At 60.4% G+C, this 52,597-nt stretch carries 57 protein-coding genes and 1 pseudogene (1 of these 58 running past the window's edge); 38 read left to right on the top strand and 20 right to left on the bottom strand.

All coding sequences use genetic code 11. The features are described from left to right. Positions 1-141: winged helix-turn-helix domain-containing protein (locus AB1E33_RS10770; RefSeq protein ID WP_372577278.1), on the bottom strand; the 141-nt coding region annotated here is incomplete at its 3' end. A 170-nt stretch (positions 142-311) separates the two neighbouring features. Here AB1E33_RS10770 and xylF point away from each other — a divergent pair. From xylF to xylA, 4 genes are all read left to right on the top strand, one after another. Continuing rightward, positions 312-1,328 (top strand): D-xylose ABC transporter substrate-binding protein, encoded by a 1,017-nt coding sequence (gene xylF / locus AB1E33_RS10765; protein WP_372577257.1) that lies wholly within the window; start codon positions 312-314, stop codon positions 1,326-1,328. 83 nt (positions 1,329-1,411) lie between these two features. After that, positions 1,412-2,710, top strand: coding sequence for a sugar ABC transporter permease (locus AB1E33_RS10760; protein ID WP_372577256.1), 1,299 nt, complete (start codon positions 1,412-1,414; stop codon positions 2,708-2,710). Continuing rightward, entirely contained in the window at positions 2,710-3,489 is a 780-nt protein-coding gene (locus AB1E33_RS10755) for an ATP-binding cassette domain-containing protein (protein ID WP_372577255.1), read from the top strand. Before AB1E33_RS10760 ends, AB1E33_RS10755 begins: the two co-directional genes overlap by 1 nt. A gap of 35 nt (positions 3,490-3,524) precedes the next feature. Next, the gene (gene xylA, locus AB1E33_RS10750) at positions 3,525-4,832 is read left to right on the top strand and encodes a xylose isomerase (protein WP_372577254.1); all 1,308 of its coding nucleotides are present in this window, start codon (positions 3,525-3,527) and stop codon (positions 4,830-4,832) included. Between the two features lie 4 nt (positions 4,833-4,836). On the opposite strand, the gene AB1E33_RS10745 is transcribed toward xylA, so the two are convergent. From AB1E33_RS10745 to AB1E33_RS10715, 7 genes are all read right to left on the bottom strand, one after another. Further along, positions 4,837-5,835 (bottom strand): ABC transporter ATP-binding protein, encoded by a 999-nt coding sequence (locus AB1E33_RS10745; protein ID WP_372577253.1) that lies wholly within the window; start codon positions 5,833-5,835, stop codon positions 4,837-4,839. Beyond that, a complete protein-coding gene (locus AB1E33_RS10740; protein WP_372577252.1) occupies positions 5,832-6,806 on the bottom strand; it encodes an ABC transporter ATP-binding protein in 975 nt (324 codons plus the stop codon). The genes AB1E33_RS10745 and AB1E33_RS10740 overlap by 4 nt, the downstream gene beginning before the upstream one ends. Continuing rightward, positions 6,803-7,720: an ABC transporter permease gene (locus AB1E33_RS10735; protein WP_372577251.1), complete on the bottom strand. Its 918-nt coding sequence runs from the start codon at positions 7,718-7,720 to the stop codon at positions 6,803-6,805. The genes AB1E33_RS10740 and AB1E33_RS10735 overlap by 4 nt, the downstream gene beginning before the upstream one ends. Then, on the bottom strand, positions 7,717-8,694 hold the full coding sequence (locus AB1E33_RS10730) for an ABC transporter permease (protein WP_372577250.1): 978 nt from the start codon (positions 8,692-8,694) through the stop codon (positions 7,717-7,719). The genes AB1E33_RS10735 and AB1E33_RS10730 overlap by 4 nt, the downstream gene beginning before the upstream one ends. A gap of 53 nt (positions 8,695-8,747) precedes the next feature. Continuing rightward, positions 8,748-10,331: an ABC transporter substrate-binding protein gene (locus AB1E33_RS10725; RefSeq protein ID WP_372577249.1), complete on the bottom strand. Its 1,584-nt coding sequence runs from the start codon at positions 10,329-10,331 to the stop codon at positions 8,748-8,750. A gap of 364 nt (positions 10,332-10,695) precedes the next feature. After that, entirely contained in the window at positions 10,696-11,154 is a 459-nt protein-coding gene (locus AB1E33_RS10720) for an ATP-binding protein (RefSeq protein ID WP_372577248.1), read from the bottom strand. A gap of 9 nt (positions 11,155-11,163) precedes the next feature. Next, a complete protein-coding gene (locus tag AB1E33_RS10715) occupies positions 11,164-11,502 on the bottom strand; it encodes an STAS domain-containing protein (RefSeq protein WP_372577247.1) in 339 nt (112 codons plus the stop codon). Between the two features lie 98 nt (positions 11,503-11,600). On the opposite strand from AB1E33_RS10715, the gene AB1E33_RS10710 reads away from it, so the two are divergent. The 3 genes from AB1E33_RS10710 (at position 11,601) to msrC (ending at position 14,382) form a co-directional block, all read left to right on the top strand. Continuing rightward, positions 11,601-12,773 carry a thiolase family protein gene (locus AB1E33_RS10710; RefSeq protein ID WP_372577246.1) on the top strand — a complete coding sequence of 391 codons (1,173 nt, stop codon included), beginning with the start codon at positions 11,601-11,603 and terminating at the stop codon, positions 12,771-12,773. A gap of 87 nt (positions 12,774-12,860) precedes the next feature. Next, positions 12,861-13,901 carry an alpha/beta hydrolase gene (locus tag AB1E33_RS10705; protein ID WP_372577245.1) on the top strand — a complete coding sequence of 347 codons (1,041 nt, stop codon included), beginning with the start codon at positions 12,861-12,863 and terminating at the stop codon, positions 13,899-13,901. Between the two features lie 28 nt (positions 13,902-13,929). Beyond that, a complete protein-coding gene (gene msrC / locus AB1E33_RS10700) occupies positions 13,930-14,382 on the top strand; it encodes a free L-methionine (R)-S-oxide reductase MsrC (RefSeq protein ID WP_372577277.1) in 453 nt (150 codons plus the stop codon). Between the two features lie 22 nt (positions 14,383-14,404). Here the strand turns inward: msrC and AB1E33_RS10695 are convergent, their stop codons facing one another. After that, positions 14,405-15,199 (bottom strand): LytTR family DNA-binding domain-containing protein, encoded by a 795-nt coding sequence (locus tag AB1E33_RS10695; RefSeq protein WP_372577244.1) that lies wholly within the window; start codon positions 15,197-15,199, stop codon positions 14,405-14,407. Between the two features lie 70 nt (positions 15,200-15,269). On the opposite strand from AB1E33_RS10695, the gene AB1E33_RS10690 reads away from it, so the two are divergent. Continuing rightward, the gene (locus AB1E33_RS10690; RefSeq protein ID WP_372577243.1) at positions 15,270-15,761 is read left to right on the top strand and encodes a DUF2306 domain-containing protein; all 492 of its coding nucleotides are present in this window, start codon (positions 15,270-15,272) and stop codon (positions 15,759-15,761) included. Positions 15,762-15,768: 7 nt separating this feature from the next. On the opposite strand, the gene AB1E33_RS10685 is transcribed toward AB1E33_RS10690, so the two are convergent. After that, positions 15,769-16,029, bottom strand: coding sequence for a DUF1294 domain-containing protein (locus tag AB1E33_RS10685; protein ID WP_372577242.1), 261 nt, complete (start codon positions 16,027-16,029; stop codon positions 15,769-15,771). 130 nt (positions 16,030-16,159) lie between these two features. On the opposite strand from AB1E33_RS10685, the gene AB1E33_RS10680 reads away from it, so the two are divergent. The 9 genes from AB1E33_RS10680 (at position 16,160) to rarD (ending at position 26,837) form a co-directional block, all read left to right on the top strand. Then, positions 16,160-16,729 (top strand): helix-turn-helix domain-containing protein, encoded by a 570-nt coding sequence (locus AB1E33_RS10680; RefSeq protein ID WP_372577241.1) that lies wholly within the window; start codon positions 16,160-16,162, stop codon positions 16,727-16,729. Next, positions 16,729-17,352 carry a LysE family translocator gene (locus AB1E33_RS10675; RefSeq protein WP_372577240.1) on the top strand — a complete coding sequence of 208 codons (624 nt, stop codon included), beginning with the start codon at positions 16,729-16,731 and terminating at the stop codon, positions 17,350-17,352. The genes AB1E33_RS10680 and AB1E33_RS10675 overlap by 1 nt, the downstream gene beginning before the upstream one ends. A gap of 4 nt (positions 17,353-17,356) precedes the next feature. Further along, entirely contained in the window at positions 17,357-17,737 is a 381-nt protein-coding gene (locus tag AB1E33_RS10670; RefSeq protein ID WP_372577239.1) for a GFA family protein, read from the top strand. Positions 17,738-17,752: 15 nt separating this feature from the next. Further along, positions 17,753-20,203, top strand: coding sequence for a GcvT family protein (locus tag AB1E33_RS10665; RefSeq protein ID WP_372577238.1), 2,451 nt, complete (start codon positions 17,753-17,755; stop codon positions 20,201-20,203). After that, positions 20,200-21,252: an alcohol dehydrogenase family protein gene (locus tag AB1E33_RS10660; protein WP_372577237.1), complete on the top strand. Its 1,053-nt coding sequence runs from the start codon at positions 20,200-20,202 to the stop codon at positions 21,250-21,252. The genes AB1E33_RS10665 and AB1E33_RS10660 overlap by 4 nt, the downstream gene beginning before the upstream one ends. Beyond that, positions 21,249-22,145, top strand: coding sequence for a homocysteine S-methyltransferase family protein (locus tag AB1E33_RS10655; protein ID WP_372577236.1), 897 nt, complete (start codon positions 21,249-21,251; stop codon positions 22,143-22,145). Before AB1E33_RS10660 ends, AB1E33_RS10655 begins: the two co-directional genes overlap by 4 nt. A gap of 12 nt (positions 22,146-22,157) precedes the next feature. Beyond that, positions 22,158-23,132, top strand: a complete 975-nt coding sequence (locus tag AB1E33_RS10650) for a GlxA family transcriptional regulator (protein WP_372577235.1) — start codon at positions 22,158-22,160, stop codon at positions 23,130-23,132. Positions 23,133-23,219: 87 nt separating this feature from the next. Next, positions 23,220-25,673, top strand: coding sequence for a GcvT family protein (locus AB1E33_RS10645; RefSeq protein WP_372577234.1), 2,454 nt, complete (start codon positions 23,220-23,222; stop codon positions 25,671-25,673). 258 nt (positions 25,674-25,931) lie between these two features. Then, positions 25,932-26,837, top strand: a complete 906-nt coding sequence (gene rarD, locus AB1E33_RS10640; protein ID WP_372577233.1) for an EamA family transporter RarD — start codon at positions 25,932-25,934, stop codon at positions 26,835-26,837. Here the strand turns inward: rarD and AB1E33_RS10635 are convergent. Continuing rightward, a complete protein-coding gene (locus AB1E33_RS10635; protein ID WP_372577232.1) occupies positions 26,816-27,490 on the bottom strand; it encodes an SGNH/GDSL hydrolase family protein in 675 nt (224 codons plus the stop codon). The two genes, rarD and AB1E33_RS10635, sit on opposite strands and share 22 nt — an antisense overlap. Before the next feature lie 38 nt (positions 27,491-27,528). Next, the gene (locus AB1E33_RS10630) at positions 27,529-27,939 is read right to left on the bottom strand and encodes a nuclear transport factor 2-like protein (RefSeq protein WP_372577231.1); all 411 of its coding nucleotides are present in this window, start codon (positions 27,937-27,939) and stop codon (positions 27,529-27,531) included. A 95-nt stretch (positions 27,940-28,034) separates the two neighbouring features. On the opposite strand from AB1E33_RS10630, the gene AB1E33_RS10625 reads away from it, so the two are divergent. Then, positions 28,035-28,682 carry an RluA family pseudouridine synthase gene (locus tag AB1E33_RS10625; RefSeq protein ID WP_372577230.1) on the top strand — a complete coding sequence of 216 codons (648 nt, stop codon included), beginning with the start codon at positions 28,035-28,037 and terminating at the stop codon, positions 28,680-28,682. 3 nt (positions 28,683-28,685) lie between these two features. Here AB1E33_RS10625 and AB1E33_RS10620 read toward each other — a convergent pair whose 3' ends face one another. Then, positions 28,686-29,054: a winged helix-turn-helix transcriptional regulator gene (locus AB1E33_RS10620; protein WP_372577229.1), complete on the bottom strand. Its 369-nt coding sequence runs from the start codon at positions 29,052-29,054 to the stop codon at positions 28,686-28,688. Positions 29,055-29,161: 107 nt separating this feature from the next. Here AB1E33_RS10620 and AB1E33_RS10615 point away from each other — a divergent pair, with 107 nt between their 5' ends. Beyond that, complete coding sequence (locus AB1E33_RS10615) at positions 29,162-29,938, top strand: nuclear transport factor 2 family protein (protein ID WP_372577228.1); 777 nt, start codon at positions 29,162-29,164, stop codon at positions 29,936-29,938. A 212-nt stretch (positions 29,939-30,150) separates the two neighbouring features. Further along, entirely contained in the window at positions 30,151-30,582 is a 432-nt protein-coding gene (locus AB1E33_RS10610; RefSeq protein ID WP_372577227.1) for a glyoxalase superfamily protein, read from the top strand. Positions 30,583-30,650: 68 nt separating this feature from the next. On the opposite strand, the gene AB1E33_RS10605 is transcribed toward AB1E33_RS10610, so the two are convergent. Beyond that, positions 30,651-32,090, bottom strand: coding sequence for an aldehyde dehydrogenase family protein (locus AB1E33_RS10605; protein ID WP_372577226.1), 1,440 nt, complete (start codon positions 32,088-32,090; stop codon positions 30,651-30,653). A gap of 154 nt (positions 32,091-32,244) precedes the next feature. Between AB1E33_RS10605 and AB1E33_RS10600 the strand changes: the two genes are divergently transcribed. Then, the gene (locus tag AB1E33_RS10600) at positions 32,245-32,895 is read left to right on the top strand and encodes a peroxiredoxin (protein ID WP_372577225.1); all 651 of its coding nucleotides are present in this window, start codon (positions 32,245-32,247) and stop codon (positions 32,893-32,895) included. 122 nt (positions 32,896-33,017) lie between these two features. On the opposite strand, the gene AB1E33_RS10595 is transcribed toward AB1E33_RS10600, so the two are convergent. Then, complete coding sequence (locus tag AB1E33_RS10595; protein ID WP_372577224.1) at positions 33,018-33,749, bottom strand: glycosyltransferase family 25 protein; 732 nt, start codon at positions 33,747-33,749, stop codon at positions 33,018-33,020. A gap of 298 nt (positions 33,750-34,047) precedes the next feature. On the opposite strand from AB1E33_RS10595, the gene AB1E33_RS10590 reads away from it, so the two are divergent. From AB1E33_RS10590 to AB1E33_RS10575, 4 genes and pseudogenes are all read left to right on the top strand, one after another. Further along, entirely contained in the window at positions 34,048-34,233 is a 186-nt protein-coding gene (locus AB1E33_RS10590; protein ID WP_372577223.1) for a hypothetical protein, read from the top strand. A gap of 107 nt (positions 34,234-34,340) precedes the next feature. After that, complete coding sequence (locus AB1E33_RS10585) at positions 34,341-34,961, top strand: 2OG-Fe(II) oxygenase family protein (RefSeq protein ID WP_372577222.1); 621 nt, start codon at positions 34,341-34,343, stop codon at positions 34,959-34,961. An 80-nt stretch (positions 34,962-35,041) separates the two neighbouring features. Beyond that, a pseudogene (locus tag AB1E33_RS10580) lies at positions 35,042-35,179 on the top strand (IS5/IS1182 family transposase); the annotation flags it as partial. A 27-nt stretch (positions 35,180-35,206) separates the two neighbouring features. Continuing rightward, the gene (locus AB1E33_RS10575) at positions 35,207-35,497 is read left to right on the top strand and encodes an AMP-binding enzyme (RefSeq protein WP_372577276.1); all 291 of its coding nucleotides are present in this window, start codon (positions 35,207-35,209) and stop codon (positions 35,495-35,497) included. A gap of 109 nt (positions 35,498-35,606) precedes the next feature. Here the strand turns inward: AB1E33_RS10575 and AB1E33_RS10570 are convergent, their stop codons facing one another. Continuing rightward, a complete protein-coding gene (locus tag AB1E33_RS10570; RefSeq protein ID WP_372577221.1) occupies positions 35,607-35,912 on the bottom strand; it encodes a DUF6489 family protein in 306 nt (101 codons plus the stop codon). A 234-nt stretch (positions 35,913-36,146) separates the two neighbouring features. On the opposite strand from AB1E33_RS10570, the gene AB1E33_RS10565 reads away from it, so the two are divergent. The 5 genes from AB1E33_RS10565 to AB1E33_RS10545 all read left to right on the top strand — a co-directional run bounded on the left by AB1E33_RS10565 (position 36,147) and on the right by AB1E33_RS10545 (position 40,866). Next, on the top strand, positions 36,147-36,614 hold the full coding sequence (locus tag AB1E33_RS10565; RefSeq protein ID WP_372577220.1) for a MaoC family dehydratase: 468 nt from the start codon (positions 36,147-36,149) through the stop codon (positions 36,612-36,614). Positions 36,615-36,624: 10 nt separating this feature from the next. Beyond that, a complete protein-coding gene (locus AB1E33_RS10560; RefSeq protein ID WP_372577219.1) occupies positions 36,625-38,259 on the top strand; it encodes an alpha/beta fold hydrolase in 1,635 nt (544 codons plus the stop codon). Positions 38,260-38,286: 27 nt separating this feature from the next. Further along, entirely contained in the window at positions 38,287-39,102 is an 816-nt protein-coding gene (phaZ, locus tag AB1E33_RS10555) for a poly(3-hydroxyalkanoate) depolymerase (protein WP_372577218.1), read from the top strand. Between the two features lie 9 nt (positions 39,103-39,111). Continuing rightward, complete coding sequence (locus AB1E33_RS10550; RefSeq protein WP_372577217.1) at positions 39,112-40,371, top strand: DUF445 domain-containing protein; 1,260 nt, start codon at positions 39,112-39,114, stop codon at positions 40,369-40,371. 96 nt (positions 40,372-40,467) lie between these two features. Then, positions 40,468-40,866, top strand: a complete 399-nt coding sequence (locus AB1E33_RS10545; protein ID WP_372577216.1) for a phasin family protein — start codon at positions 40,468-40,470, stop codon at positions 40,864-40,866. Between the two features lie 113 nt (positions 40,867-40,979). Here AB1E33_RS10545 and AB1E33_RS10540 read toward each other — a convergent pair whose 3' ends face one another. Then, complete coding sequence (locus AB1E33_RS10540) at positions 40,980-42,005, bottom strand: AraC family transcriptional regulator (RefSeq protein WP_372577215.1); 1,026 nt, start codon at positions 42,003-42,005, stop codon at positions 40,980-40,982. 149 nt (positions 42,006-42,154) lie between these two features. On the opposite strand from AB1E33_RS10540, the gene AB1E33_RS10535 reads away from it, so the two are divergent. The 4 genes from AB1E33_RS10535 to AB1E33_RS10520 all read left to right on the top strand — a co-directional run bounded on the left by AB1E33_RS10535 (position 42,155) and on the right by AB1E33_RS10520 (position 46,482). Continuing rightward, positions 42,155-42,619 (top strand): hypothetical protein, encoded by a 465-nt coding sequence (locus AB1E33_RS10535; RefSeq protein WP_372577214.1) that lies wholly within the window; start codon positions 42,155-42,157, stop codon positions 42,617-42,619. Between the two features lie 306 nt (positions 42,620-42,925). Continuing rightward, positions 42,926-44,353 (top strand): coniferyl aldehyde dehydrogenase, encoded by a 1,428-nt coding sequence (locus AB1E33_RS10530; protein WP_372577213.1) that lies wholly within the window; start codon positions 42,926-42,928, stop codon positions 44,351-44,353. 280 nt (positions 44,354-44,633) lie between these two features. After that, the gene (locus tag AB1E33_RS10525) at positions 44,634-45,608 is read left to right on the top strand and encodes an NAD(P)H-dependent flavin oxidoreductase (RefSeq protein ID WP_372577212.1); all 975 of its coding nucleotides are present in this window, start codon (positions 44,634-44,636) and stop codon (positions 45,606-45,608) included. 109 nt (positions 45,609-45,717) lie between these two features. Next, entirely contained in the window at positions 45,718-46,482 is a 765-nt protein-coding gene (locus tag AB1E33_RS10520; protein WP_372577211.1) for an enoyl-CoA hydratase, read from the top strand. Positions 46,483-46,544: 62 nt separating this feature from the next. On the opposite strand, the gene AB1E33_RS10515 is transcribed toward AB1E33_RS10520, so the two are convergent. Continuing rightward, positions 46,545-47,573, bottom strand: coding sequence for an L-idonate 5-dehydrogenase (locus AB1E33_RS10515; protein ID WP_372577210.1), 1,029 nt, complete (start codon positions 47,571-47,573; stop codon positions 46,545-46,547). Between the two features lie 7 nt (positions 47,574-47,580). Further along, positions 47,581-48,528, bottom strand: coding sequence for a 2-hydroxyacid dehydrogenase (locus AB1E33_RS10510; protein ID WP_372577209.1), 948 nt, complete (start codon positions 48,526-48,528; stop codon positions 47,581-47,583). A 96-nt stretch (positions 48,529-48,624) separates the two neighbouring features. Between AB1E33_RS10510 and AB1E33_RS10505 the strand changes: the two genes are divergently transcribed. The 3 genes from AB1E33_RS10505 to AB1E33_RS10495 are packed head-to-tail and all read left to right on the top strand — an operon-like array spanning position 48,625 to position 51,317. Further along, complete coding sequence (locus AB1E33_RS10505) at positions 48,625-49,389, top strand: SDR family oxidoreductase (RefSeq protein WP_372577208.1); 765 nt, start codon at positions 48,625-48,627, stop codon at positions 49,387-49,389. A 36-nt stretch (positions 49,390-49,425) separates the two neighbouring features. Beyond that, positions 49,426-50,313, top strand: a complete 888-nt coding sequence (locus AB1E33_RS10500; RefSeq protein ID WP_372577207.1) for an NAD(P)-dependent oxidoreductase — start codon at positions 49,426-49,428, stop codon at positions 50,311-50,313. Continuing rightward, entirely contained in the window at positions 50,310-51,317 is a 1,008-nt protein-coding gene (locus AB1E33_RS10495; RefSeq protein WP_372577206.1) for a LacI family DNA-binding transcriptional regulator, read from the top strand. Before AB1E33_RS10500 ends, AB1E33_RS10495 begins: the two co-directional genes overlap by 4 nt. Here the strand turns inward: AB1E33_RS10495 and AB1E33_RS10490 are convergent. Further along, a complete protein-coding gene (locus AB1E33_RS10490) occupies positions 51,314-52,345 on the bottom strand; it encodes a LacI family DNA-binding transcriptional regulator (protein ID WP_372577205.1) in 1,032 nt (343 codons plus the stop codon). The genes AB1E33_RS10495 and AB1E33_RS10490 overlap by 4 nt on opposite strands. A gap of 123 nt (positions 52,346-52,468) precedes the next feature. Here AB1E33_RS10490 and AB1E33_RS10485 point away from each other — a divergent pair, with 123 nt between their 5' ends. Then, positions 52,469-52,597, top strand: the beginning of a protein-coding gene (locus tag AB1E33_RS10485; RefSeq protein WP_372577204.1) for a sugar ABC transporter ATP-binding protein. Its footprint extends 1,398 nt past the window's final position; the window shows 129 of its 1,527 coding nt (coding positions 1-129); the start codon lies at positions 52,469-52,471; its stop codon lies beyond the right edge, outside the window.

Here is a 52,597-nt window from a genome sequence, read left to right as displayed (position 1 = left end):
CACGGTCGCCGGGCTGAGCCCCGTGGCCGAGGCGATGTCGATGCGCGCGATCCGGTTTGCCGCACGGATTTCTTCGAGGATTCTCAACCGGCTGACCTCTCGCTGGTCGGCTGCCGCAGGGGTGGGTCTGGGCGCATTCATGGCGTCATATCCTCATTTGGCTTGTGCCGCGTTTTCACGCGTAGCAAGCTGGTCCCGGTCCATTTGTCTAAGTCTAGCATATTTATTTTGACAGGAAAAATAAATATGTTAAAACACATCATGCTGAGGCCAAACCATCAGCACGCAATTTCTCAGGGAGGAGGAACACCATGAAAAAACTCGGACTCACTGCTGTTGCCGCAATGCTGATGAGCACAGCGGCATATGCGCAAACTGTCGGCGTAAGCTGGTCGAATTTTCAGGAAGAACGCTGGAAGACGGACGAAGCCGCCATTGTCGCGGCACTTGACGCGGCCGGTGCCGAATATGTTTCGGCAGATGCGCAATCTTCGTCCAGCAAGCAATTGGCGGATGTGGAAAGCCTGATCGCTCAGGGCGTGGACGCGCTGATCATTTTGGCGCAAGACACCCAGGCCATCGGCCCTGCGGTTCAGGCCGCCGCTGACGAAGGTATTCCGGTCATCGCCTATGACCGCCTGATCGAAGACCCGCGCGCCTTTTACCTGACATTCGACAATGTCGAGGTGGGCCGGATGCAGGCCCGCGCGGTGCTCGAAGCGCAGCCTGAAGGCAATTACGTGATGATCAAGGGTTCGCCCACCGATCCGAACGCGGATTTCCTGCGTGGCGGTCAGCAGGAGATCCTGCAAGAGGCAATTGACAGCGGCAAGATCACCATTGTGGGCGAGGCCTATACCGATGGCTGGCTGCCTGCCAATGCGCAGCGCAACATGGAACAGATTCTGACCGCTAATGACAACAAGGTTGACGCCGTGGTTGCCTCCAATGACGGCACCGCGGGCGGCGCCGTTGCGGCCCTGACCGCTCAGGGCATGGAAGGCACGCCGGTTTCCGGTCAGGATGGCGACCACGCCGCGCTGAACCGTGTGGCCAACGGTACGCAGACCGTGTCGGTCTGGAAGGACGCACGTGAACTGGGCAAAGCGGCAGGCGAAGTTGCCGTCGCGATGGCCGGTGGCGCATCGGGTTCGGATGTCGACGGGGCGGGCGAGTGGACCTCGCCAGCTGGTACCGCCATGACGGCCAAGTTCCTGGCCCCGGTTCCGGTCACCAAGGACAATCTGACCGCCGTGGTCGATGCTGGCTGGATCACCCAGGACGCGCTCTGCCAGGGCGTGACGGGCGGCCCGGCACCTTGTAACTAAGGTCGTCTACTCAAGAACGACCGGGTGCTGCGCCACGGTGCGGCACCCCACTCCCCACCACCGCTGACACGAAGAGGTCTGACATGACAGACGCAACGTCTCAGCCAATCCCCGAACGGCAAAAAGGTAACCTGTTCCAGCAACTGGAACTGGACCTGCGGCTGTTGGGCATGATTGGCGCTTTCGTCATCCTGTGTATTGGTTTCAATATCCTGACAGATGGTCGGTTCCTGACACCGAGAAACATCTTCAACCTGACAATCCAGACCGTTTCGGTCGCGATCATGGCCTGTGGCATGGTCTTTGTGATCGTGAACCGGCATATCGACCTGTCGGTGGGCGCGCTGCTGGCCACCACCTCGGCGATCATGGCGGTGACACAGACGCAGATCCTGCCGCATACGTTGGGCCTGGGGTTGGGCAATCCGGCGATCTGGCTGATTACGCTGGTGGTCGGGCTGACCGCAGGTACGCTGATCGGGGCCTTTCAGGGCTGGATGGTGGGCTATCTCAGCATTCCCGCCTTCATCGTGACGCTGGGCGGATTTCTGGTCTGGCGCAACGTGGCCTGGTATCTGACCGATGGTCAGACCATCGGCCCGCTTGACGGAACTTTCCTGATCTTTGGCGGCACCAATGGTACCTTGGGCGAGACGACAAGTTGGCTGTTGGCTGCTCTGGCGGCGGCACTGGCGATCTGGGGCCTTTGGGGCGCGCGGCGTGCCAAAGCGGGGCATGGCTTCCCGGTCAAGCCGGCCTGGGCCGAAGCGACGCTTTGCGCAATTACCGCCGGAGCTATCTTTGGCTTCATCTGGATTCTGAACTCCTACCACATTCCCAAACGCCGTCTTGAGCGGATGTTCGAGGCGCGGGGCGAGACCATGCCCGAAGGGCTGGAAGTGGGCTATGGCCTGCCGGTTTCGGTGCTGATCCTGATCACGGTTGCGGTTGTGATGACGATCATCGCACGCCGGACCCGCTTTGGCCGCTACATATTTGCCACCGGAGGCAATCCGGATGCGGCAGAGCTGTCAGGCATCAATACACGGCGCCTGACCGTAAAGATATTCGCGCTGATGGGCTTTCTTTGTGCGCTGTCGGCGGTGATCGCCTCGGCGCGTCTGTCCAACCACTCCAACGATATCGGAACGCTGGACGAGCTGCGCGTGATCGCTGCCGCCGTGATTGGGGGCACTGCACTGTCGGGTGGCTTCGGCACGATCTATGGCGCGATCCTGGGTGCTCTGATCATGCAGGCGCTGCAATCGGGCATGGCCATGGTCGGCGTTGATGCACCGTTCCAGAACATCGTGGTTGGCACGGTGCTGGTTCTGGCAGTGCTGATCGACATCATCTACCGCAAACGAGTGGGGGCAAAGTGATGACACGCAATCCAAAACGCGCCGCGGGCGATACGCCCCTTGTGGAAATGGACGATGTCTCGATCTCTTTCGGGGGTATCAAGGCCGTCGATCACGTTAGCGTCGATCTCTATCCGGGTGAGGTTGTGGGCCTGCTGGGTCATAACGGTGCCGGGAAATCGACCCTGATAAAGATGCTCTCGGGCGCCTATCAGAAGGAAACCGGCGAGATCCGGGTGAACGGGCAGACGGTCGACATCCAGAACCCCCGCGACGCCCGCGCGCTGAACATCGAGACGATTTATCAAACGCTGGCGCTGGCCGACAATCTCGATGCTGCCTCGAACCTGTTTCTGGGTCGCGAGTTGGTGACACCGCTTGGTCTGGTGGACGATTCGGCGATGGAGGCGGAGTGCCGCAAGATCATGGGCCGCCTCAACCCGAACTTTCAGAAGTTCAACGAGCCGGTCTCGGCGCTGTCGGGCGGTCAACGCCAGTCGGTCGCCATTGCACGCGCGGTCTACTTCAATGCCAAGGTTCTGATCATGGACGAACCCACGGCGGCGCTGGGCCCGCACGAAACGCAGATGGTGGCCGAACTGATCCAGCAACTCAAGGCGGACGGGATCGGCATCTTCCTGATCGATCATGACGTGCATGCGGTAATGGAGCTTTGCGACCGGGCCAGCGTGATGAAAAACGGCGAGTTGGTGGGAACGGTCGAGATCGACGATGTCACCGATGATGACCTGCTGTCGATGATCATCCTTGGCAAGAAACCGGGGGAAGAGGCGGCCTGAGCCTCTTCCGGGACTAACAGGTAAGGAGCAGTGGCATGATTACTGGATTCTTCGAGGGTATCGAGAAGGTCAGCTATGAGGGCGAGGGCAGCACCAATCCGCTTGCCTTCCGCCACTACAATCCCGACGAGATTGTGCTGGGCAAGCGGATGGAAGACCACCTTCGCTTTGCCGTTGCCTATTGGCACAGCTTCGCGTGGGAGGGCGGCGATCCCTTTGGCGGGCAGACTTTTGTGCGCCCCTGGCACCCGCAGGACGATATGGGGCGGGCCAAGCTGAAGGCGGACGTTGCCTTTGAGATGTTCGATCTGCTCGGCGCGCCCTATTTCTGCTGGCACGACGCCGATATCCGGCCAGAGCAGGGCAAATTCGCCGACAACCTCGCGACGCTGGACGAGATCACTGACTATATCGGGGAAAAGATGCAGGCCAGCCGGACCGGTCTGCTTTGGGGTACCGCCAACATGTTCAGCCACCGGCGCTGGATGTCGGGTGCCTCGACCAATCCCGATCCGGAGGTTTTTGCCTTTGCAGCGGCCACGGTAAAAAGCTGCATGGATGCTACGCAAAAGCTGGGTGGCCAGAACTATGTGCTTTGGGGCGGGCGCGAAGGGTATGAGACCCTGCTCAACACCGACCTGACGCAGGAACTGGATCATATGGGCCGGTTCCTGAACATGGTGGTCGATTACAAGCACAAGATCGGGTTCAAGGGCGCGATTTTGGTGGAGCCGAAACCGCAGGAACCCTCCAAGCATCAATACGATTATGATGCCGCCACTTGCATTGGCTTTCTGCGCAAATACGGGCTGGAGGATGAGGTAAAGCTGAACCTTGAACAGGGGCACGCCATCTTAGCCGGGCACAGTTTCGAGCATGAGATCGCCGTGGCCGCCAGCGAAGGCATGCTGGGCTCGATCGACATGAACCGTAACGACTACCAGTCCGGCTGGGACACCGATCAGTTCCCCAACAACACGCCCGAGGTGGCGCTGGCCTATTACCATATTCTGAAATCGGGCGGGTTCGATACCGGTGGCACAAATTTCGACGCCAAGCTGCGCCGCCAGTCGCTCGACCCGCATGACCTGATTGCGGCCCATGTGGGTGGCATGGATATCTGCGCCCGCGGCCTGAAAGCCGCCGCTGCGATGGTCGAAGATGGTGGGTTGGAACAGGCACTGCAGGACCGCTATGCGGGATGGTCTGCGCCTGAAGCGCAGGCGATGTTGGGCAGCGATCTGGGCAGCATCACTGATCGCGTTCTGGCCGAGGCGATCAATCCCGAACCCCGCTCGGGCCGTCAGGAAATGCTGGAAAATTACGTCAACCGGTTCGTCTGAAGCCTCAGGTCTCGGTCCAGTGGTGGCAGGCAACTGAGCGGGTTGGTGAGATGGGATGCAGCACCGGGCGCGCGGCGCGGCAATCCGCGCGGGCCAATGGACAGCGCGGGTTGAAGTGGCAGCCGGGCGGCGGGTCGAGCGGCGAGGGAATCTCGCCCTCGATCGGTGCGAAATCGCGCTTGCGCTGATCCAGACGCGGGGCCTCGGCCAGCAGCGCCTTGGTATAGGGATGTTTGGGCGCGGCGAACAGTTCTTCGGTCGGCGCGCTTTCGACAATGCGACCAAGATACATGATCGCGACCCGGTCGGCGATATGCTCGACCACGCTTAGATCGTGACTGATGAACAGATAGGTCAGGCCAAGCTCTTCGCGCAGGTCCATGAACAGGTTGATGACTTGCGCCTGGATCGAGACATCGAGCGCGGCGATTGCTTCGTCACAGACCAGAAAGCGGGGTTTGACGGCCAGCGCGCGGGCAATGCCGATCCGCTGCCTTTGTCCCCCCGAGAACTGGTGCGGGTATCGGCGCTTCATCGATGGATCCAGCCCGACCTTGCCCATGACCTCTTCGACGTAGTCCTCGGTGTCCGAGGTAGAGACCAGTCCATGCACACGAGGCGCTTCACCAATGATGTCCTCGACACGCATCCTTGGGTTCAGGCTGGCGAACGGGTCCTGAAAGATCATCTGGATCGCCAGCGTGGCGGCGCGTTTCTCGGCTCCCGATAGCGTTGCTATGTCCTTGCCATCATAAAGCACCTGACCAACGCTCGCGCCATGTATCCCGGCCACCACACGGCCTAGGGTGGACTTGCCGCAGCCCGATTCACCCACAAGCCCCAGCACCTCGCCCGGAGCGATAGAGAGGTCGACGGCATCGACCGCATGCACGGTCTCTTCCCTGATCTTCGAGCCGAGGCGTTGGGCGATCTTGCCCGCCACGTCCAGCCGTTTGGTGAACCGTTTCGACACGCCCCGGATTTCAAGCAACGGCGCGGTCACGTTGCAGCCCCAAGTGCCTGCGGGTGATGACAGCGCAACCGCCGCCCGTCGACCTTGGTGATCTGCGGCGCGGTGCTGCAGTCCGGGGTGGCCGCGCGGCAGCGGGGAGCAAAGGCGCATCCCTTTGGCATTGCCAGCATGTTGGGTGTCATTCCTTCGATCTGATAAAGCCGCTGGCCGCGTTTGTTGGCCGAAGGCACCGAACCCAGCAGGCCCACGGTATAGGGGTGCAGCGGTCGGTCGATCACGTCATCGGTGGTGCCCTGTTCGACGATCCGCCCGGCATACATCACTGAGATATGGTCGGCGAGGCCCGCGACGACGGCCAGGTCATGGGTGATCCAGATCATCGCCGTGCCGGTCTGGCGGGTCAGCTTCTGCGCCTCATGAATGATCTGGGCCTGAATGGTGACATCCAGCGCTGTAGTCGGTTCGTCCGCGATTATCAGGTCGGGACGGTTGAGAAAGGCGGTGGCGATGGCCACCCGCTGACGCATGCCGCCCGACAGCTGATGCGGATAGGCGCGTAGCCGTTCTTCGGGCGAGGGGATGCCCACCAGCCCCAGCGCTTCGCGGCAGCGTTCCCAAGCGACCTGTCGCGGGATGTCCTCATGAGCCAGGATCGCCTCAATCATCTGTGTGTCGATCCTCAAAACCGGGTTCAGCGTCATCATCGGGTCCTGAAAAATCATCGCGATCCGGTTGCCGCGAAGCTTTTGCAACTCCGGCTCGGGGGCGTTGGCGATCTCGGCGCCGTTGAAACGGATGGACCCGTCGACGATGCGTCCGGGCGGGTCAATCAGGCCGAGGATCGAGAACCCGGTGATCGACTTACCCGACCCGGATTCGCCGACCAACCCCATCACCTCGCCCTTGCGGACCTTGAAATCGGCGCCATCCACAGCTCTGATCACCCCGGCATGGGTAAAGAAATGCGTGCGCAGCGCACTGACCTCTAGCACCGCGCTCATTTCTTCAGCCTCGGGTTCAGCACATCGCGTAGTTGGTCGCCAACAAGATTGATCGACACCACCGTCAGCAGCAGCGCCAGACCGGGAAAGACCGAAATCCAGTAGCGCCCCGACAGCATGTATTCGAACCCGTTTGCAATCAGCACGCCCAGAGACGGCTCGGTCTGCGGCAGGCCGACCCCAAGAAAGGACAAAGTCGCCTCAAGCGAGATCGCGTGAGCGGTCTGCACGGTGCCCACCACGATCAGAGGCGCTAGGCAATTGGGCAGGATGTGGCGGAACACGATGCGCAGGCGCGACAGGCCAAGGCATTGCGCGGCCTCGACATACTCCTTGTTGCGCTCGACCAGGGCGGTTCCGCGCACGGTACGGGCATAATAGGCCCATTGCGCCACCACCAGCGCCAAAATGATCTTGTCGATCCCCTTGCCCAAAATGGCCACCAGCATCAGCGCCACAAGCGCTGCCGGAAAAGAAAGCTGCAGATCGACAACCCGCATGATGATGTTCTCGGTGCGCCCGCCCGCATAAGCCGCCAGCAGCCCGATCGCCATGCCGATCGCCAGCGCGATGATGCCCGAGGCGACCCCCACTGACAGCGAAATGCGCAGCCCATACAGGATCGCCGAATAGAGATCGCGCCCCGACCCGTCCGATCCCAGCCACATCGTATAACCCGCAAACGCCTCGGACCCCGGTGGCAGGCGCCCGTCCAGCACATCGACCTGCGCCAGATCATAGGGGTTTTGCGGGGTGATCCACGGGGCCAGCACCGCCAGCACGATGATCAGGCCCAGAACACACACCGCAACCGCTGCAATTCGGCTCTCCAGGAATTCCGACAGAAACCGCCGGAAAGGTGTTTCCACTGGCGCGGCTTGTACCGCCTCGGGCTGGTCGGCCAGATCCGTCATGCGCCCTGATCCCGCAGGCGTACCCTAGGGTCGAGAATGGAATAAAGGATGTCCACGATCAGGTTGATGAGGACAAAGAACAGCACGATGATCATCAGATAGGCCACCACCACAGGCCGGTCGAGCTGCAGGATCGCGTCGATCAGCAGTTTGCCCATCCCTGGCCACGCAAAGATCGACTCGGTCACCACCGAGAACCCGATCAGGCTGCCGAATTCGAGCCCCATCACAGTGACCACCGGGATCATGATATTCTTGAGCACATGCACAAAGACGATGCGGCGGGTCGAAAGCCCTTTGGCGCGGGCGTATTTGACGTAATCCTGTCCCATCGCCTCGCGCACCCCGGCGCGGGTCAGGCGGATCGCAAGCGAGATTTTCAGCAGCGCCAGATTCATCGCCGGCAACAGAACATGCGACAGCCCGTCCCGCGTAGCCAGGCTGGTCTCGATCCCGAGGATATGCCCGGTGTCACCGCGCCCGGTCGAGGGCAGCCAGCCCAGTTCGACCGCAAAGAACATGATCAGCATCAGCCCAACCCAGAAGGTGGGAAGCGAAAACCCCAGGATCGACCCGGCCATGATGCCCTTGGACAGCGGGCTGTCAGGATAGAGTCCGGCATAAAGTCCAAGCGGCACGCCCACTGCCACCGCCAGAAACAGCGCGCTGAAGGCCAGTTCCAGCGTGGCAGGCATATGGTGCAGGATCAGCTTGAGCGCTGGTTCCCCGAAGATGAAGGAATTGCCCAGATTGCCCTGCGCCGCGCCGCTGACAAACAGCAGGTACTGCTCCCAAATAGGGCGGTCCAGGCCAAGGCGGCGGATCGTGGCCTCGATATCGGCCTGATCGGCGTCTGGGCTGACCAGCATATGCACCGGATCTCCAATGACATTGACGCCAAAGAACACGATCACCGACATCAGGAACACCACAAGAAGGGCCTGCATCAGCCGCCTTATGATGAAAACTGTCATGGGAATTCGCCTTGCCGGTCAAAGAGCCGGGCCACGAGGCCCGGCCCGTGCGGTCACTGTTTCACGACGCCGGTCGCGAAAGTGTATTCATCGGTGCGTGGGATATATTCCAGCCCCTTCTTGGCTGCCCAGGTATTGACCTGGAAATGAGTCGGAATAATCGCCACATTCTCGATCGCCATCTCAGTGGCCTGCGCGAGCAGCTCCTGCCGCTTGGCGTCATCCACGGTGCGCAACGCCTCTTCGATCACCGCGTCGATCTCGTCGCTGGAATGGCGGCCACGATTGGACGACCCGAACCCCTTGTCCTTGTCATAAGTGTGAATCAGCGACTTGAGCGGTGACGAGGCCTCGCCCGAACCTGCGCCCCAGCCAACCAGAATGAAGCTGAACTCGGGCAGACCGTCGGGGCTGCCCTTCGAGGCACGGCCGAAATAAACCGAGCGCGGCATCGTTTCGACCGAAGTCTTGACCCCGACCCGCGTCAGCATCTGACCGATCGCCTCGGCTATTCTGGCGTCGTTGATATAGCGGTCATTGGGGCCATGAATGGTCAGTTGAAATCCGTCGGGATACCCGGCCTCGGCCAGCAATGCCTTGGCACCCTCGGGATCATAGGCCACCGGTTGCAGGTTTTCGGACACTCCAAAGAAGCCATCGGGCAGCAATTGCCCGGCGGGCAGCGCGACCCCTTCCATCACCCGATCCACTATAGCGTCACGATTGATTGCCTTGGAAATGGCTGTGCGCACCTTCTGGTCCATCAGCGGGTTCTTGATTTCGGCCCCGTCATTGCCCTTCACGAAGGGCGAGTTCTCGCGGAACTGATCCAGATGCAAATAGATCACCCGGTTCGACACGCCTTGGCTGAGCTGGATGTCCTCGTTGGCTTCGAGAGTGGCGATATCGGTGGTCGGCACCCCGGCGATCATGTCCACGTCGCCGGCCAGAAGCGCCGCAACCCGGCTGGGACCGGATTTGATCGGGCGGAACTCTACCTCGGCCCAGGCTGGTGCATCGCCCCAATAGGCGTCGTTGCGCAGCATTGTGATGCTCTCGCCGGGTTTGTAGTCGCCGAACTTGAACGGACCGGTGCCCACGGCGGCGGTGCCTGCGTTGAACTCTTCGGTGGAGGCGTCGCACCCGGCGCTGTCCGAGATGATCGGGATCGTCGAGATGTCATTGGCCATCAGCGGATAAGGTTCGGCGGTCTTGATATGGACGGTGTAGTCGTCAATCTTTTCGGCAGTCTTCCCCTTGAGATAAGCGCCAAAGCTTGAGGGCGAGTTTGGCACGTCCGGCGCGCGGGTAATGGTGCAGAGCACGTCATCGGCGTTGAAGTCGCTGCCGTCATGGAAGGTCACGCCCTCGCGCAGTTTGAATTCCCATGTCAGGTCGTCGATCGGTTGCCACGAAACTGCTAGGCCGGGTGTCAGGTTCTGCTTCTCGTCCTGCGCGACCAACCGGTCGTAGATGTGGAACGCCATGGCGTTGTTGGGGCCGAGATTGTGGAAATGCGGGTCCATCGCAGTTGGTTCCGAAGCCAGCCCGATGGTCAGCTTTTCTGCGGATGCGGTTGTCGCGGCAAACGCAAGCATGCCGGTTGCGACGGCAAGTGCCGTTGTAACTTTCGTCATGAATTCAATCTCCCTAGGCGTGCGGTATGTGCTGCGCCGGTGGTCGGCGCGATCTCCGCTTCACTGGGGGATGCTAACTGAGTGGCGGCTCATTGCAATGGGGAGCCGGGATGTGTGCACGCGACAAAGCCCGCTGGCAGGGTGCTTTCAGCGCCCGGACCAAGACTTGCTGAGTCGACTATGGGGAAATCGGAGGCCGCATGGCAATTGGAGCGAGGGGCATGCAGTCAGGTGTCAGGGGGAAACGTTCCTCGGCGCCGCGTTCAGGGTGGGGGCTGTTACACGCGGCACCGAGGGAAGCTTTATGCAGCTACACGGATTGTATCGCGCGCGTTTGCGGCGGCACTGCGGAATGATTGGGACATTATTGTGACACGCTGGCGTTGTGTTCGGGTAGCTCGAAGCGCAGGCTAAGGTGGTTGCAGCCGGCCCGCCTTTCATACGCGACCTGATCCGCAAGTGTTCGGATCAAGTGCCAGCCGAACCCGCCTTCGGGTAGGTCATCGGGGTTGGGGGGCGGCAGCGTGCGGGCAGACAGGCTCCGCGTTGGCAGCGGTGTGCCGAAGTCGGACAATTCGATTTCGACCAGCTCGGGTGTTGCGGCGACGCTGACCCGGATGCGGCCGGGCGCGCGCGGTCGATAGGCATGCTCGACAATATTGTTGAGCACTTCTGCAAGCACGATGCGGATATCCTCCATCCGCGCGGGCGCCACGCCCGATTTCGCGACATGGCTGCAGAGGTCGCTCACTGCCTGGCGCGCGGCCAGTGGAGTGGCGATTACGCTCAGGCGCAATCGATCAGTGGCGTGGTCCGGTTCCACCCGCCTGTCTCACCTTGTCTCCGTCGACAGCGCTGCGTCGAGGGTGGGGAACAGGTTGAAGATCGTATCCATCCGGGTCAGGCGAAAGACCTTCTCGACGATCGGGGTCAGCCCGGCCAGATCCAGCTTACGTCCGTCGTCAAGCTGTTTCATTGATGCCACGATCGCGCCAAGGCCGCTGGAATCGATGAACTCCACTCTGGAAAGATCCAAAATGACGCGCCCGGTGGAGTCAGCGGTTTGTGTGCGCATGTCTTCTTTGAACTGGATGGCCATGGCGGCGTCGATCCGGTCGGCGCTGACCGTGATGATGCGCGCATCACCGGCCACCCTGCTGCTCAGGCTCATATCCGAAGTTTCCCTTTTTGCAAGCGATAGGTAGAAATACGCTAGACGCCAATTCTTACCATTCGGTATCCAAGTTACGATAAATTTGGAGGAATGCCATGAAAGAGGTGGTGATTGCAGGGGCGGCCCGAACGCCCATGGGTGGGTTTCAGGGCGCGTTCGAACCGATGACGGCCGCCGCGCTTGGCGGTGTCGCCATCCGCGGGGCGCTTGACGGCACAGGGCTGGCCTCGGTTGACGAGTTGTTGATGGGTTGCGTTCTGCCGGCCGGTCAGGGCCAGGCCCCGGCGCGACAGGCGGGATTTGCCGCCGGTCTGGGCGAAGAGGTGCCCGCCACCACGCTCAACAAGATGTGTGGCTCGGGCATGAAGGCCGCGATGCTGGCTTATGACCAGATCGCGCTGGGCCATGCCGACACAATGATCGCAGGCGGGATGGAGAGCATGACCAACGCGCCTTACCTGCTACCCAAGATGCGGGGCGGTGCGCGGATCGGCCATGCTCAGGTGATTGACCACATGTTTCTCGACGGGCTCGAGGATGCCTATGACAAGGGCCGGCTGATGGGCACCTTTGCCGAGGATTGCGCCGAGAAATACCAGTTCACCCGCGAAGCACAGGACGAATATGCGTTGCAATCGCTGTCCAACGCGCTGTCGGCACAGGAAAGCGGCGCATTCGACGCCGAGATCGCGGCTGTGACCGTCAGAACCCGCAAGGGCGAAGCGATCATCGCGGATGACGAGCAGCCCAAAACCGCGCGTCCCGACAAAATACCGACGCTGAAACCGGCCTTTCGACCCGAGGGGACTGTGACGGCGGCAAATGCCTCTTCGATCTCGGACGGCGCCGCGGCGCTGGTGCTGGCGTCGGCCGGGGCGGCTGAGGCGCGCGGATTAAAGACGCGCGCGCGGATTCCGGGCCATGCGAGCCATGCGCAGGCACCAGGTTGGTTCACAACCGCGCCTGTTCCGGCGGCGCAGAAGCTGCTCGACCGTCTGGGCTGGAGCACGGATGACGTCGATCTGTGGGAGGTCAACGAAGCCTTCGCCGTGGTGCCCATGGCCTTCATGCGCGAAATGGGGCTGTCCCGTGACAAAGTAAACGTCAATGGCGGCGCCTGTGCGCTGGGTCACCCGATCGGCGCCTCGGGCGCGCGAATCATGGTCACGCTGCTGAACGCGCTGGAAACACGAGGTCTGAAACGCGGGATCGCTGCGATCTGTATCGGCGGCGGAGAGGGAACCGCCATCGCAATCGAGCGTATCTAGACCAGCAGGCATCGTGACGCCGCGTAGCGCTTGTCGCTGGGTGGGTGATTGTCGCAGCCTGCCGCCAAGGCAGGGAGACAATGCGACATGCGTAAGGTGAGGATCTTGTTCGGGTTCATCAAGCTGCTGATGCCCGAACCACTGGTTGCTCTGATCTATATCGGGCGGCGCGCGACCGTTGCGGGTCGCGTGATCGACACCAAGGCGCAGGCGGTGGGCGAGCTGGTGGCGTTGCTACGCGATCCCAACGAGTTGCCGCCCGTCGAGGAAAGCCGCCGCCAGCTTGCGGCGATGGCCGAAAAGCTTGGCAAGCCCTGCCCGGATGGCGTTTCAAAGTCCGATATCACGTTGCCGGGCGCTGCCGGGGACCGGCCTGCCCGGGTCTATGTTCCGCAAGGCGGCAACATGCAGGCGGTTCAGCCAACGCTGCTCTATCTGCATGGCGGCGGCTGGATACAGGGCGGGATCGAGACCCATGACGGGCTGTGCGGCGCTTTGGCTCTGCAATCGGGCCTGCGAGTGATCTCGTACCACTATCGCCTGGCGCCCGAAAATCCGTTTCCGGCTGCTCCTGAAGATATTCTGACAGCCTATCGCGCGCTGATCGAAGGAGAGACAGTGCTCAGCGTCGCGCCCGAACAGCTTGTGGTCGGCGGCGACAGCGCCGGGGGCAACCTGACGGCCTGCCTGATGCATGATCTTGCGACGGCGGATATCGATCTGCCGCGCGCGCAGCTGCTGATCTATCCTGGCGTGGATGCGCGGCTTGAAACGCCGTCGATACGTGATCTGCAGGACCAGCCCTTGCTGCCCGCCACACGGATCGACTGGTACATCAACCTCTATCTGCCCGAGGAGCAGGACCGGCTTGATCCGCGCGTCTCACCGATCTTTTCCGAAACGTTGAGCAACCAGCCCGAGGCGCTGATCATCGCTGGTGGCCATGACCCGCTATGGGATGACGCGCAGGCATATGCAGCCAAGCTGACCGAAGGTGGGGTCAACGCCGAGTTGCTGAACTATCCCGGCCAGATCCACGCCTTTATGTCCTTGACCAAGGTGATCCCGCAGGGCAACGACGCAGTGGACCAAACCGCCGATTGGCTGCGGCGCGTGCTGAATGCCTGAGCGCCGCGCAGCAGGGGAACACAACACCATGCGTGCAAACTACAATCATCTGGCTCAAACCATCGCCGCCCTGACCGAGGGCGAGACTGACACGGTCGCGCTCATGGCCACGATCGCCTGCGAGGTGCATCACTCGGACGACCGGTTCGACTGGACCGGGTTCTACCGCGTGACCGAACCTGAACTGCTCAAGATCGGTCCCTATCAGGGCGGGCATGGCTGTCTGGTCATCCCCTTCGCGCGTGGCGTCTGCGGCGCGGCGGCGCGGACCGGTGAGGTGCAGCTTGTCGCCGACGTGGATGCCTTCGACGGTCATATCGCCTGCGCCAGCTCGACCCGGTCGGAACTGGTCATCCCGGTGCGCGACAGGGCGGGCCGGATCATCGCGGTTTTTGACATCGACAGCAATCAGCCCGCCGCCTTTTCCGACACAGACGCAGAGGCGTTGTCGCAGATCCTGTCCGAGGTCTTTGCCCGCTAGCGGGTTGCGGGGCTGCTTGCCGTCAGGGGCGAGGCCCCGGCACAAGGCCCGCCTGTTGAAGGGCGGGCAGGTAGCTGCGGCTCACCGGTATCTCGGTGCCGTCGGACAGAGTGACGATGACCCGTCCCTTGCTGCGCCGCACGGTTGCGATGCCGCTGCACGACACCCAATGCGAGCGGTGGACCTGATAGCCCTCGACCGGGGCCGCTTCTTTCACCGCGTCCGAAAAGCGCATCAAAATCAGGTTCTGGCCCTTGTCGGTACGCACATTGGTATAGTGATCTTCGGCGGAAAGTGACAGCAATCTGCCGCGCTTGTCGAAGGGCAGCCGGTCAAGGATCGCGGGCCCATGCTCCGGTGCGGATCCAAGATCGTGGATGCGCTGCAGCATCACCGTGATAACCATCGTGGCCCCTATCACGCTCAGTGCGAAGGAGGTCATGTTTCCGGACGGGACCGACCCGAATGCCAGCAGGTTCAACCCAAGCACTGCACCCAGAATGAATACCCCCGCGACCGCGCCCTGTACCAGCCAGCCTGCCAGACCGCTGAGCCGACTTTTCGACAGTCGGGTTCCTAATGTCTGCGACACGAGGAACCCGATCGCATAGGTCACCCAGACCATCACAAGCACATAGATCAGGCGCGGTGCGAAGCTCATCACGTCCTTCAGGCCAAACGCGTCGATGATCGTCAGGACAAGTGCTATCCCAGACAGGATTGTTGCCGTGGTCGGGTGTTTCAAATGCTGCTGCAACTCGCGTAGCGCAAATGCCGCGCGGCCGGGATTGGCGCAATTGTCTCGTATCTGGCGCATCTGATCTTGTCGCATATGGCCGGGTACCGTTCAGAATAGTCGCGTTTGTACCAACGCGAAAGGGCCTGCGGTGACACTCGACCCGATTCTGAATGCCCCGTTTGCGATCCAGCTTCACGTGTGTGCCGCGATACCGGCAACAGTGCTGGGGCCGCTTGCGATCTATCGCAGCAAACGCGACCTGCTGCACAAGTGCACGGGCTATGCCTGGATCAGCGCGATGGCTGTGATGGCGCTGTCATCGTTCTTCATCTCCGGGTGGCGGGTCATCGGCCCGTTTGGGCCCATCCACCTGATCTCGATCTTCGTTCTGCAGGGGCTGATCTCGGGCCTGTCCGATGCACGCGCAGCCCGGATTGCCGCCCACAAGGCCACAATGCAGAGCATCTACTGGTGGGGGATCGGCCTTGCCGGGCTTCTGACGCTCATGCCGGGCCGCCGGCTAAACGATGCCCTCTTTGGGACCCATCCCGAAACCGGCTATTTGGTCGTGGCAGCAGGGCTGTTGCTGCTGACCGCGCGCTGGTGGTCGGCGCGACAGGGCGGGTGGTTGTCGGTCTGAGCGCGGGTCAGATCAGCCCGTTGGACAGGGCAAGGGCGCCGATGCCCACCTGACAAATAAAAATGCCCCACAACCAGCGCGAAAACGGTTGCTTGCGGGTCTTATGGCGGAAGATCCAGCGGCTCAGCAGGGCTGCCGGGCTGCCGCCCAGGGCCGCACACCAGAGCAATCTCCGCTCGGGCACGCGCAGCCGCTTGCGCCGGGCACAGAGCTTGTCCCAGCCAAAAAGCGCGATTGTCAGACCGTTTATGGCCCACAGGAAAAACACCACATTCCACATGATCGGGTAATACCGTCAGCGAAAATCCGAGCGCAATGAAAAAACGCTTGGAAATTTCACGGAATCAGCGCTAGATGAAAAACGGAGCAAAAATTTCACGAAGTTGACGGAGGGACAAGTGAACGATCAGGCCCCGCAGCGAGCGACATTGGGGGTCGATATCCGCGCCTTGCGCAAGGCGCGTGGTCTGACACTGTCCGACATTGCCACCAAGCTTGACCGTTCGGTAGGCTGGCTCAGCCAGGTTGAACGCGACATGTCTGAGCCGACCATTTCCGACTTGCGCCAGATCGCCGAATGCCTTGGTGTGCCGATGTCCATGCTCTTCGCCCATTCCGCCGCACCTGCCGACGAGCAGGGTTATATCGTGCGCGCCGGGTCGCGCCGACCGATGGGGTCGGGCGAAGAGGGGCTGATCGAAGAACTGCTCTCACCCGACCTGACCGATGAGTTCGAAATGGTGCATTCCACATTTCAACCGCATTCGCGCATGCAGACACCGGCAGATCGCCCGACCCAGGAGGTCGGCTATATGGTATCAGGGCAGCTCGATCTGACCATCGGTGCACGTCGTTTCACTGTCGGACCCGGAGACAGCTTTCGCATCAAGCAGGAAGTCTATCGCTGGTCCAATCCCTATGATGTCCCCGCCGTGGCCATCTGGGTCATTGCGCCGCCGGTGTACTGATGAGCATCGAGGCCTGGACCATATTCGCACTGTTCTGGGTGGTATTCGTGACCACACCGGGACCGAATGCGGTCAATTGCATATCGAACGGTATGAGCCTGCCTTTAGCCAAGGCCATGATCGGTGTGCTGGCGATCCTGACGCAGGCCAGCGCGTTTCTGATCCTGTCGGCGCTGGGCGTCACCGCGCTGATCGCCACCTCGCCCACCGGTTTCCTAGTTGCCAAGCTGATTGGCGCGGGGTTTCTGATCTGGCTCGGCATCCGGGGATGGATGAATGCGAGCAGGCCGGTGCCCGCTACGGAACGGCCCGCGCGCCACGTCTATCTGCACGCGCTGGCCATCGCCACCATCAACCCCAAAAGCGTTGCGGGTTATCTTGCGGCGTTTTCACAGTTCGTGCAGCCGGATGTGCCGATCTGGCAGCAGATGGGGGTCCTTATGCCCAGCGCGCTGGTCATCACAACGCTCAGCTACACCGGTTTCACCTTGCTGGGGGCCATCATGGGCCGGGCAGCGATGGGTGCGGTGTTCAACATCTGGGTGCGACGGGTCATGGCTGGTTGCTTCATCATCTACGGGCTTTTGTTGGGCACCAGCAACACGCCTGCAACGCGGGGATAGCGCAATGCACAAGGGGTCCTGCCTGTGCTGCCAGGTCGCATTCACCGTCGACGGAGCACTCGCGCCGCCCTCTGCCTGCCACTGCGGACAGTGCCGCAGGCAGTCGGGCCATCACTGGGCCTCGACCGAGACCCATCAGGACAATCTGAGCTTTACCGCCAGTGAGACGCTCGGCTGGTTCCGCGCCTCCGATACTGCAAAACGCGGGTTTTGCAGACAGTGCGGGTCGTTCCTCTTCTGGCAGCACAATGACGAGGACACGATCTCGATCTCCATGGGGGCGTTCGACACGCCTACCGGACTAGCCCTGAGCCGCCACATCTTCGTGGCGGACAAGGGCGACTATTATGACATCAAGGACGACCTGCCCCAACGGGCACAGTAAATGGGAACAAAGACAATGGCAGAAATTCCAAACAAGGCCCGCGTGGTCATCATCGGTGGCGGTGTAGTAGGGACCTCCTCTCTGTACCACCTTGCCAAGAAGGGCTGGACCGACTGCGTGTTGCTGGAAAAGAACGAGCTGACCGCCGGTTCGACCTGGCACGCTGCGGGTAACGTGCCGACCTTCTCGAATTCGTGGGCGATCATGAACATGCAGCGCTATTCGACCGAGCTGTATTCGCGTCTGGCGGAAGAGGTCGACTATCCGATGAATTACCACGTGTCGGGTTCGATCCGTCTCGCGCATAGCAAGGAACGGATGCAAGAATTCGAACACGCCATGGCCATGGGCCGCTATCAGGGTATCCCGATGGAGATGTGGACCCCGGAAGAGGCGAAAGAGCATTATCCCTTCCTTGAAACCCACGACCTTGAGGGGGCTCTCTATGACCCGACCGATGGCGACATCGACCCGGCGCAGCTGACGCAGGCGCTGGCCAAGGGGGCTCGCGATCTGGGGCAGAAGATCATTCGTTTCTGCCCGGCGACGGGTGTGACGCAGCATGACGATGGCACATGGACCGTGCACACCGATAAGGGTGATATCAACTGCGACTACGTCGTGAACGCCGCAGGTTATTATGCGCAGCGTGTGGGCGAGATGTTCAAGCCGTTCGGTGGTCGCACCGTGCCCGCAATGGTGATGAGCCACCAGTACCTGCTGACCGACGAAGTGCCCGAGGTCGAGGCGTGGTCCAAGGAGAACGGGGGCAAGAAACTGCCGCTGCTGCGCGATGTGGATATCTCTTACTACTTGCGGCAGGAAAAGAACGGCTTCAACCTCGGCCCCTACGAGCCCAACTGCAAGGGCCACTGGATGACCGAGGACGACCCGATGCCACAGGACTTCTCGTTCCAGCTTTGGAATGACGATCTGGACCGGATCGAGGATATCGTCACCGACGCGATGGACCGGGTGCCGCTGATGGCGACATCCGGTGTTGGTCGCGTCATCAACGGTCCGATTCCCTACGCGCCCGATGGCCTGCCACTGATCGGCCCGATGCCGGGTGTGACAAACGCGTTCGAGGCGCATACTTTCACCTTCGGCATCGCGCAAGGTGGCGGTGCCGGCAAGGTGCTGGCAGAATGGATCGTCGATGGCCACACCGAATGGGACATGTGGGCCGTCGATCCGCGCCGTTACACCGATTACACCGATCAGGATTACTGCAACCAGAAGGGCATGGAGGTCTATGGCAACGAATACGCCATGCACTTCCCCCATCACGAATGGCCTGCGGCGCGCGATAAGAAACTCTCGCCCGTGCATGACAAGATCAGGGATCTGGGCGGCGTCATGGGGGCATATAACGGCTGGGAACGCGCCAACTGGTTCGCGCAGCCGGGCGATGATACCTCACTCGAGGCGACCCATACCTGGGGCAGATCGGGCCCGTGGGAACAGCGGATAAAAGAGGAATGCGAGGCGGTGCGCGACCATTGCGGCGTGCTCGACCTGCCCGGATTCTCGCGCTTCATGGTCAAGGGCGAAGGCGCGGCCGAGACGCTGCGTGGGCTGATCACCGGCGGGCTGCCGAAAGTGGGCCGGATGAACCTGGTCTATGTCTCGGACGACCGCGGTCGTATCCTGACGGAGATGTCCTGTGTCCGGATGGGCGAGGACGATTTTATGATGATCACGGCGGCCACGGCGCAGTGGCATGACCGCGACATGCTGAGGGGCGCGATGCCCGCCAGCGTCATGGTCGAAGACGTCACCACCACCCGTGATACGCTGATCGTGACCGGCCCGAAATCGCGCGAGATTCTGTCGGGCCTGACCGATGCCGACCTGTCCTCTGGCTGGCTGACCCATCAATCCACCACTGTCGCAGGGCAGCCCGCCTATCTGATCCGGGTCTCCTTTGCAGGTGAGCTGGGCTGGGAAGTGCATGCGCTGAATGCCGATATGCCCGCGATATATGACGCGATCATCAATGCCGGGGCAAAACCCTTTGGCATGTATGCGCTGAACTCCTTGCGCATCGAAAAGGGCTACCGCGCATGGAAGGGCGATCTGTCGACCGACTACTCGCTGCTGGAAGGCGCGCTGGGCCGGTTCGTCAAGCTCGACAAGCCGCAGGACTTCCCCGGCAAGGCCGCAATCCTGAACGAGAAACAGCAGGGCGTGAAAAAGGCCTTTGTCACCATGACAGTAGATGCCGGTGATTGCGATGCGCCCTACATGTCCTGCATCTGGCAGAATGGCGAGATTGTTGGAGAAACCACCTCCGGCGCCTGGGGCTATCGGGTCGGGAAGTCCATTGCGCTGGGCATGATCAAGGCCGAGCTCGCAAATCCGGGGACCGAGCTGGAGGTTGAAATCTACGGCCAGAAATGCCGGGCCGTGGTACAGGAAGATCAGCCACTCTGGGATCCTGAGAACGAAAGACTGCGTGCATGACGCTGCCCGCGACCATGTCCGGCGTTTACCTGACCCGCCACGGCGGGCCAGAGGCGCTGGAGTGGCGTGACGACATACCTGTTCCGGTCCCCGGACCGGGGCAGGTGCTGGTTCGGGTGGCCGCCGCCGGTGTCAACAACACCGATATCAACACGCGGATCGGCTGGTATTCTCCGGATGTCAAAACGGCCACCGATGCGGTCGACAACCAGGTCGAGGCAGGAGGGTGGGGCGGTGCGCTTGCCTTCCCGCGCATTCAGGGAGGTGATCTCTGCGGCATTGTCGAACAGGTCGGGCCGGGCGCCGGTTTTGAATCCGGTCAGCGCCTCACCTGTCCGATCAACCTGCCACGCCCGCGCCCCGGAGCGCCGCAAGGTTTCATCGCGCTGGGTTCCGAGATTGATGGGGCCTTCGCGCAATATTGTCTTGTGCAGGCCGATGACCTGTATGACGTGACCGCCTCGCCGCTCTCGGATATCGACATTGCCGCCATTCCTTGCGCCTTCGGCACCGCGGAGAATCTGCTGACACGGGCGGGCGTCACCGCTGGCCACGAGGTGCTGATCACCGGAGCCTCTGGCGGTGTCGGTTTGGCCGCCGTGCAACTGGCCGCCCTGCGCAGTGCGCGTGTTTCGGGAGTGACCGGCGCGGCCAAGGCAGAGGTTGTCAGGGCGCAGGGCGCGGCGGGAACCTACGACCGCGACGCTCCGCTGCCGAGCGATCGTTTCGACGTGGTCATCGACGTGGTGGGCGGCCCCAACTGGCCGGGCCTGATCCGGGCGTTGAAACCCGGCGGTCATTATGCCGTGTCGGGTGCGATCGCGGGCCCGATGGTCGAGGCCGACCTGCGCGAGATTTACCTGCGTGACATCACCATCCATGGCTGCACCCATCAGCCGCCCGAAGTGTTCGGGCGTCTCGTCGCCCTGATGAACGCGGGCAGAATCAAGCCGCTGGTTTCGAAGACCTATCCGCTGCGAGAGATCGCCCGCGCGCAGGCGGATTTTCAGGCCAAGATTCATCCCGGCAAACTGGTGCTGATCCCATGACGGAAATCACGCTCCTGGATGGTTCGATCGGGCAGGAACTGGTCAAACGCAGCGGCGATCGCGCGACGCCGCTCTGGTCGACGCAGGTGATGATCGACCACCCGGATCTGGTGAGCGACGTGCATACCGACTATTTTCGGGCTGGGGCGACGATTGCCTCCACCAATAGCTACGCGCTGCATCGGAACCGGCTGGAGCGTGTGGCGCTTGAGGCGGAACTGCTGCATCTGGTCGATACGGCGCTTGCCCAGGCAAAAGCGGCGCGCGATGCCCATGGGTCGGGCCGGATCGCGGGTGTGCTGGGGCCGCTGCTGGCCTCCTACCGTCCGGATCTGCACCCGCCTTTGGACTTAGCGACAGCGAGATATGGTGAGCTGGTGGCGCGAATGCGCGATCATGTGGACCTGTTTTTGATCGAAACGGTTTCGTCGCTGCTCGAAGCAGAAGGCGCGCTGGCGGGCACCGATGGCTGCGGCAAACCGGTCTGGCTGGCGCTGACCGTGATGGATGAGGATGGCAGCTGTCTTCGTTCGGGCGAGGCACTGGCAGACATCGCTCCGCTTGTCGCGCGGTTTGACCCTGACGCCCTGCTGATCAACTGCTCGCGCCCCGAGGCCATTCCCGTGGCCCTCGACCGGATCAAGGGTTTTAAAAAACCGTTTGGCGCGTATGCCAACGGGTTCACCCGGATTACAGAGGCGTTTCTGGCGGATGCGCCCACGGTCGACGCGCTGGAGCAGCGGCAGGATCTGGGGCCTGCCACTTATGCCGATCACGCCATGGGCTGGCTCGACCAGGGGGCCACGATCGTCGGCGGCTGTTGCGAGGTTGGCCCCGCCCATATCGCCGAGCTGGCGCGCAGGCTGCGCGCCGCGGGCCATCACATCGTCTAGGGGTGGCAGGGCATGGCGCGAAATTCCGGACCACAGCCGCGTAACATCCATTTCGACGTGATCGTCGCGGATGGGTTTGTTCTGACCGAGGTTGCCGGTGTAGTCGATGTGATCCGCACGGCGAACCGGGTGTTTCCCAAGACGCAGTTTTCGTGGCAGTACCGGTCGCGTGGAGGCGGGCCGGTGGCCTGCCGGGCGGGCGCGACGGTCGAGACCCAGAAGCTCGATCGCAATGCTGCTGCCGACTATGTCTTCGTGATCGGCAATGCCGATCCCGATCTCCCCGACCTGTCGCTGGGCCGCATGGTGCAGGACTATACCTATCGCGGCGCTCAGGTGTTTCTGCTGGCCGAGGCCGCAACCCGCTATATCCGCGATTTCGGCGGCCAGTCGGGGCAGCATACGACCCATTGGGAAAATTCCTTTATCTTGCGCGAACGGATGGAGCCGCTGGAGGCGCGCCATGCGCTGGCATCGCAGGTGGGGCAGGTGGTGACCTGTGCCGGAATGGGGTCGACCATCGACGTGACGCTGGAACTGATCGGGCGGCACATGTCGAGTGCGGCGATGATGACTGTGTCTGACATCTTTCTGCACGAACGCGTTCGCGACTATGCCTCGCCGCAGCCCTATTCGGGGATCAAATCCACCACTACCGGCGACGAGAAACTGGACCAATGCATCAAGATCATGCAGGCCAATATCGAAGAGCCGGTCGCGATCCACGAATTGGTGGGCACGCTTGGCCTGTCCAACCGGTCTCTGGAGCGCAAGTTCAAGACTTTTCTGGGCACCACGCCGAATGGCTTCTACCGCGAGATGCGCCTGACCAAGGCCAACAACCTGCTTCTCAACACCACGCTGAGCATTCGCGAGGTCGGTCTGGCCTGCGGTTTCCCGAACGGCTTCTCGGGCATCTACAAGAGCTTTTTCGGCGTCACCCCGTTTGCGGTCCGCCGCCGCAGGCGGGTGCCGGATCATCCCTGATTTCCGGCAAGCCGTGACGCTTTTCGCAGATTTCCCGCCGCATATCCGTGGCAAGACAGGCGCAACGGCAGAATCGGAGGTAAAACCATGGCAGATCTTCCCGGCAAGGCGCGCGTTGTCATCATCGGTGGGGGCGTGATCGGATGTTCGGTCGCCTATCACCTGACCAAGAAGGGCTGGAGCGACGTTGTGCTGCTGGAACGCAAGCAGCTCACATCCGGCACCACATGGCACGCCGCCGGTCTGATTGCGCAGCTGCGCGCGACCGCCAACATGACCAAGCTCGCGAAGTACAGCCAGGAGCTTTATGGCTCGCTTGAGCAAGAGACAGGCGTTGCCACCGGCTTCAAGCGCTGCGGCTCGATCACCGTGGCGCTGACCGAAGAGCGCCGCGAAGAGATCTATCGTCAGGCCGCCATGGCGCGGGCGTTTGGTGTCGAGGTGGAAGAGATCTCGAACGAGCGAGTGCAGGAACTGTACCCGCATATCAATCTCGAAGACGTCAAGGGTGCGGTTTATCTGCCCTTGGACGGGCAGGGCGATCCGGCCAATATCGCACTGGCTTTGGCCAAGGGCGCGCGCCAAGGCGGCGCTGTCGTCAAGGAGCGCACCAAGGTCACTGAGATCGTCAAACAGGGCCGCAAGGTGACCGGTGTCGACTGGGTCTCGGATGATGGCAAGGACTCAGGCCATATCGAATGTGACATGGTGGTGAACTGCGCGGGGATGTGGGGTCACGAAGTGGGCCGCATGTCGGGTGTGAACGTACCGCTGCATGCGTGCGAGCACTTCTACATCGTCACTGAGAATATCGATGGCATGACCCAGTTGCCGGTGCTGCGGGTGCCGGATGAATGCGCCTATTACAAGGAAGACGCGGGTAAAATCCTGCTGGGCGCGTTTGAGCCCAATGCCAAACCTTGGGCCATGAACGGCATTCCCGAGACGTTCGAATTTGACCAGCTGCCCGAGGATTTCGACCATTTCGAACCAATCCTCGAGGCCGCCTGTAACCGTGTGCCATTGCTGGCCGAGGCGGGAATTCACACCTTCTTCAACGGGCCGGAAAGCTTCACGCCCGACGATGCCTATCACCTTGGTCTTGCGCCTGAGATGGACAATGTCTGGGTCGCGGCCGGGTTCAACTCGATCGGTATCCAATCCGCCGGTGGCGCCGGTATGGCGCTGGCCGAATGGATGGATGGCGGCGAGAAACCTTTCGATCTGGGCGATGTCGATATCAGCCGGATGCAGCCGTTTCAGGGCAACAAAAAATATTTGTTCGAGCGTTCAAAGGAAACGCTGGGCCTGCTTTATGCCGACCACTACCCCTATCGCCAGAAGGCCACCGCGCGCGGTGTGCGCCGGACACCGTTCCATCACCACCTGCTGGAACAAGGCGCGGTGATGGGCGAGTTGGCAGGATGGGAACGCGCCAACTGGTTCGCAAACCCGGGGCAGGAGCGGGAATACCAGTATAGCTGGAAACGCCAGAACTGGTTTAATAACTCCGCCGCTGAACATCGCGCAATACGCGAGAATGTCGGCATGTATGACATGTCCTCCTTCGGCAAGATCCGAGTCGAGGGGCCGGATGCCGAGGCGTTCATGAACTATGTCGGCGGTGGAGACTATTCGGTGCCGACCGGTAAGATCGTCTATACCCAATTCCTCAACCGCACCGGCGGGATCGAGGCGGATGTAACCGTCACGCGGCTGAGTGAGCTGGCCTATCTGGTCGTCACACCTGCCGCCACACGTCTGGCCGATCAGACCTGGATGGAACGCCACAAGGGCGACTTCAACGTGGTCATCACTGATGTCACTGCAGGCGAAGGCGTACTGGCGGTGATGGGCCCGAACGCGCGTGCGCTGCTGCAAAAGGTCTCGCCCGCCGATTTCTCGAACGAGGTGAACCCCTTCGGTACCGCGCAAGAGATCGAGATCGGCATGGGCATTGCCCGCGTCCACCGCGTGACTTACGTGGGCGAGCTGGGATGGGAGGTCTATGTGTCCTCCGACATGGCCGGGCATGTGTTTGAAACCTTGCATGAGGCCGGGCAGGACATGGATCTGAAGCTTTGCGGGATGCACATGATGGACAGTGCGCGGATCGAAAAGGGTTTCCGCCATTTCGGCCATGACATCACCTGCGAGGATCACGTGGTTGATGCCGGTTTGGGGTTTGCGGTCAAGGTCAACAAACCCGCCGACTTCATCGGCAAGCAGGCGGTGATCGAACGTAAAGAGAACGGCCCCAAGAACCGGCTTGTCCAGTTCAAACTGACCGATGCCGAGCCGCTCTTGTTCCACAACGAACCCATCCTCCGCGATGGCGAATATGTGGGCTACCTCAGTTCCGGCAATTACGGCCACACACTGGGGGCCGCTGTCGGTCTGGGCTATGTGCCCTGCGAGGGCGAAAAGGCGGCGGACGTGCTGGCATCGACCTACGAGATCGACGTGTGCGGCGTGAAAGTAAAGGCCGAAGCCTCGCTTAAACCGATGTATGACCCCAAATCGGAGCGCGTGAAGGCCTGAATGGTTATGTTGGGGGCACCGCCCCCGACATCCACGGGGGTATTTGGAGCCGGATGAATGCAGGATCCCTTGTTCATCTGGCCAAAAAATACCCCGTAGCGCGAGGCGGCGCATCGCAATTGCGCGACCCGCGCCAACTGCGCCACTCAGGGGCGTCGCGATCCATCACCATCCGTGATGAGCTTTCGCACTGAGATGAGTGTTTCCTTTGACCCGTGACCTGACCTAAACACTGCTGGTATCATCCGGAGACCCGCCATGTTATCGACAGTATCTCCTATCGACGACGCCGACACGCCAAAGGGTTTGACCCTTGCGGTTACCGCCTATGTGCTGTGGGGGTTCCTGCCGCTTTACATGAAGCTCATGGCGCATATTCCCCCGGTTGAGATCGTCGCCCATCGTATCATCTGGTCAGTGCCAGTTGCGGGGCTGCTGCTGGTGGCGCTGGGGCGCACCCGCGACCTGAAGGCGGCGTTGGGCAATCCGCGGATGTTGGGCATGGCCTGCCTGACTGCGACGCTGATTTCGGTCAACTGGGTGATTTATGTCTGGGCGATTGCCAGTGGCAATGCGCTGGACGCCGCACTTGGCTACTACATCAACCCGCTGTTCAGCATCGCTCTGGCTGCGTTGCTGCTGCGCGAGCCGCTGACCCGCACGCAATGGGCTGCCGTGTTGTTGGCTGCATTGGGCGTGGCGGTGCTGGTTTTCGAGGCGGGTCAATTGCCCTGGGCGGCGCTGGGCCTGACGGTGAGTTGGGGCTTTTATGCGTTTTTCAAGAAGTCCCTGCCCATCGGTCCCAATCAGGGTTTCCTGCTTGAGGTACTGATCCTGCTGGTCCCGGCGTTGGCCTATGCCACATGGCTGGGGGCTGCGGGAACAGGACATTTTGGCGTGTTGAGCACCGACACTTCTCTGCTGCTCGGGGCGGGTCTGGTAACGGCGGTACCGCTTCTGGTTTATGCGAACGGGGCCAAGCTGGTGCGGCTCTCGACCATCGGCATCCTGCAATACATTGCGCCGACGATGATCTTTCTCACGGCGGTTTTTGTGTTTGGCGAAAAGATGGACACGGCTCGGATCATTGCCTTTCCGCTGATCTGGTCAGCGCTGGTAGTTTATTCAGTGTCACTGGTCCGTCAGATGCGTGCACGGACCTGATCGCGGATCACCTGCAGGATCTGCTTGGCCCAGAGGTCGTAAAGCAGCGCGCCGGGGTGATAGCCGTCGGGAGCTGCCAGCGCCGGATCATCCGGCAGATCAGTCGACAGGTGATGCGCCTGCGGAAATTTCCCTGCGACCTCCTGCAACCCTGCATCCAGCCGGGCCGCCTGCTGGCCCAGCACCCAGGCGAGCGGTTGTGGCAGAGCGGGGAACCGTTCCATTTGCGGCACGCCCGAAACCACGATACAGCGCGCCTGCAACGGGCCAGTCAGCTGCGCCAGAAGCGCGCGCTGCTGCGCCATGAACTGGGCGCGACTGCGCCCGCGCGTCACATCATTGACCCCCAATGCCGTGACCGCCACGTCAAACGGGTCCTCGACCTGGCGCAGGCGGTTCAGCGTGTCGCGTGTGGTGTTGCCGGTGGCGGCCTCCAACCGCCAGTCGACGGTGAAATCATGCGCAAGCCCTGCCACAATCGCCCCCGACAGCGCCTGATCCTGTGTCGCCACACCCACCCCTGCAGCCGAGCTGTCGCCTGCAATCAGCACCCGCAGCAGAGGGCCAGAGCCGGCGCGACCCGTGCGCGCGCCCACTGGCTCCGGCAGCAATTGCGCCTTGCGCCGCACCATGAAACCTTGCGCCAGAAGCACGGGCAGCAGCGGCAGGCGCAGGATCTGGTCTGACGCGATCAGGACAGCGCCTCGCGGAATTTCAGGAACCGCGCGTCTGTGCTCACCCGGGCATTCATCGCCTCGCGCAGGGCACCGATGGTCTTGTAGGGGCGCATGACCACCTCAAACTCCTGCACAAACCCGTCTTCGTTCAACGTGATCAGGTCGACGCCAATCGCGTCCAAATCTCCGACCTTGCATTGAAACTCCATCGCCCAGTCTTTGCCCTCGCCCATGATCCGGCGGTACCGAAAGTCGGAAAATATCTGGCCGACATGCCCCAGTATTGCCGCCACAGGCGCGCGGCCCGTCCAGATCTTGTAATAAGTCGGGGGCTGGAAGTGGACATCTTCAGCCAGTATTTCGGCAATCAGGGTTTCGTCGCCCTTGGCGACGATCTCCTGCAATCTGGGGATGGTTGGGTGCATGATCTTTCCTTCCCTTGCCGCAAAAGTCGTGGATGCGGCCGCAATGGGCAAGTGCGACGTTGCGGGAGTCTTGGCGCTGCGATAGGCAGGCGCGCATGTCCGAGAGTTATGACCCCCCGCAAACCCCGCTTGATGTGTTGCATGAAGACGCGCAACTGATCGTCGTCAACAAGCCACCTGGCCTGCTGTCGGTGCCGGGAAAGGGTGCGCTTCTGGCCGATTGCCTGCTGACGCGGGTGCAGGCGGCTTTTCCGCAGGCGCTTCTGGTGCATCGGCTGGATCGGGACACCTCTGGGGTCATGGTCTTTGCCCAGACGCCCCATGCGCAGCGCCATCTGGGCCTGCAGTTCGAAAAGCGCCAGACGCGCAAGACCTATGTGGCGCGGGTCTGGGGGCTGGTGCAGCCCAAAACCGGCACCGTGGATCTGCCGCTGATCGTCGACTGGCCCAACCGCCCGAAACAGATGGTCTGTCACGAGACGGGCAAGACCGCCGTGACCGACTGGCGCGTGCTGCGTCATGACGGCGAGACCACGCGCTTGCGTCTGATGCCCAAAACCGGGCGCTCGCATCAACTCAGGGTGCATATGTTGGCGCTGGGTCACCCGATACTGGGCGATCCGTTCTACGCCACCGGCGCGGCGCGGGACCATGAGCGGCTGATGCTGCATTCCGAAGAGTTGCGTCTGAAGAACCCTGAAGGCGGTGTGTCGATGAAATTTCGCGCCAATCCAGATTTCTAAGAGCTATTTCTGTTCCCAGCTTTCGCGCGAGGCCAGAACCGTCTCGCGCCGCTCTGATGCCCAGCGGACCAGCGGCATGTAGTGCTGGACAAATTCCGCCCCCAATCCCGTCAGTTCATAATGCACTTCGATCGGCGGGCCGGGGATGACGGTGCGGGTCAGATAGCCGTCGCGCTCCAGCGCGCGCAGGTTCTCGGTCAGTACGCGCTGGGTAATATCGCCCACGCCGCGCTTGATTTCGGAAAACCGTAGGGACCCGCCTTGCAGCGAAAGCAGGATCAGCGAACTCCATTTTCCCATCACAGTGGTCAGGATCGCGCGGATCGGGCAAAGCCCGCTTTCGTCCTTTTCAGTATTGATGGTCAGCGGCATTGCGGTTCCTCTCAGGATACCAGGTATGGATTTAGTGCGTAATTGACACCAGGTTCCAAATTAATACCTCTATGCGGCATCCAATTCAACTCTCGCAGGAGACCGCAATGACCCCCAAGGAACTCGTACTGCAAGCCGTGTCTGCACTATTCATCGATTTCGATCCCGAGGCTGCCAAAAAGCTGCTCGCACCCGACTATATCCAGCACAATCCCGCCGTTCCCACTGGTGCTGCGGCGATCATCGGCTTCATCCCGGCGCTGCAAGAAAGCGGCGTGACCGCGACCATCCACCGGGTGATTGCCGAAGGTGATCTGGTGGTGCTGCACACCACTTATGACAATGCGCAGGCGTTCGGGGCCGAGACGCTGGTCGCGTTCGATATCTTCCGAGTCGAGGACGGCAAGGTCGTCGAGCATTGGGACAATCTGCAACCGGCAGTCCCCGCCTCAGAGACCGCCAATGGCAATTCCATGACCGATGGCGCGACCGAAGTAACCGATCTGGACAAAACAACCGAGAATAAGGCGCTGGTCGAAGGCTTTGTTCGCGATGTCCTGAACGGCGCCGCCTCGGAGCGGATCACCGACTATGTCTCCACCGAGACATATACTCAGCACAACCCGCTGGTCGGGAACGGTCTTGATGGGCTGGCCGCTGCGCTGGCGGCGATGGCCGAGGCAGGGCAGGTGATGGCCTATACCAACACGCCGATCGTCGTGGCCGAGGGCAATTTCGTCTTCATCGCCTCCGAAGGCGTTCTGGGAGAGACACCCACCGCGTTCTTCGATCTGTTTCGGATCGAGAATGGCAAGATCGTAGAACACTGGGATACGTTGTCCGAGATCCCTTCTGAGATGGCGCATGAGAACGGCAAGTTCTAAGTGGGTCCGCATGGCCTGATCTTCGGGCGCATTCTTGACAAACATGACCTGTGGGCCTTACGAGGGCCACAGGTTCGGGTATCCTGCCGCTCGCGGCCCTTCGGCTTTGGTGAAACCCGATACGACATCACGTGTAGCCCCTTTCCGGCGCACTGACGACAATGCGAGCCTCGTCCTTTCAGATGCGCCCGTTGCAGGAAACGAGGCAAGAAATGACTGATATCAATATCGCTCCGCTCGATGAGCTCAAGGCACAGGCCAAGCGTCTGCGAGACAGGTTGCGCAAATCTGGACATCCGCTGTCGCACAGCGAGGCATTGGAACTTGTCGCCCATCAGCATGGCGCGCGCGATTGGAACACGCTCTGTGCGGTGGCGGGTAATCGTTTGAAATTGCGGGTTGGGGACAAGGTGCAGGGTCACTATCTGGGCCTGCCCTTCGTCGCCGAAATTCGGGGTCTGACTGTGATTGGCGATGGCGGGCATCGCCGGATCACGCTGCATTTCGACGAACCGGTCGACGTGGTGCGATTCGACAGTTTCTCGTCCTACCGACAGCGTGTCAGCGGCGAGATCGGATGGGACGGACGTTCAACCCGGCGCACTTCCGATGGCCAACCGCAATTGGTGGTGCGCCCGGCCTGAGCGTGGAAGGAACAGACCAGCCAAGGTGTTTAAATCGCCTTGGCTGGCTTTGCCTCGTCTTTACACCGTCATTCGGCGGTCCAGCCGCTGACCGCCTTCACCTCCAGAAAGTCCTCGATGCCGAACACGCCGCCCTCGCGGCCGTTTCCTGACATTTTCATGCCACCAAAGGGTGAGCCAGCCGCACGCGACTGGCCGTTCATCTCGACCATGCCCGCGCGTAGCAGGCGTGCCATCCGGTTGGCCCGTGCCGGATCGGTGGTCTGCACATAATTGGTCAGGCCGTAGGGCGTGTCATTGGCGATCTCGACCGCCTCTTCTTCGGTGTCGAAGGGGATCATGGTCAGGACCGGGCCAAAAATCTCTTCTCGGGCTATGGTCATCTGGTTGTTGGCGTCGGCGAACACCGTAGGCTTGACGTAAAACCCCTTGTTGAATCCGTCAGGCCGCCCTGTGCCGCCCGCAACCAGCCGGGCACCTTCGTCGATTCCTGTCTGGATCAGATCCTGGATCTTGCTCCATTGCACCTGATTGACCACGGGGCCGATGTGGCGACCTTCGTCCTGCGCGCTGCCGATCGTGACCTTTGCCGCCACTTCGACCGCGGTTTCCACCGCCCGATCATAGACGCCGCGCTGGACCAGCATCCGGCTTGGCGCGTTGCAGCTCTGGCCGGTGTTGTTCATCATGTGCAGCACGCCACGCTTCACTGCCTTTTCATCGGCATCGTCGAAGACCAGGTTCGCGCCCTTGCCGCCCAGTTCCAGATGCACCTTTTTGAGCGTATCCGCCGCGTTCTTCGAGATCGCCACGCCCGCCCGCGCCGATCCGGTGAACGACACCATATCCACATCCGGATGCCCCGAAAGTTGCGTCCCGATGCCGGGCCCGTCGCCGTTCACCAGATTGAACACCCCGGGCGGGAACCCGGCTTCGTCCATCATCTCGGCAAAGATCATTGCGTTGAGCGGGCTTTCCTCGGAAGGCTTCAAAACCATGGTGCAGCCCGCCACCGCCGCGGCGCCAACCTTGAGCGTCACCTGGTTCATCGGCCAGTTCCAGGGCGTGATCAGGGCCGCTACCCCCACGGCTTCTCGGATGATCCGGTCATTTGGCGCGTGATCTCCCAGCGGATGGTCAAATTGAAATGCCTTGGCCGCGTGCGGGAAATTCCTCAGATGCCAGATACCCGCGCCGACCTGTTGCGTGCGGGCCATGTCAATCGGCGCGCCCATCTCAAGCGACATGGCCTGCGCCAGATCTTCGCCACGGCTCTGGTAGATTTCGACCAGTTTTTCTACCAGCGCAATCCGTTCGGCCGGGGGTGTGGCCATCCAGCCGGGAAGCGCCGCCCTGGCCGCGGCCACCGCCGCATCCGTATCTGCCTGGGTGCCCAGCGAAATCACCGCGCAGGGTTCCTCGGTCGAGGGATTGACAACAAGATGATCCCGGGCCTGGGCCGGGGTCACCCAGGCGCCGTTGATATAGAAATCGCGTTTTTCGATCATGGTTCTCTCCTCGAAGTAAATCCGACCAATCGGTCGGATTTTGGTCACTCTTGCATTGCGTTTTCGATTCCACAAGCCGGGGGATGCAACGAAGCCGCCAAAGTTCTAGTCTCACGGCCATATTGAGTCGTTACAAAACCAGAGGAGACCGACCATGGGGTTGCGCATCAACGATACTGTTCCGAATTTCACAGCCGAGACCGACCAGGGCACCGTCACGTTCCATGACTGGATCGGTGACAGCTGGGCGATCCTGTTCTCGCACCCCAAGGATTTCACACCGGTCTGTACCACCGAGTTTTCCGCCGTGGCCCAATTGACCGATGAATGGGCCAGTCGCAACACCAAGGTGATGGGCGTCAGCGTTGACGGGGTCGAGGATCACAAAAAATGGAAGCAGGACATCGAAAGCTATGGCGGCGCAAATCCAGGCTTTCCGATCATTGCCGATGACGGTCTGGCTGTGTCGAAAGCCTTCGACATGCTGCCCGCTGAGGCATATTTGCCCGATGGCCGCACGCCCGCCGACAGCGCCACGGTGCGGTCAGTCTTCATCATCGGGCCGGACAAGCAGCTGAAACTGTCGATGACTTATCCGATGACCGTGGGCCGGAACTTTGCCGAAATCCTGCGCGCGCTGGACGGTCTGCAGATGTCCGCCAAAGGTGTGGCGACCCCGGCCAACTGGACGCCGGGCGAAGATGTCATCATCCCACCAGCAGTCAGCAACGACGAGGCCAAGGAGAAGTTTGGCGAGTTCGAGACGATCTTTCCTTATCTACGCAAGACCAAGGCGCCGCAATAAGGCGACCGGGGAGGGGGGCTGTCGCCCCCTCTCTTGGCCTGGGCCATCCGGGGCTCCGCCGTTCGCAGGCAAAACCGCCCAAGGTACCTTTTTGAGAAGCCCGCTTCCCCTGAAGAGGTTTTTTAGCCAGATGAAGAAGCGGGTCGTTGCGGATGCAAGTGCAGTTTCGCGCGGTAGACCGCGCGCTTGACCTCGCGGGCGAGTTTTTCTCCTGCAGGTACCGATTTCTGTATCGTCGATCCGCCGATCTGCGCCGCGACCTCCTGATTGCCGGTTCCCATCAGGGCATGTACCGGTTGACCGGTGATCCAGTGCATCTGCAGGAACGTGTCGACCGGACGGTCTATCTCGTTTGTTGCGTCCAGCAGCCGTTTGGCGGCGTTGCGGCCGACAAACTGGCACTGGCACTGCAGCGCGATCACTTTGGGCAGGATCAGGCGCAGCCCACTGCGTTCGGCCAGCGTTCGGGCGGGCACTTCGCGCTGCTTCACCGGCAGGCGGATATAGTGATCGGGCGTTGCGACCTCGGCAAGCATCTCCAGCGCCGTGGCGAATCGTTCGGGGTCGATTTGTAGGTCGTCTTCGACCGTGATGACCCCGTCGATCCCTTCATCGACCATTTTCCGCCAGATGCGCCGATGGCTTTCGAAGACGCCAATCTCGGTCGGCAGCAGCGAGAACGGATAGCGGGGTCGGTGTAGGGTGCCCTTATGTTGCTTCACATGTGCAATCTGGGCCGGATCGCGGCCATTCACCGCCTCGATCCATTCCGCATGGGGCAATTGTTCGCGCAGCCGCTCTGCATTGGGCTGGCGGGCCGTGCTGGACGACATATGGATAATGAAACTGCGCATGTCTGACTGCTTTCCGGAACACAGCGTTTGCACCGAGCCGGCCTGACCCGGGCTACGCGGCTTTGGCCCGGAGGACCTCAATTGTTCTGTGTCTCCGGTATAGGCAGAACCACCGCGGCACGCAATTCCCGGCCTGCGTGCCTGACCCGGAAGAGGTTGTTTTTCGCCGTTTACGGGAATTGTTCCAAATTGAGATCGACACATGGCGGTCCGGATGCAACATTGTGAGAGAGAACTTGTTCTCTCCCGGTGCCGAGTCATCGGGACCTTCACTATTGATAATCAAGAGGATTCACAGATGAACCTGAAAGTTGCTTTGCTCGGCTCGTTCGTTTTTGCCCTAGCGGCGTGCTCGCAGCCCGAGCCGGAACCGGTTTATGTCCAACCCACATACGACAAGGTTGGCAACCCAAGCTGCCCGGGTGGCTATCAGGTTGCGGCCACCGAAGCGGGCGCCACGGTCTGCTCGCCGATTACACAATAATTGCCCTTGCAGGTGACCCGACCGGGTCACCTGTGTCCGCCCGGCCCCGAGCCCGGCGCGCTGCATGCCCCCTCGCGCCTCTGCCGAAGCTGCGATAAGACGGGTGCATGTCACAGATTGAGTCGCTCTTCGTCACCCGCCTTTACCGTGCCGCCCTGTCCGAATTCGACCCCAAGATCGACGCGGGCGAGTTGGAAACCTCGTGCCTTGTGATCGCCGAGGATGATGAAGCGGGACAGGCCTGGTGCGAGGAAAACGGTTATCCCGGCTATACCTCTTATGCGTCGCTGACCGATCTGCCCTGGCGGTTTCCGATCTTCGGTGATCTGGTCAAGGTTCTGGATACCCATGTGGCGGCCTTCGCAGGGGATCTGGAGTTCGATCTGGATGACCGGGCGTTGACGCTGGAGGACCTGTGGATCAACATCCTTCCCGAGGGCGGGATGCATGCCAGCCATATCCACCCGCACAGCGTGATTTCCGGTACCACCTATGTTTTGATGCCCAAAAGGGCGAGCGCGCTGAAGCTGGAAGACCCGCGCTCGGCTCGGATGATGGCCGCCCCGGTGCGCCGCAAAGAGGCGCGGCGCGAGTTGCAGCCGTTCATCTATGTGAACCCGGAAGTGGGCGATGTCCTGCTATGGGAAAGCTGGCTGCGCCATGAGGTGCCGATGAACATGGCCGAAGAAGAGCGGATCAGCGTCAGCTTCAACTACCGATGGGATTGAGCGTGACAGTGGCCAGTCGGCATTGTTGCGTAAGTCGGCTGAGGGATTCACTGTTCAATCCAGCGTCACAGCTGGGCGGCATGAGCAGTTGGACCGCTGCTAAATGCAAGACCACGAACTGATCGAAGTATGACACCGCGCTGAAGTGACGAGGATCCTTGTCGGTCTGGTTTGATCCAGAGATGATCTGGGCACCTCCACCGCGCACGAACGGCAAGCCCTGAAAACCCACAAGCGCCGAGGCCATCGCTCGCAACGAGGCGGTCAAGGCGTTTCCCAGGGAAATCGAAGCCGTTGTCACAGTCTGTGACGGTGTCGCCGAATGTGCCTGCATTGGTGGGCCGGACGAAAAAACCGGCGAACTGTTCAGCGTCTTTGTGGTCAAGGAAGCCCGATCGGACGTAACCGAAGAGCAGATCGTCGCGTATTGCCGCCACGAGAGCATGGCCTACAAGATCCCGCGCAAGATCACGTTCCTCGAAGAATTGCCGAAATCCAATGTCGGCAAGATTCTGCGTCGCGAGCTGCGTGGCTGACGCTTTGGAATAAGGTTCCGGAAAAAAATGGTTGCGCCCACTTTCTAAACGCGGCGGGTGCGGCTTTCTATTCCGGTTTCCAAAGATCGAAAGCGGTATTGGGCTTTGGTCAGGATTTGTCGCCGGAAGTAAAGGCGGTCATCCGACCGGGTAGAAGGTCAGCATTTCCCGAAGCACGGGCAACCCAGCTGTTCGGAGTATTTTCGGGCGAAAAATTCTCGGCATCGCCAAGGATTCTGGCTTCGACCTTCTTGAGCCACTCTTCCTGAATCTTCTGAATATTTGGCAGACCCAGAAACTCACGCACTTCGGCCGGAGTGAGATCGACGGTAACATTGGCTTGCATGCATGGTCCCGTCATTGCTCGTTTGGTACCCAAGAATCCAATCGGGCGAATTGGCCACGAAATCATCATGCAATGAATTCCGTGGCAGACCAAAGGCGTATCCGCGGCAGATTGTCTCGATCGCGCCGATTACACGGTTGTTCCGTAACGGCAGAAGCCGAAATGCTCTGACGTCACAAATTAACAAGCCAAGCAGTTTCGGATTAGTGTTCCCATAAGCGTCGAGCCTAAGCTGGGCGGGCACCGACCACCCCACACAGGCACAGACACAACCCTAATTTGAGAATTTCAGGAGTTATCCAAATGACTGCACCTGCGATCTATACAACAAAGACCCTTGCCGATGCGGTTGGTCACGATTTTGGTGTTTCCGACCCGATTGAGGTCACCCAGGAGAAGATCAACAGCTTCGCCGATGTCACCGGCGATCATCAGTGGATCCATGTCGACGTCGAAAAAGCGACCAAGTTCGGGCCCTTCGGGGGAACCATCGCACACGGATTTCTGACCCTGTCGCTTCTGGCTGCCGCTACGGAAAGCTCGGGGGCGGTACCGCCGGATGCGAAAGCCGTGCTAAATTATGGTTTGGGCAAGGTTCGGTTCCTGGCTCCGGTTCTTGCCGGAACGTCGGTGCAGTCAAGCCTCAAACTGGTCGGTGTCGAGGACAAGGGTGATGGCAAACAGCTCATCAAGATGGAAGCGACGCTGAAAGCTGTCGGGTCGGATACTCCGGCCGTGGTCGCCGAATTGCTGGCCATGGTAATCGGATAGGAGAGGCAAGATGCCCAAGAAAACACTGGAAACCTCTTCGGACCTGTTCAATGCGCTGGGTGAATTTTACAAAGCCTCCCTGTCCCGTCCGGATCAATTGATCGAAACCTATTTCGGCATGATGCAGGAAACCTTCGCCAGCGTGACCGGCTCGGCCGAGATCGCTCCCGAGCGGGGCGACAAGCGGTTCGTGGACCCGATCTGGTCGTCCAATCCCATCTACAAGGCGATGATGCAGTCCTATCTGACTTGGTCGCGCGGCCTGACTGAATGGGTTGATGATCTTGAGATGGAAGAGCGCAACAAGCTGCGCGCAAAACTTTTGATTTCGATGGTTACCGACAGCCTGGCCCCGACCAACGCGCTGCTGGGCAATCCAACGGCAATGAAGAGGACGCTGGAAAAAGGCGGCAAAAACCTGGTCGACGGTGCCAAACACCTGATCGACGACATGGTCAATAACAACGGCCTGCCCTCGATGGTGGACACGTCGAAATTCGAGGTTGGCGGAAACCTCGGTACCAGCGACGGCCAGGTCGTCTATCGTGAAGACCATCTGGAACTGATCCAGTACACGCCAAAAACGAAAAAGGTGTTCAAACGCCCGATCTTCATTATCCCGCCGCAGATCAACAAATTCTACGTCTGGGACCTGGCACCAAAACGCTCGGCGATCGAGTATCTGTTGGAAGCGGGACAACAGGTCTTTATCGTGAGCTGGCGCAACCCGAGTACCGAGCAGTCGCATTGGGGCATGGACACTTATATCGAAGCACTGGACCGCGCCTCGGAAGTGGCCTGCAAGATCAGCAAATCCAAGGATCTGAATTTCGTCGGTGCCTGCTCCGGTGGGATCACCGCTGCATTGCTGATGTCGTACTGGGCTGCGAATGGCGTGAAGCGCGCCAACTCCTTCACGCTGCTGGTTGCGGTCCTGAAATCGGAAGGTGCGGCAAACACCACCATGGGTCTGTTTGCAAACTTCGAAACGCTTGAGTTGGCCCGCATGTTCTCGCGGTCGCAAGGTGTGTTGTCCGGCAAGGATCTGCAAAAGGCATTTGCCTGGCTCCGTCCGAACGATCTGATCTGGGCCTACTGGGTCAACAACTATCTGCTGGGCAACGAGCCGCCGGTCTTTGATATTCTGTTCTGGAACAACGACACGACCAACCTGCCGGCAGCCCTGCATCAGGATCTGCTGAACATGCTCTCCAAGGGCGGCGCCACGCAGGACAGCGATATCGAAGTTCTTGGCAGCAAGGTCGATCTGAGCGCGGTGACCTGCGACAAGTTCGTTGTCGGCGGCACTACCGACCACATCACTCCGTGGGAGGGCTGTTATTCCTCGATGCAGGCCTTTGGCGGAGACAACGAGTTTATCCTCAGTCAGTCCGGGCACATCCAGGCGATCATCAACCCGCCTGGCAACCCACGCGCGCGCTTCATGACCAACAAGGGCAAGCATGCGAGCCCCGAAGAGTACCAGGCCGGTGCCACCTTGAATGAAGGCACCTGGTGGGATTATTGGGCGGTCTGGCTCGAGGAACGCTCAGGTGCCAATGTTGCCGCGCCGAAATCGCTCGGCTCGGACGCCTATCCGCCGCTTGCGGCTTCGCCGGGGACATACGTTCACGAATTGGTCTAAACAACGTCAAACGAAGAGAGCAGTTGCATGGAAATAAAGTCGCAGATCATGACGGTGGCAGGACAGGACTGGAATGTTGCGGTCCTGGGCCCAGAGGATGCGACCCGAACCTTGTTGCTGTGCAACGGTATAGGGGCCAGTCTTGAGACGATTGGTCCCGTCGCGGCCCATTTCAAACGCACCAGACTGATCGCGTTCGACGTCCCGGGGGTTGGTGCATCGCCAACCCCCTGGTCGCCCTACCGGCTGTCGAACCTGACGCGCATGCTGAACGCAATCCTCGACCAACTGGGTGTTGGCATGGTCGATGTGTTCGGCGTGTCTTGGGGCGGGGCGCTGGCGCAGCAATTTGCGCATGACTTCCAGAAACGCTGCCATACCCTGACCTTGGCGGCCACTGCGGCGGGTCTGTTCATGGTGCCGGGCAACGTCAATGCGCTCAGAAAGATGGTGACCCACAAACGCTATACCGACCCGGACTACATGCTGAATGTTGCGACCGAACTTTATGGCGGCGAAGTGGCCTTTAATCAGGAAATGCTGAAGAACCATACCCGCGCGATGAAGGCCGGGGACAGGCGCGGCTATCTCTATCAGCTACTGGCCGGTCTGGGCTGGACCAGCTACCTGTGGCTGCCGCGCATCAAGATTCCGGCCCTTGTCCTGATGGGCAAACGCGACCCGATCGTTCCGCCGGTCAACGGTAAGATTCTGGCCGGGCGATTGCCGAACGCGACGATGGAACTTGTCGATTGCGGCCACATGTTCGTGCTGACGCAGGCCGAGGCCGTGGCCGACCGGGTCGAAGCGTTCATCCACGAAGAGGCGATGGCAGAAAGCTGACCCATTGCTATGATCGAGGCTGGCATCACGATCGACGTCGAGAAAGCTGCGGCAATCCGCAAGGTCAGGCGTACGGCCACGGGTATCCTGGGGTTTCTGACCCTGGTCTTTGCGGCCAGTTTCGCGATCCCGGAACCGCCTACATGGCTCTTGCTGGTCCGCGCCATGGCCGAGGCCGGTATGGTCGGCGGTTTGGCGGACTGGTTCGCGGTCGAGGCGCTGTTTCGGCATCCGCTTGGCCTACCCATTCCACACACCGCACTGTTGCCCAACAATCAAAGGCGTGCCGCAGGCAATATCGCCCGCTTCATCGATGAGTATTTTCTGGCCCCCGAACAGCTTCTGCGTGAGATGCAGCAGGCGAACCCGGCGCTCAAAGCTGCAAACTGGCTGGAAAAACCTGACAATGCCGCGGCGCTGAGCCGGACATTGTCGCAGCTTCTGCATGCCATCCTGCACAGCCAGCTGCGCGGCGGCATCGGTCCCGCCCCGACCAAATATCTGCGCGAGTTGATGGCCAAGATCGTCGATTCACCCGCCTTGTCGCGGCAGATCACCGAGCTTTTGAAAGGAAGCGTGCATAGCCAGTTGCTGAACGACATTCTGCTGCAGGTGCGAGACGTTTTGGACGAAAACCGTGACACGGTCATGGAGGTTGTGCAGGACCGTAGCCGCTGGTGGATTACCACATCGGTCGACAAGCGGATCACCGAAGTTCTGGTGGACGGGGTTCTGTCGATCATCGACGAGCTTTCGACTCCGAGATCTGCGCTGCGGCAAGATTTCGAGAAATCCATCACGATACTGATCGACCGCTTCCAGGAAACCGGGAAGATCGCCGAGAATATCGACCAAGGCTTCAAGACATTCACTGACTCGCCGAAATTCACCAAATCCCTGGAACAGGTCATCACGGCGGTTCTGCACGAGATGGACAAGGGTTTGGTCGAACAGCCTGATCGGATTGCCGACTTGATGGCGCGGTCGCTGCAGGATTTTGCGCGGACGGTCCAGCAATCAGACGACATGCAGGACCAGTTGAATGCCCGCTTCGCAAAAGGGTTCGAAGCGATTCTGAAAGAAATGCGGCCCGCGATCGTCGAGTATATCGCCGAAAGCATCGCAAGCTGGGACAGCGACCAGCTTGTCGCGCGGATGGAATCAGAGGTTGGGCGCGACCTTCAGTTCATTCGGATCAACGGGGCGGTCTTGGGGGCTTTTGTTGGTGGGGCCTTGTTTTTATTGACGCATTTCGCTTTCGGGGCCTAGCCGAAACATTGTGACGCCGCGTTGCGGCACAAAAATATTGCACTGCAGCATAACGCTCCCTATCTTCGGCTCATCACGACAATCTGGAGAGATACAATGGCTACCAAGACAACCGCACCCAAGACCAATCCAGCGGCCAACGTTTCTAAAGCAACCAGCTCGATCGCAAACGTGTCGAACACTGTTTCGTCGCTGTTCGGTGCTTACATCACTTCCAGCCGCAAAGTGGTCGAAGGCGTCATCGAAGTTGACAAAACCCTGCTGGGCTATGCCAAAAACGCCGTTGACGGCTATGTTGCCCTGGGCAAAGACACCATGCAGGCAAAATGCCTGAACGACGTCATCGACCTGCAGGCCGCACACGCCCACGCGTCGATCGAAAACGGTGCCGCAAACGCACGTGAAGTGGTCGAACTGAGCCGCACCCGCGCGAAAGAAGCTTACGCACCGCTGAAAGAAGTTATCGACACCTACCGTTCGAGCAACGCTGCCTGAACACTGGTGTCAGGTAACTGACGTTATTTGGGTCGGCCTCGCCTTTTGCGGCGATGGTCGGCCCATTTCCATTTCATTCTCAATATAGACCCGAACCGGGCAACGGGGAGTCGCTAAGGCGCAGCCATCCTGCGGTGCTTCAGCGGGCTGATCCCTTCTTCGCGTTTGAACGCTCTGACGAACGCGCTTGTTTCCGAAAACACCAACCGTGTCGCGATGTCCGAGACGGACGCGTCGGTGAGCTCCAGCGCACTGCGGGCGGCGGACTGGATCACGTCTTTGCGCAATTCCCGGAACGTCGTGCCCTCGGAACTGAGGCACCGATGAAGCTTGCGCACCGATATGTTCAGATCGCTCGAGATTTCGGTCGCGGTCAGTTGGGTGTGTCCCACGCGCGAAGACAGCAGCAGCCGGATACGCCGTTCAATGCTCTCGTCCATGCGGGACCGCTCTAGCAGCGTGTCCGCCTGTTGGCGCACAATGGCCAAAAGGTCCGGGTTGGCGTCGCTGATCTTCATGCGCAGTATCTTGCGGTCGAAAATCAGCTGGTTCTTGTTCTGACCGAACCTGACATCCGGTCCGAAAATGTCGCGGTAGGTGGCGAGATCGGAGGGGCTCGGAAAGGTGAACCGGGTTGTTATGGGGTACCATTCGGTACCGATCTTGCGGCCTATCAGCGCCACGAGAACAGCAAGCGTAAGGTCTATGTCTTGTCGACCATCGCTGCCCGGAAGCGGATTCGCCGAATAATCGAATACGCAAATGCTGTGCGCCTGAGTGAATTTCAGGCCGAAACTTCTGGTAAACATCTGGTAATAGTGATCGAGCAAAACGCACAGATCTCGTACCGAGGAGGCATTGTCGACAATGTAGCCAAGAACACCAAATCGTCGCCCTCTGGCTGTCTGTGCAATTCTCAAGCCCAACTCCGGATCGTCCAGTTTCGCGGCGCCCCAATCGATCAGCCTCAGGTAGCTCTCGACCGGGATTGCAAACTCGGGATCATTGAGTTCTGTCGGGCCGCAATCCAATTCGCTGCAGAGGTCTTTATCATCAATGCCGCGGTCAAGCAGGGCCGAGATCAGCCAGTGGTTCGGGACCAGATCGCTTTCATAGTAGGCAGCTGGATCGGTGGTCATACTGAAAATTCCTACTTTGCTGTCCGAAAATGTCAACAACGTGCCGAATAGGTCAATCCCTTTTGCAGCGAAACCCTTTAGGATATGGCAGGGACCGCTTTTAACGGCGTCGGTCCCCCTATCGCGTGCTGGCCAGAACGGTCAGTCTGATGCGTTGGTCCACTCAGGAAAGGCACAAGAACATGGATGTTTCGGAAGCTCTTAAAGCGATGGCAAATTATTCCAAGCAGATGGAAGACAAATTCAACGAATGGCAATCGCAGGCGGTGGGGTGGAACAAGAAGACGGATGAAGAGTTCAAGTCCTGGGCCGCAGATGCTGATGCACGCATGACTGCGGCCAGCGAACAGATTCAATCCTTTATGGCGGATGCCTCGGAAACCGCAAAGAGTGAATGGGCCAAAGCGGATGCCAGTTGGACCGAACAGGTTGATACGATGAAGAAACAGGTCGCAGAGGCCCAGAAGACATGGGCGGCCAAATCGGCCGAAGGACAGGCAGAAGCCGCGGAGGTTTTTGCTGCTTCGCTGAGCAAATTTGCCCTGGCGGTCCAGAATGAGGCCGAGAAAGCCGCCGCTTACGCAACCGAAGCCAAGGCAAAGTCAAAGGGCTGACTCTGACGTGCAGCGTGTCTTGACGACAACGGCATGCGGGCCTCGGGCGCCACGCAATTGGTCCGCATGTATTGAACGCTGCGCTGTTGACAGTTTTTTCTGAAGTTGTGAAAAAATTCGACCGAGTTCGTCAAGCCAAGATGAGGTTGGTTCTGGCATTGGCATGCCATCCAAGGACTTAGTCGGGATTGCCAGAAAATGCGCAGAATCGTCCCAGACTTTTTTGTGCCGGACGTTCCCAGCTTAGTTCGCCACGGTGTTACAAGAAACAGACGGCCGAGAAAGGCGCTCACAATGAACAGAAAAATGCGTGACGTATCTATCGAACTGGCCGTTGTGCTCGAAAAGCAGAAAACTTCCCAGCGGAAAGAGGGGCTCCCGTCTGTCGAAATACGCGCAGACCGGTTGAGCCGCGCCATTGATGTGCTGCTGAACAACAAAACCCAATTGCAGGATGCGCTGATCGCGGATTTCGGGCACCGGTCGCGGGGTCTGACCGACTTTGCCGATGTCGCGTCTTCGATCAAGGGACTGCGCCATTCGCGCAAGCACATGAAATCATGGATGCGTCCCAGCCGCCGGCACCTTGAGTTTCCTCTGGGCCTGTTTGGTGCCTCTGGAAAAGTGCAGTATCAGCCAAAGGACGTTGTCGGAATCATGTCACCTTGGAACTTTCCGATCACCTTGACCTTCGCGCCCCTGGCCGGTGTTCTTGCCGCCGGAAACCGGGCCATGATCAAACCGTCCGAATTCACACCGGCGACCTCGGACCTGATGGCAAAATTGATTGCCCAGGCATTCGATGAAGACGAGTTGTACGTGATTACAGGCGAGGCCGATGTGGCCGCCGCGTTCGCGTCCCTGCCATTCGATCACCTGATCTTCACCGGCTCGACCGGTGTTGGCAAACTTGTCATGCGGGCGGCATCGAAAAACCTGGTGCCGGTGACGCTTGAACTGGGTGGCAAATCTCCGGTCATCGTCGGTGAGTCCGCCGATGTCATCAAAGCGGCTACAGGCATCATGCACGGCAAGACCTTCAATGCCGGTCAGATCTGCATCTGCCCTGACTATGTGCTGCTGAATGAAAAACAGAAGGGTGGTTTTGTCGAAGCCGCGCAAGCTGCCGTGGGCAAGATGTTTCCGTCTGGCCTGAAGGACAATGACGATTATACCTCGATTCTCGGGCAGCGACATTTCGACCGTATGCGCAACCATGTCGAGGATGCCCGCAGCAAGGGCGCCGACATTGTCGAGCTGAACCCGCAAAACGAAGATTTCTCGCAGCAGCCGCACCACAAGCTTCCTCCGACGCTGATCATGGGCGTGTCCGATGACATGACGGTCATGCAAGAAGAGATCTTTGGCCCGCTCCTGCCGGTCCGCTACACAAGCAACACCGAAGAAGCGGTGGAGTATGTGAACGCACATCCGCGCCCTCTGGCGCTGTATTTCTTCGGCAATTCTGCCAAGGAAGAGGCTTTCGTGATGGATAACACTATTTCGGGCGGTGTGACCGTGAACGACACCATTATGCATATCGCGCAGGAAAACCTGCCATTCGGAGGGGTTGGCCCCTCGGGCATGGGCCATTATCACGGCAAGGATGGTTTTCTGGAGTTCAGCCACCAAAAGGCGATTTACCGGCAGACTTCGTTAGACCTGCTCAAGTTTCTGCGTCCGCCCTATGCCGGAATGTTCCGGAAATACGTGAATTTCAATCTGAAGAACTAGGCAGGCGCGGCAATTCTAGCGCTGTGCATCCGGTCAGGGCCCGTCAGGAAAGCGCGATTTTTCTGTTGATGGGTCCATCGACTGCCCTGACGCGCTGGACTGCCGGAGCGACTGAACAAATGCCGTATGACAGGTGCATTTGGACGCGACGTTACAATGACCGGAATCATGAGAACAGTTTATGCAGGCCGAAAGCTGGTTTGCCTGGCCAGTCGCTGCTTGCGGCCAGCGGGTGCGGGCCAACAAGTAATGAAACGAAAAAACCGAAGGAATGGTGACAATGAAAACCGCGATTACCGAACTGTTTGGTATTCAACACCCCATCATCCAGGGCGGAATGCACTATGTCGGATTTGCCGAGATGGCGGCGGCGGTGTCCAATGCCGGTGGCCTTGGCACGATTACGGCCTTGAGCCTGAAGTCGCCAGAGGCACTGGCCAACGAGATCGCGCGCTGCAACGACATGACCGACAAGCCTTTTGCGGTCAACATCACCTTCCTGCCGACTGTAAACGCGCCGGATTACCCGGCCATCGTGCAGGCGGTCATCGACGGCGGCGTGCGCGTGGTCGAAACCGCCGGGCGCAATCCGTCGCAGGTCATGCCCTATCTAAAGGATGCGGGCATCAAGGTGATCCACAAATGCACTTCGGTTCGCCACTCGCTGAAGGCGCAGGAAATCGGCTGCGACGCGGTCTCGGTCGACGGGTTCGAGTGTGGCGGTCACCCTGGTGAGGATGACGTGCCCAACATGATCCTTCTGCCACGCGCCGCGGATGAGCTTGAGATTCCCTTCGTCTCGTCCGGTGGTCAGGCCGACGGTCGGTCGCTGGTTGCCTCCATGGCCATGGGCGCCTCCGGCATGAACATGGGCACGCGCTTCATCGCGACAAAAGAGGCGCCGGTGCACCAGAACGTCAAGGACGCCATCGTTGCCGCAACTGAGCTTGACACCCGTCTGGTGATGCGCCCGCTGCGCAATACCGAACGTGTGATGACCAACGAGGCTGTTGAACAGCTGCTGGAAAAAGAAAGAGAGCTTGGCGACAAGCTGAAATTCGAGGACATCATCGAACAGGTTGCCGGCGTCTATCCCCGCATCATGAGAGATGGCGAGATGGAAGCGGGCGCATGGTCCTGCGGCATGGTTGTTGGTCTGATCAATGATATTCCGACCTGTCAGGAGCTGATCGACCGCACCATGCGCGAAGCAAACGAGATCATCACATCGCGTTTGTCGGGCACCCTCGCATAACACTCTCACATGAACATCTGCCCGCCGGTTCCGGTCGCCTGTTCCGACTGGCTTCACCGATCGGGCGGGCAGCATTGCTGTATCGGGCAGGAAACAAGGACTTATTCGCATGACCACAGGAAACGCCGAAGTTATCACCGAAAAGTCAGGCGCGATTCTGCGTCTGACCATGTCTGCTCCGCAGACGAAGAACGCGATCACCAATGACATGTACCGCACCATGATTGCTGCCCTGCAAGAGGCCGCAGAGGACACCGCGATCCGGGTTGTTCTGATCCGGGGTGCTGGTGGTATTTTTACCAGCGGCAACGATGTGAATGCCTTTGCCGAGGCCGCCAAGGGCGGTGACTTTGCGGCGGCACAGTTTCTTGAGGCGATCATCGGGTTTCCGAAGCCCATTGTCGCGCAGGTCGAGGGGCTTGCCATCGGGATCGGCACCACGATGTTGCTGCATTGCGATCTGATCTATGCCGCCGAGGAAACCAAGTTCAGGCTGCCTTTCGTCAATCTCGGCCTCGTGCCCGAAGCCGGCTCCTCCTATCTGCTGCCCCGTCTGGTAGGTCAGGCCAAAGCCGCCGAGCTGATCCTGACGGGTCGCATGTTCGACGCCAAAGAGGCGCTGTCGGATGGCCTGATCAACGCGGTGCTGCCTGCCGCTGAAGTGGCGCAGGCAGCCGAAGCGGCAGCCGAAGCGCTGACCAAGCAGCCTCCGGTGGCGATGGCCAAGTCCAAGGCGCTGCTGCGCGCCTCGTCAACCGGAACCCTTATGGACCGCGTCAACGAAGAACTGGTCGAGTTTGCTTCAGGCGTCAAATCAACCGAGTTTGCCGAAGCCTATACCGCGTTCTTAGAAAAGCGCGCGCCCAAGTTCTGAGCTTGCGGCGCGCGTAACGACAGACCCGCCCCCACCCCGGTTCCATGACCGGGGGGCGGGTTTCAGAACCCAAGCTGCACCTTGATCGCCTTGTTCCGATCGGATGCCAGTTCAAAGGCGGATACGGCCTCGGCCAATGGGACGGTATGGGTGATCAGCGGTGCCACCGACAGGCGACCAGTCCGCATCATCTCGACCGCCATGAAGAACTCTGCATGAAAGCGGAACGAGCCTTTGAGCGTGATCTCCTTGGCGGTCATCGCCTGTATGGGCAGCGTCATGTCGCCGCCAAGACCCAGTTGGACAATGGTTGCGCCCGGGCGCAGGGCCGGCACGGCAGAGGACAGGGCCGCCGCCACACCGCTGCATTCAAAGAGCACGTCGAAATGCCCCTTGTCGGTGGCAAACTCGTCCAGCGCGCCCGGTGTTTCGGAAACATTGATGGCAAGGTCGGCGCCCGTGCTCCGGGCCATGTCGAGGGTGAAGGGCATGATGTCGGTGGCCGCAATTTCGACCGCACCGGCACTGCGGGCCACAAGAACGGCGAGCAGGCCGATGGGGCCGCAACCGGTGACCAGAACCCGCTTGCCCATCAGATCGCCTGCCTGTCCGGCGGCGTGCAGCACCACCGACAACGGTTCTGCCATCGCCGCCTCGCCCGCGCTCAGCCCGTCCGCCACGGCGCATTGGCTGGCATCGGCGACAATATATTCGCAGAACGCGCCCTGAATGTGGGGAAAGGGCATGGCCGACCCGTAGAACCGCATGTTGAGGCAATGGTTTTGATTACCTTCCAGACAGAATTTGCAGGTGCCGCAGGGCCGTGAGGGCGAAATGGCTACAAGCTGGCCCTCGCTCAGGCCAGTGACAGTGTTGCCTATCGCGGCGACATGACCCGCAACCTCGTGGCCCAGAATCATCGGTTCTTTCAACCGGATGGGACCAAACCCGCCGTGATTGTAGTAATGCAGGTCAGAGCCGCAGATGCCGCCGGTCGCCATGCGGATCAGAACCTGATCCGGTCCGGGCTGGGGCATCTCGCGGGTTTCGATGCGAAGGTCTTTCGCGGCATGCGCAACGATGGTTTTCATATCGGCCTCAGAGTACAGGTGTCAGTAGGTCTTGCCCGGCGAAATGGGCGGTCAGGTTATCCCGGACGAGCTGCCCCATCGCCTTCCGCGTCTCAATGGTGCCCGAGGCGTGATGCGGCTGCAGCAGGACATTGTCGAGGTCTAGAAACCGGGGGTCGAGTGCCGGTTCCCCCTCGAACACATCCAGTGCGGCGGCGCCCAGCGTGCCATTCTGCAAAGCGGTAATCAGCGCCTCTTCGTCGATATTCGATGCGCGCGAGATGTTGATGATCATCCCCTCGGGCCCCACGCAAGCGATCAGGTCACCATTCACCACATGCCTCGTTTCCGCCGAGGCGGCGAGCGTGACGAACAGGAAATCGGCATGCCGGGCAAGCTCCAGCGGATCGGACATGAAGGTCCAGTCCGGGGCATAATCCTTGGCGGTGATATCGGTATAGGCGATGTCCATACCGAACCCGGCCAATCGCTTGCCAACTTCGAACCCGATCCGGCCCAGGCCCAGGATGCCTGCCTTGCGCCCGAAAACCCGCCTCTTGAGCGGGTAAAGCCCTTTGCTGGCCCAGGACCCGTCACGCACCCAGCGTTCCGCGCCGACCATGCCGCGCGACTGGCACAGCATCATCGCCACGCCCAGATCGGCCACGTCCTGCGTCAGAACGTCCGGCGTGTTGGTCACGCGGATGCCCCGTTCACGGCAGGCGTCCAGATCGACGGCGTCAAAGCCGACACCATAGACCGAGATCAGTTCAAGCGCTGGGCAGGCCTCAATCATGGCATGGCCCGCCCCCAGTTCGCCCCGTGTTGCGATGGCGCGAATATTTGGGCCATGCTCGGCCAGAAAGCCGGGTTGGTCGGGTGCCTCGAAATACCGTTTGACGTCAAACGCGCTATCAAGAGGGGTCTGGTCCCATTCAGGATAAGGGCCAACTTGGAGGATGATCGGTTTCGACACGGGGGAATCCTTGCTTGACAAGTATTGTTATCGGTAACATGTTATCGGTACCAAATGGCTCGAGTCAATGCGTGTCTGCGCAGCAGGGGAATCCACATGACCAATCTTTTTTCTCTCTCGGGCCGACGCGCCCTGATCACCGGTTCGTCGCAGGGCATTGGCTATGCTCTGGCGCATGGGTTGGCGGCAGCTGGGGCCGAGATCGTGCTGAACGGGCGCGATACGGCAAAGCTGAGCACTGCGGCTGAAAACCTGCGTACTGGCGGCGCAAGCGTGACCGAATTGGCCTTTGATGCGACCGATCACGATGGGGCGCGTGCGGCGGTGGACGGGTTCGAGGGCGATACCGGACCAATCGACATCCTGGTGAACAATGCCGGGATGCAGCACCGGACAGAGCTTGAGAACTTTCCGGCCGATGCGTTCGAAAAGTTGCTGCAAACTAATATCGCCAGTGTCTTTCATGTCGGTCAGGCTGTGGCCCGGCACATGATCGAGCGCGGGGCTGGCAAGATCATCAACATTGCCTCGGTGCAGACCGCGCTCGCCCGTCCCGGCATCGCACCTTATACGGCGACCAAGGGCGCTGTGGGCAATCTGACCAAGGGCATGGCCACGGACTGGGCCAAGCATGGGTTGCAATGCAACGCCATCGCGCCGGGCTATTTTGACACTCCGCTCAACGCGGCGCTGGTGGCCGATCCGGAATTTTCGACTTGGCTACAGAAACGCACGCCGGCAGGGCGCTGGGGACAGGTCGAGGAACTGGTGGGCGCCTGTGTGTTCCTGTCGTCGGACGCGTCGAGCTTCGTGAACGGCCATACGCTCTATGTTGATGGCGGCATCACCGCGTCGCTCTGATATGCGGTCTGCAGGACAAGAAAAGGAGACAGGGACATGAGCGAAAAGATTGCCTTGATCGGGGCCGGCGCCATGGGTGGCGCGATTGGCACGCGGTTGCTGGAGACCGGCAACACGCTGAATGTCTTCGATCTGGACCCTGAGAAGGTGGCCGCTCTGGTTACCAAGGGTGGCGTTGCTGCCGCGTCGGCGGCCGAGGCGAGCCGGGGTGTGGATTTCGTCATCACCAGCCTGAACGCCTCGCGCATTGTGGAACTGGCAGCATTCGGCAAGGACGGTATTGCTGAGGGTGCTGCCAAGGGCACCGTGATCATCGACATGTCCTCGATCGAGCCGGGTGCGACGCGCAAATTCGCTGCGATGGCGGCAGAGCGGGGTCTGGCCTGGGTCGACAGCCCGCTCTCTGGAGGTGCGCCCAAGGCCCTGATCGGCGAACTGACGCTGATGGCGGGCGGCGCGGCTGCGGATGTGGAGCGTGCGCATAAGGCGCTGCACCATGTGGCCTCGAACTATACACATATGGGGCCGTCCGGGGCGGGGCAAACGACGAAACTGATCAATCAGGTTCTTTGCGGGATCGGGTTTCTCGCCGTCGCAGAAGCGACCCAATTGGCGCTGGATGCAGGCGTGGACGCCGAAAAGATCCCGCAGGCACTGAAAGGTGGGCGCGCGGACAGCGCGTTGCTGCAAGAATATCTGCCACGCTTCGCGACCAAGGATTATCGGCGCACCGGCCGGATTGACAACATGGTCAAGGATTTGAACGCGGTAAACGATCTGGCGCGCCAGACCGACACCTCGATGCCGATGACCGCCATCTGCACGGAAATCCACCGGATGTTGACCGCCGCCGGGCTTGGGGGCGAGGACGAGGCAGCGGTGATGGAGTTCTTTGCAGGCGCCAAACACGAGTTCGCGGGATGACCGCGCGGGTCACGATGCGTGATGTGGCGCGCGCCGTCGGGGTCTCGCCGATGACGGTGTCGCGTGCCCTGCGTGACGATGAGACGGTCAACGAAAAGACCCGGCACAAGATCCGGCAGGTGGCGGCTGAACTGGGCTATGTCTACGACACCACCGCGCAGGCGTTTCGAACCCAGAAAAGCGGGTTTGTCGCGGTCACATTGCCGTCGATCAACAACGCCAATTTCGCCGAAACCTTTCGCGGTCTGTCTGATGGCCTTGGTCCAAGCGGTATGCAGTTATTGCTGGGCAGCACCAATTACCGCGTCGAGAAGGAAGAAGAGCTTGTACGCCAGCTGCTGACCCGAAACCCCGAGGCGATCGTGCTGACCGGAGGACATCATACCGACGAAACCCGCGCGCTTCTCAGCGCCCGCAATCTGCCGATTGTCGAGATGTGGGACCTGCCCGAAGACCCGTTGGGCCATGTGGTCGGGTTTTCCAACGCGGAGGCTATGGCCAAGCTGGTGACCCATCTTGCCGAAAGCGGGCGGCGCAGGCTGGGCTATGTCGGAGCCTCCGATTTGACCGACCTGCGCGGGGCCGAACGCCGCGACGGGGTGACCGCCAAAGCCGCCGAGCAGGGTTTGCCCGAAGTTGAGATCCTCGATGCGGGCCCCGCGCCGGTTTCGATGCGCCACGGTGCGCAGGTGGTGTCGGCGCTGGGGTCGAGAGTGGCGGACTTCGACGCCTTGGTCTGCGTTTCGGACCCGGTGGCCTTCGGGGTGTTGAGCGAATGCAGGCGGCAGGGGCTGGATGTGCCCGGTGACATTGCCGTCACTGGGTTTGGCAATTTCGAGGTGGCCTCGGTTTCAGATCCAAGGATCACAACGATCGGCGTCACCGCCAGAGAGATCGGGGAACAGGTGGCGGTGCTGCTTGAGGACCTGTTTTCAGGCAATCCGCAGGACGGAACGCGCGTGGTCGATGTCGGCTCGCGCCTTGTGCGGGGCGAGACCAGCTAGGCGTTGTTGCGCACCGTCGTCCCCGGGATCAGGCGAAAGCCGATATCGCGACAGGTTTCGACCGGTTCATCGCTCAGCCGCCCGATCATCATCTCGGCCGCAGCCTGCCCGAGTTTGAGATGCGGTACATGCATCGAAGTCAACCGCCGCGCAATCACCGATGCGATCGGCAGGTCGCCCCATCCCGCAATGCCGATATCCTGTGGCACCTGCATTCCTTTCGCACTGCAATATTGCAGCCCACCAAAGGCCATCGCGTCATTCTGATAGAAAATGCATTCAACCCCACTGCCCGAGGCCAGCAATTGCTCGGTTCCATAAAAACCCGGATAATACGTCGCCGTGTCATGCAGGCAGAGCTGCTTGACCACCCGCCCACCGCCGCCTTCGACCGCTTTGCAGAACCCGTCCAGTCGCGTTGTCGCGGCGTTGGCGGTGTCATGCGAGGTGCCGACATATCCGATATTGAAATAGCCGCACCCCATCAGGTACCGGCCCATGTCAAAGCCGCTGTCGAAGTGGTTGATGCCCACTGACATATCCAACGGGCTGCTGTTCAGATCCCAGATTTCGACAATGGGAATACCCGCGTTTCGCAGCATTTCGGTGGCGCGCGGCGAATGGTAGCGACCAGTCAGGATCAACCCCGCAGGCTGCCAAGACAGAACGGTGCGAATCCAGTTCTCTTCTTCCTGCTGGGTGTGCTGGGTCAGGCCCAGAACGGTCTGGCGACCAAAGGAGCCGAGCTTGCGGTCGATGCCTTCGAGAACCTGCGCAAAGACCTCGTTTCCGAGGTCGGGGATCGACACGCCCACAAAGGTCGAGCTCTGGTCGCCGGCAAAAACCGTGGCAAGGCGATTCGGCAGGTAGCCCAACTGGTCGACCTTCTCCATCACCTTGTCGCGGGTTTTTTCCGAGTACCCGCCCTCGCCACGCAAAACACGGCTGGCGGTCATCTTCGACACACCTGCGGCGCGGGCGACCTCAGACAGGCTTATCCGGCTGTTTTTATTACTCTTTTCTTTCATCTCGACGCATTTACGTTACGGGTAACTTAAAGCTTGACAGATTGGCCTGCCACGCGAAACACTAGCGCAATGTTACGGGTAACTCAACGGGAGCGTTGAGACCCGGATCAAGGAGGAGCCCGCATGCAGAACCTGGCCTCAGGTCTGTTCTTTGACGGCATCGACAAGCATTTCGGCGGCACATATGCGCTGAAGGATGTGTCTCTGACCGTTGAGCGTGGCGAAATTCTCGCGCTGCTGGGCGAAAACGGG

The sequence above is a fragment of the Ruegeria hyattellae genome (assembly GCF_041537925.1).
In the GTDB taxonomy this organism is placed as follows: domain Bacteria; phylum Pseudomonadota; class Alphaproteobacteria; order Rhodobacterales; family Rhodobacteraceae; genus Ruegeria_C.
The sequence above is the reverse complement of the archived record's forward strand: the minus strand, read 5'-3'. Positions and strand labels throughout refer to the sequence as shown.

Excerpts from the sequence above, each read along its gene's own strand:
- xylF (WP_372577257.1), top strand. The coding sequence starts at position 312 with ATGAAAAAACTCGGACTCACTGCTGTTGCCGCAATGCTGATGAGCACA.
- AB1E33_RS10760 (WP_372577256.1), top strand. The coding sequence starts at position 1,412 with ATGACAGACGCAACGTCTCAGCCAATCCCCGAACGGCAAAAAGGTAAC.
- AB1E33_RS10755 (WP_372577255.1), top strand. The coding sequence starts at position 2,710 with ATGACACGCAATCCAAAACGCGCCGCGGGCGATACGCCCCTTGTGGAA.
- xylA (WP_372577254.1), top strand. The coding sequence starts at position 3,525 with ATGATTACTGGATTCTTCGAGGGTATCGAGAAGGTCAGCTATGAGGGC.
- AB1E33_RS10740 (WP_372577252.1), bottom strand. The coding sequence starts at position 6,806 with ATGAGCGCGGTGCTAGAGGTCAGTGCGCTGCGCACGCATTTCTTTACC.
- AB1E33_RS10735 (WP_372577251.1), bottom strand. The coding sequence starts at position 7,720 with ATGACGGATCTGGCCGACCAGCCCGAGGCGGTACAAGCCGCGCCAGTG.
- AB1E33_RS10730 (WP_372577250.1), bottom strand. The coding sequence starts at position 8,694 with ATGACAGTTTTCATCATAAGGCGGCTGATGCAGGCCCTTCTTGTGGTG.
- AB1E33_RS10725 (WP_372577249.1), bottom strand. The coding sequence starts at position 10,331 with ATGACGAAAGTTACAACGGCACTTGCCGTCGCAACCGGCATGCTTGCG.
- AB1E33_RS10715 (WP_372577247.1), bottom strand. The coding sequence starts at position 11,502 with ATGAGCCTGAGCAGCAGGGTGGCCGGTGATGCGCGCATCATCACGGTC.
- AB1E33_RS10710 (WP_372577246.1), top strand. The coding sequence starts at position 11,601 with ATGAAAGAGGTGGTGATTGCAGGGGCGGCCCGAACGCCCATGGGTGGG.
- AB1E33_RS10705 (WP_372577245.1), top strand. The coding sequence starts at position 12,861 with ATGCGTAAGGTGAGGATCTTGTTCGGGTTCATCAAGCTGCTGATGCCC.
- msrC (WP_372577277.1), top strand. The coding sequence starts at position 13,930 with ATGCGTGCAAACTACAATCATCTGGCTCAAACCATCGCCGCCCTGACC.
- AB1E33_RS10695 (WP_372577244.1), bottom strand. The coding sequence starts at position 15,199 with ATGCGCCAGATACGAGACAATTGCGCCAATCCCGGCCGCGCGGCATTT.
- AB1E33_RS10675 (WP_372577240.1), top strand. The coding sequence starts at position 16,729 with ATGAGCATCGAGGCCTGGACCATATTCGCACTGTTCTGGGTGGTATTC.
- AB1E33_RS10670 (WP_372577239.1), top strand. The coding sequence starts at position 17,357 with ATGCACAAGGGGTCCTGCCTGTGCTGCCAGGTCGCATTCACCGTCGAC.
- AB1E33_RS10665 (WP_372577238.1), top strand. The coding sequence starts at position 17,753 with ATGGCAGAAATTCCAAACAAGGCCCGCGTGGTCATCATCGGTGGCGGT.
- AB1E33_RS10660 (WP_372577237.1), top strand. The coding sequence starts at position 20,200 with ATGACGCTGCCCGCGACCATGTCCGGCGTTTACCTGACCCGCCACGGC.
- AB1E33_RS10655 (WP_372577236.1), top strand. The coding sequence starts at position 21,249 with ATGACGGAAATCACGCTCCTGGATGGTTCGATCGGGCAGGAACTGGTC.
- AB1E33_RS10650 (WP_372577235.1), top strand. The coding sequence starts at position 22,158 with ATGGCGCGAAATTCCGGACCACAGCCGCGTAACATCCATTTCGACGTG.
- AB1E33_RS10645 (WP_372577234.1), top strand. The coding sequence starts at position 23,220 with ATGGCAGATCTTCCCGGCAAGGCGCGCGTTGTCATCATCGGTGGGGGC.
- rarD (WP_372577233.1), top strand. The coding sequence starts at position 25,932 with ATGTTATCGACAGTATCTCCTATCGACGACGCCGACACGCCAAAGGGT.
- AB1E33_RS10630 (WP_372577231.1), bottom strand. The coding sequence starts at position 27,939 with ATGCACCCAACCATCCCCAGATTGCAGGAGATCGTCGCCAAGGGCGAC.
- AB1E33_RS10625 (WP_372577230.1), top strand. The coding sequence starts at position 28,035 with ATGTCCGAGAGTTATGACCCCCCGCAAACCCCGCTTGATGTGTTGCAT.
- AB1E33_RS10620 (WP_372577229.1), bottom strand. The coding sequence starts at position 29,054 with ATGCCGCTGACCATCAATACTGAAAAGGACGAAAGCGGGCTTTGCCCG.
- AB1E33_RS10615 (WP_372577228.1), top strand. The coding sequence starts at position 29,162 with ATGACCCCCAAGGAACTCGTACTGCAAGCCGTGTCTGCACTATTCATC.
- AB1E33_RS10610 (WP_372577227.1), top strand. The coding sequence starts at position 30,151 with ATGACTGATATCAATATCGCTCCGCTCGATGAGCTCAAGGCACAGGCC.
- AB1E33_RS10605 (WP_372577226.1), bottom strand. The coding sequence starts at position 32,090 with ATGATCGAAAAACGCGATTTCTATATCAACGGCGCCTGGGTGACCCCG.
- AB1E33_RS10600 (WP_372577225.1), top strand. The coding sequence starts at position 32,245 with ATGGGGTTGCGCATCAACGATACTGTTCCGAATTTCACAGCCGAGACC.
- AB1E33_RS10595 (WP_372577224.1), bottom strand. The coding sequence starts at position 33,749 with ATGCGCAGTTTCATTATCCATATGTCGTCCAGCACGGCCCGCCAGCCC.
- AB1E33_RS10590 (WP_372577223.1), top strand. The coding sequence starts at position 34,048 with ATGAACCTGAAAGTTGCTTTGCTCGGCTCGTTCGTTTTTGCCCTAGCG.
- AB1E33_RS10585 (WP_372577222.1), top strand. The coding sequence starts at position 34,341 with ATGTCACAGATTGAGTCGCTCTTCGTCACCCGCCTTTACCGTGCCGCC.
- AB1E33_RS10570 (WP_372577221.1), bottom strand. The coding sequence starts at position 35,912 with ATGATGATTTCGTGGCCAATTCGCCCGATTGGATTCTTGGGTACCAAA.
- AB1E33_RS10565 (WP_372577220.1), top strand. The coding sequence starts at position 36,147 with ATGACTGCACCTGCGATCTATACAACAAAGACCCTTGCCGATGCGGTT.
- AB1E33_RS10560 (WP_372577219.1), top strand. The coding sequence starts at position 36,625 with ATGCCCAAGAAAACACTGGAAACCTCTTCGGACCTGTTCAATGCGCTG.
- phaZ (WP_372577218.1), top strand. The coding sequence starts at position 38,287 with ATGGAAATAAAGTCGCAGATCATGACGGTGGCAGGACAGGACTGGAAT.
- AB1E33_RS10550 (WP_372577217.1), top strand. The coding sequence starts at position 39,112 with ATGATCGAGGCTGGCATCACGATCGACGTCGAGAAAGCTGCGGCAATC.
- AB1E33_RS10545 (WP_372577216.1), top strand. The coding sequence starts at position 40,468 with ATGGCTACCAAGACAACCGCACCCAAGACCAATCCAGCGGCCAACGTT.
- AB1E33_RS10540 (WP_372577215.1), bottom strand. The coding sequence starts at position 42,005 with ATGACCACCGATCCAGCTGCCTACTATGAAAGCGATCTGGTCCCGAAC.
- AB1E33_RS10535 (WP_372577214.1), top strand. The coding sequence starts at position 42,155 with ATGCGTTGGTCCACTCAGGAAAGGCACAAGAACATGGATGTTTCGGAA.
- AB1E33_RS10530 (WP_372577213.1), top strand. The coding sequence starts at position 42,926 with ATGCGTGACGTATCTATCGAACTGGCCGTTGTGCTCGAAAAGCAGAAA.
- AB1E33_RS10525 (WP_372577212.1), top strand. The coding sequence starts at position 44,634 with ATGAAAACCGCGATTACCGAACTGTTTGGTATTCAACACCCCATCATC.
- AB1E33_RS10520 (WP_372577211.1), top strand. The coding sequence starts at position 45,718 with ATGACCACAGGAAACGCCGAAGTTATCACCGAAAAGTCAGGCGCGATT.
- AB1E33_RS10515 (WP_372577210.1), bottom strand. The coding sequence starts at position 47,573 with ATGAAAACCATCGTTGCGCATGCCGCGAAAGACCTTCGCATCGAAACC.
- AB1E33_RS10505 (WP_372577208.1), top strand. The coding sequence starts at position 48,625 with ATGACCAATCTTTTTTCTCTCTCGGGCCGACGCGCCCTGATCACCGGT.
- AB1E33_RS10500 (WP_372577207.1), top strand. The coding sequence starts at position 49,426 with ATGAGCGAAAAGATTGCCTTGATCGGGGCCGGCGCCATGGGTGGCGCG.
- AB1E33_RS10495 (WP_372577206.1), top strand. The coding sequence starts at position 50,310 with ATGACCGCGCGGGTCACGATGCGTGATGTGGCGCGCGCCGTCGGGGTC.
- AB1E33_RS10490 (WP_372577205.1), bottom strand. The coding sequence starts at position 52,345 with ATGAAAGAAAAGAGTAATAAAAACAGCCGGATAAGCCTGTCTGAGGTC.